This is a genomic window from Leeuwenhoekiella marinoflava DSM 3653, assembly GCF_900129005.1.
GTDB lineage: Bacteria > Bacteroidota > Bacteroidia > Flavobacteriales > Flavobacteriaceae > Leeuwenhoekiella > Leeuwenhoekiella marinoflava.
Window position 1 is genome coordinate 1 of sequence record NZ_FQUN01000006.1, and the last position, 57,671, is coordinate 57,671.

The 57,671-nt window shown below is 36.8% G+C and carries 56 protein-coding genes and 1 pseudogene (1 of these 57 running past the window's edge); 42 read left to right on the forward strand and 15 right to left on the reverse strand.

What is annotated here, in order from left to right:
• The 6 genes from BUB91_RS04905 to BUB91_RS04925 all read left to right on the forward strand — a co-directional run.
• The coding region (locus BUB91_RS04905; protein ID WP_139250529.1) for an MBG domain-containing protein at positions 1–1,347 on the forward strand (1,347 nt) is incomplete at its 5' end.
• Positions 1,348–1,391: 44 nt separating this feature from the next.
• Positions 1,392–2,234, forward strand: a complete 843-nt coding sequence (locus BUB91_RS04910) for an outer membrane beta-barrel protein (protein WP_164917828.1) — start codon at positions 1,392–1,394, stop codon at positions 2,232–2,234.
• A gap of 534 nt (positions 2,235–2,768) precedes the next feature.
• A complete protein-coding gene (locus BUB91_RS04915; protein WP_073097789.1) occupies positions 2,769–3,068 on the forward strand; it encodes a hypothetical protein in 300 nt (99 codons plus the stop codon).
• 10 nt (positions 3,069–3,078) lie between these two features.
• Positions 3,079–3,516: a hypothetical protein gene (locus tag BUB91_RS04920; RefSeq protein WP_073097792.1), complete on the forward strand. Its 438-nt coding sequence runs from the start codon at positions 3,079–3,081 to the stop codon at positions 3,514–3,516.
• A 95-nt stretch (positions 3,517–3,611) separates the two neighbouring features.
• Positions 3,612–3,746, forward strand: a complete 135-nt coding sequence (locus tag BUB91_RS21445) for a hypothetical protein (RefSeq protein WP_262490527.1) — start codon at positions 3,612–3,614, stop codon at positions 3,744–3,746.
• A gap of 30 nt (positions 3,747–3,776) precedes the next feature.
• Positions 3,777–4,625 carry an SDR family oxidoreductase gene (locus BUB91_RS04925; RefSeq protein WP_073097794.1) on the forward strand — a complete coding sequence of 283 codons (849 nt, stop codon included), beginning with the start codon at positions 3,777–3,779 and terminating at the stop codon, positions 4,623–4,625.
• 75 nt (positions 4,626–4,700) lie between these two features.
• On the opposite strand, the gene BUB91_RS04930 is transcribed toward BUB91_RS04925, so the two are convergent.
• Entirely contained in the window at positions 4,701–6,839 is a 2,139-nt protein-coding gene (locus BUB91_RS04930) for a catalase (protein ID WP_073097797.1), read from the reverse strand.
• Positions 6,840–7,286: 447 nt separating this feature from the next.
• Positions 7,287–7,553 carry a hypothetical protein gene (locus BUB91_RS04935; RefSeq protein ID WP_073097799.1) on the reverse strand — a complete coding sequence of 89 codons (267 nt, stop codon included), beginning with the start codon at positions 7,551–7,553 and terminating at the stop codon, positions 7,287–7,289.
• 201 nt (positions 7,554–7,754) lie between these two features.
• Between BUB91_RS04935 and BUB91_RS04940 the strand changes: the two genes are divergently transcribed.
• From BUB91_RS04940 to BUB91_RS05015, 16 genes and pseudogenes are all read left to right on the forward strand, one after another.
• Positions 7,755–9,056: a WG repeat-containing protein gene (locus BUB91_RS04940; protein ID WP_083557838.1), complete on the forward strand. Its 1,302-nt coding sequence runs from the start codon at positions 7,755–7,757 to the stop codon at positions 9,054–9,056.
• Between the two features lie 237 nt (positions 9,057–9,293).
• Positions 9,294–9,626 carry an ArsR/SmtB family transcription factor gene (locus BUB91_RS04945; protein ID WP_073097805.1) on the forward strand — a complete coding sequence of 111 codons (333 nt, stop codon included), beginning with the start codon at positions 9,294–9,296 and terminating at the stop codon, positions 9,624–9,626.
• Between the two features lie 63 nt (positions 9,627–9,689).
• Entirely contained in the window at positions 9,690–10,118 is a 429-nt protein-coding gene (locus BUB91_RS04950; protein WP_073097807.1) for a hypothetical protein, read from the forward strand.
• 217 nt (positions 10,119–10,335) lie between these two features.
• Positions 10,336–10,803 (forward strand): DUF6428 family protein, encoded by a 468-nt coding sequence (locus tag BUB91_RS04955; RefSeq protein WP_073097810.1) that lies wholly within the window; start codon positions 10,336–10,338, stop codon positions 10,801–10,803.
• Positions 10,804–10,831: 28 nt separating this feature from the next.
• Entirely contained in the window at positions 10,832–11,605 is a 774-nt protein-coding gene (locus BUB91_RS04960) for a metallophosphoesterase family protein (RefSeq protein WP_073097812.1), read from the forward strand.
• A 10-nt stretch (positions 11,606–11,615) separates the two neighbouring features.
• On the forward strand, positions 11,616–11,993 hold the full coding sequence (gene gcvH, locus BUB91_RS04965; RefSeq protein ID WP_073097815.1) for a glycine cleavage system protein GcvH: 378 nt from the start codon (positions 11,616–11,618) through the stop codon (positions 11,991–11,993).
• A 3-nt stretch (positions 11,994–11,996) separates the two neighbouring features.
• Entirely contained in the window at positions 11,997–13,031 is a 1,035-nt protein-coding gene (arsB, locus tag BUB91_RS04970; RefSeq protein WP_073098272.1) for an ACR3 family arsenite efflux transporter, read from the forward strand.
• 648 nt (positions 13,032–13,679) lie between these two features.
• Positions 13,680–14,402 carry an SDR family NAD(P)-dependent oxidoreductase gene (locus BUB91_RS04975; RefSeq protein WP_073097818.1) on the forward strand — a complete coding sequence of 241 codons (723 nt, stop codon included), beginning with the start codon at positions 13,680–13,682 and terminating at the stop codon, positions 14,400–14,402.
• A 93-nt stretch (positions 14,403–14,495) separates the two neighbouring features.
• Positions 14,496–15,413 carry a helix-turn-helix domain-containing protein gene (locus BUB91_RS04980; RefSeq protein ID WP_073097820.1) on the forward strand — a complete coding sequence of 306 codons (918 nt, stop codon included), beginning with the start codon at positions 14,496–14,498 and terminating at the stop codon, positions 15,411–15,413.
• 1,028 nt (positions 15,414–16,441) lie between these two features.
• On the forward strand, positions 16,442–18,574 hold the full coding sequence (gene lodA / locus BUB91_RS04985; RefSeq protein WP_073097823.1) for a CTQ-dependent lysine 6-oxidase LodA: 2,133 nt from the start codon (positions 16,442–16,444) through the stop codon (positions 18,572–18,574).
• Positions 18,574–19,683: a lysine-epsilon-oxidase maturase LodB gene (gene lodB, locus BUB91_RS04990; protein WP_073097825.1), complete on the forward strand. Its 1,110-nt coding sequence runs from the start codon at positions 18,574–18,576 to the stop codon at positions 19,681–19,683. The genes lodA and lodB overlap by 1 nt, the downstream gene beginning before the upstream one ends.
• An 800-nt stretch (positions 19,684–20,483) precedes the next feature.
• Positions 20,484–20,726: pseudogene (locus tag BUB91_RS04995) on the forward strand (type II toxin-antitoxin system ParD family antitoxin); the annotation flags it as partial.
• Positions 20,727–20,913: 187 nt separating this feature from the next.
• On the forward strand, positions 20,914–21,477 hold the full coding sequence (locus tag BUB91_RS05000) for a Crp/Fnr family transcriptional regulator (RefSeq protein WP_073097828.1): 564 nt from the start codon (positions 20,914–20,916) through the stop codon (positions 21,475–21,477).
• A gap of 72 nt (positions 21,478–21,549) precedes the next feature.
• Positions 21,550–21,879: a DMT family transporter gene (locus BUB91_RS05005; protein WP_073097830.1), complete on the forward strand. Its 330-nt coding sequence runs from the start codon at positions 21,550–21,552 to the stop codon at positions 21,877–21,879.
• Positions 21,880–21,894: 15 nt separating this feature from the next.
• Positions 21,895–22,356, forward strand: coding sequence for a GNAT family N-acetyltransferase (locus BUB91_RS05010; RefSeq protein ID WP_073097832.1), 462 nt, complete (start codon positions 21,895–21,897; stop codon positions 22,354–22,356).
• A 12-nt stretch (positions 22,357–22,368) separates the two neighbouring features.
• Positions 22,369–22,890 carry a GNAT family N-acetyltransferase gene (locus BUB91_RS05015; RefSeq protein WP_073097834.1) on the forward strand — a complete coding sequence of 174 codons (522 nt, stop codon included), beginning with the start codon at positions 22,369–22,371 and terminating at the stop codon, positions 22,888–22,890.
• Positions 22,891–23,556: 666 nt separating this feature from the next.
• Here the strand turns inward: BUB91_RS05015 and BUB91_RS05020 are convergent.
• Both BUB91_RS05020 and BUB91_RS05025 read right to left on the reverse strand, forming a co-directional pair.
• Positions 23,557–24,165, reverse strand: a complete 609-nt coding sequence (locus BUB91_RS05020; protein ID WP_073097836.1) for a hypothetical protein — start codon at positions 24,163–24,165, stop codon at positions 23,557–23,559.
• A gap of 3 nt (positions 24,166–24,168) precedes the next feature.
• On the reverse strand, positions 24,169–24,654 hold the full coding sequence (locus BUB91_RS05025) for an RNA polymerase sigma factor (RefSeq protein WP_073097838.1): 486 nt from the start codon (positions 24,652–24,654) through the stop codon (positions 24,169–24,171).
• Between the two features lie 305 nt (positions 24,655–24,959).
• Between BUB91_RS05025 and BUB91_RS05030 the strand changes: the two genes are divergently transcribed.
• The 11 genes from BUB91_RS05030 to BUB91_RS05080 all read left to right on the forward strand — a co-directional run bounded on the left by BUB91_RS05030 (position 24,960) and on the right by BUB91_RS05080 (position 36,506).
• Positions 24,960–25,874: an alpha/beta hydrolase gene (locus BUB91_RS05030; protein ID WP_073097840.1), complete on the forward strand. Its 915-nt coding sequence runs from the start codon at positions 24,960–24,962 to the stop codon at positions 25,872–25,874.
• Entirely contained in the window at positions 25,874–26,233 is a 360-nt protein-coding gene (locus tag BUB91_RS05035) for a DUF4345 family protein (protein WP_073097842.1), read from the forward strand. The genes BUB91_RS05030 and BUB91_RS05035 overlap by 1 nt, the downstream gene beginning before the upstream one ends.
• Positions 26,220–27,131 (forward strand): helix-turn-helix domain-containing protein, encoded by a 912-nt coding sequence (locus BUB91_RS05040; RefSeq protein WP_073097844.1) that lies wholly within the window; start codon positions 26,220–26,222, stop codon positions 27,129–27,131. The genes BUB91_RS05035 and BUB91_RS05040 overlap by 14 nt, the downstream gene beginning before the upstream one ends.
• Before the next feature lie 254 nt (positions 27,132–27,385).
• Positions 27,386–29,167: a tetratricopeptide repeat-containing sensor histidine kinase gene (locus tag BUB91_RS05045; RefSeq protein ID WP_073097846.1), complete on the forward strand. Its 1,782-nt coding sequence runs from the start codon at positions 27,386–27,388 to the stop codon at positions 29,165–29,167.
• Positions 29,168–29,172: 5 nt separating this feature from the next.
• Complete coding sequence (locus BUB91_RS05050; RefSeq protein WP_073097848.1) at positions 29,173–29,880, forward strand: LytR/AlgR family response regulator transcription factor; 708 nt, start codon at positions 29,173–29,175, stop codon at positions 29,878–29,880.
• 111 nt (positions 29,881–29,991) lie between these two features.
• Positions 29,992–30,399, forward strand: coding sequence for a hypothetical protein (locus BUB91_RS05055; RefSeq protein WP_073097850.1), 408 nt, complete (start codon positions 29,992–29,994; stop codon positions 30,397–30,399).
• A 45-nt stretch (positions 30,400–30,444) separates the two neighbouring features.
• Positions 30,445–31,656: an ankyrin repeat domain-containing protein gene (locus BUB91_RS05060; RefSeq protein ID WP_073097852.1), complete on the forward strand. Its 1,212-nt coding sequence runs from the start codon at positions 30,445–30,447 to the stop codon at positions 31,654–31,656.
• Between the two features lie 32 nt (positions 31,657–31,688).
• Positions 31,689–33,053, forward strand: coding sequence for an ankyrin repeat domain-containing protein (locus BUB91_RS05065; RefSeq protein ID WP_073097854.1), 1,365 nt, complete (start codon positions 31,689–31,691; stop codon positions 33,051–33,053).
• Positions 33,054–33,127: 74 nt separating this feature from the next.
• Positions 33,128–33,973, forward strand: a complete 846-nt coding sequence (locus BUB91_RS05070; RefSeq protein ID WP_073097856.1) for a hypothetical protein — start codon at positions 33,128–33,130, stop codon at positions 33,971–33,973.
• Between the two features lie 66 nt (positions 33,974–34,039).
• Positions 34,040–35,413 carry an RHS repeat domain-containing protein gene (locus BUB91_RS05075; protein ID WP_073097858.1) on the forward strand — a complete coding sequence of 458 codons (1,374 nt, stop codon included), beginning with the start codon at positions 34,040–34,042 and terminating at the stop codon, positions 35,411–35,413.
• A 142-nt stretch (positions 35,414–35,555) separates the two neighbouring features.
• Entirely contained in the window at positions 35,556–36,506 is a 951-nt protein-coding gene (locus tag BUB91_RS05080; RefSeq protein ID WP_073097860.1) for a hypothetical protein, read from the forward strand.
• A 65-nt stretch (positions 36,507–36,571) separates the two neighbouring features.
• On the opposite strand, the gene BUB91_RS21630 is transcribed toward BUB91_RS05080, so the two are convergent.
• Entirely contained in the window at positions 36,572–36,889 is a 318-nt protein-coding gene (locus BUB91_RS21630) for a LytTR family transcriptional regulator DNA-binding domain-containing protein (RefSeq protein WP_073097862.1), read from the reverse strand.
• Between the two features lie 261 nt (positions 36,890–37,150).
• Here BUB91_RS21630 and BUB91_RS21450 point away from each other — a divergent pair, with 261 nt between their 5' ends.
• From BUB91_RS21450 to BUB91_RS05110, 4 genes are all read left to right on the forward strand, one after another.
• A complete protein-coding gene (locus BUB91_RS21450; RefSeq protein ID WP_262490528.1) occupies positions 37,151–37,282 on the forward strand; it encodes a hypothetical protein in 132 nt (43 codons plus the stop codon).
• 737 nt (positions 37,283–38,019) lie between these two features.
• The gene (locus BUB91_RS05100; RefSeq protein WP_073097868.1) at positions 38,020–38,583 is read left to right on the forward strand and encodes a Crp/Fnr family transcriptional regulator; all 564 of its coding nucleotides are present in this window, start codon (positions 38,020–38,022) and stop codon (positions 38,581–38,583) included.
• Between the two features lie 70 nt (positions 38,584–38,653).
• Entirely contained in the window at positions 38,654–39,580 is a 927-nt protein-coding gene (locus BUB91_RS05105) for an alpha/beta fold hydrolase (RefSeq protein ID WP_241652575.1), read from the forward strand.
• Positions 39,581–39,591: 11 nt separating this feature from the next.
• Positions 39,592–40,488 carry an NmrA family NAD(P)-binding protein gene (locus tag BUB91_RS05110; protein ID WP_073097871.1) on the forward strand — a complete coding sequence of 299 codons (897 nt, stop codon included), beginning with the start codon at positions 39,592–39,594 and terminating at the stop codon, positions 40,486–40,488.
• An 834-nt stretch (positions 40,489–41,322) separates the two neighbouring features.
• Here the strand turns inward: BUB91_RS05110 and BUB91_RS05120 are convergent.
• The 5 genes from BUB91_RS05120 to BUB91_RS05140 all read right to left on the reverse strand — a co-directional run bounded on the left by BUB91_RS05120 (position 41,323) and on the right by BUB91_RS05140 (position 48,359).
• Complete coding sequence (locus tag BUB91_RS05120; RefSeq protein WP_073097875.1) at positions 41,323–42,219, reverse strand: helix-turn-helix domain-containing protein; 897 nt, start codon at positions 42,217–42,219, stop codon at positions 41,323–41,325.
• A gap of 426 nt (positions 42,220–42,645) precedes the next feature.
• On the reverse strand, positions 42,646–43,989 hold the full coding sequence (locus BUB91_RS05125; protein ID WP_073097877.1) for an aldehyde dehydrogenase family protein: 1,344 nt from the start codon (positions 43,987–43,989) through the stop codon (positions 42,646–42,648).
• 177 nt (positions 43,990–44,166) lie between these two features.
• A complete protein-coding gene (locus BUB91_RS05130) occupies positions 44,167–45,300 on the reverse strand; it encodes an NADH-dependent flavin oxidoreductase (protein WP_073097879.1) in 1,134 nt (377 codons plus the stop codon).
• Positions 45,301–45,844: 544 nt separating this feature from the next.
• Positions 45,845–47,083 (reverse strand): BamG family beta-barrel-assembly machinery protein, encoded by a 1,239-nt coding sequence (locus tag BUB91_RS05135; RefSeq protein WP_217653696.1) that lies wholly within the window; start codon positions 47,081–47,083, stop codon positions 45,845–45,847.
• Entirely contained in the window at positions 47,061–48,359 is a 1,299-nt protein-coding gene (locus tag BUB91_RS05140; protein ID WP_164917827.1) for a DUF4270 family protein, read from the reverse strand. Before BUB91_RS05140 ends, BUB91_RS05135 begins: the two co-directional genes overlap by 23 nt.
• Before the next feature lie 240 nt (positions 48,360–48,599).
• On the opposite strand from BUB91_RS05140, the gene BUB91_RS05145 reads away from it, so the two are divergent.
• From BUB91_RS05145 to BUB91_RS05165, 5 genes are all read left to right on the forward strand, one after another.
• Complete coding sequence (locus tag BUB91_RS05145) at positions 48,600–49,472, forward strand: DUF6268 family outer membrane beta-barrel protein (RefSeq protein ID WP_128759312.1); 873 nt, start codon at positions 48,600–48,602, stop codon at positions 49,470–49,472.
• Positions 49,465–50,448 (forward strand): Kelch repeat-containing protein, encoded by a 984-nt coding sequence (locus BUB91_RS05150; protein WP_241652574.1) that lies wholly within the window; start codon positions 49,465–49,467, stop codon positions 50,446–50,448. Before BUB91_RS05145 ends, BUB91_RS05150 begins: the two co-directional genes overlap by 8 nt.
• A 97-nt stretch (positions 50,449–50,545) precedes the next feature.
• Positions 50,546–50,881, forward strand: a complete 336-nt coding sequence (locus BUB91_RS05155; protein ID WP_073097889.1) for a DUF4907 domain-containing protein — start codon at positions 50,546–50,548, stop codon at positions 50,879–50,881.
• A gap of 15 nt (positions 50,882–50,896) precedes the next feature.
• Complete coding sequence (locus BUB91_RS05160) at positions 50,897–51,910, forward strand: sensor histidine kinase (protein WP_073097891.1); 1,014 nt, start codon at positions 50,897–50,899, stop codon at positions 51,908–51,910.
• Positions 51,910–52,641 (forward strand): LytR/AlgR family response regulator transcription factor, encoded by a 732-nt coding sequence (locus tag BUB91_RS05165; protein ID WP_073097893.1) that lies wholly within the window; start codon positions 51,910–51,912, stop codon positions 52,639–52,641. The genes BUB91_RS05160 and BUB91_RS05165 overlap by 1 nt, the downstream gene beginning before the upstream one ends.
• A 6-nt stretch (positions 52,642–52,647) precedes the next feature.
• Here the strand turns inward: BUB91_RS05165 and BUB91_RS05170 are convergent, their stop codons facing one another.
• The 5 genes from BUB91_RS05170 to BUB91_RS05190 form a co-directional block, all read right to left on the reverse strand.
• Positions 52,648–53,298 carry a pirin family protein gene (locus tag BUB91_RS05170; protein WP_073097895.1) on the reverse strand — a complete coding sequence of 217 codons (651 nt, stop codon included), beginning with the start codon at positions 53,296–53,298 and terminating at the stop codon, positions 52,648–52,650.
• A gap of 100 nt (positions 53,299–53,398) precedes the next feature.
• Positions 53,399–54,136: a dioxygenase family protein gene (locus BUB91_RS05175; protein WP_073097897.1), complete on the reverse strand. Its 738-nt coding sequence runs from the start codon at positions 54,134–54,136 to the stop codon at positions 53,399–53,401.
• Positions 54,137–54,231: 95 nt separating this feature from the next.
• Complete coding sequence (locus BUB91_RS05180; RefSeq protein ID WP_073097899.1) at positions 54,232–54,918, reverse strand: LytR/AlgR family response regulator transcription factor; 687 nt, start codon at positions 54,916–54,918, stop codon at positions 54,232–54,234.
• On the reverse strand, positions 54,915–56,003 hold the full coding sequence (locus BUB91_RS05185) for a sensor histidine kinase (protein WP_128759311.1): 1,089 nt from the start codon (positions 56,001–56,003) through the stop codon (positions 54,915–54,917). The genes BUB91_RS05180 and BUB91_RS05185 overlap by 4 nt, the downstream gene beginning before the upstream one ends.
• 663 nt (positions 56,004–56,666) lie before the next feature.
• On the reverse strand, positions 56,667–57,671 hold the 3' portion of the coding sequence (locus tag BUB91_RS05190) for a TlpA family protein disulfide reductase (RefSeq protein ID WP_073097904.1). It continues 405 nt past the right edge of the window; the window shows 1,005 of its 1,410 coding nt (coding positions 406–1,410); the start codon falls outside the window, past its right edge; the stop codon is at positions 56,667–56,669.

A 57,671-nucleotide genomic window follows, 5' to 3' on the forward strand; every position in this document is an offset into this window, starting at 1 on the left:
GAGGTAACGGCAACCATCACAGGATCGAACTACAATGCACTAGTATTGACTGCTGATCTGACGATCACTCCGGCTACTCTGATGGTAACTGCGGAAGATCAAACCAAAGTTTATGGCGCGGCTGATCCTGCTTTTACCGTAAGCTATTCCGGTTTTGTAAACGGGGATGATGCGACTGCTCTTGGAGGCACCTTAAACCTGACTCGTGAAGTTGGAGAAGAAGTAGGCAGCTACGCCATCACGGCTTCGGGTTATACTTCTGAGGATTATACGATTGGTTATACTGACGGAACTTTGGATATTACTCCGGCTAGTCAATCTATAAACTTCAATCCATTACCAGTATTGAGTTTAGAATCTGATGCTGATTTCCAACTGGAGGCCGAAGCTTCTTCAGGTTTACCAATACGCTATACGTATAGTTACACTTCCAATGTTCCTGCTGCAATGGTAAGTGTTGATGGTTTTGTGAGTTTGGTACAATCTGGTACTATTCTAATCACAGCTTCTCAGGATGGTAATGAAAACTATTTACCAGCGACTCCTGTTACACAAGAATTGATAGTAAATAGTAGTGATGCACGTATTACTTCATTAAGTATTGGGGATATTCAATTCAATGATCCGGATGCTTTAACAGTCTATACGTTAGATTGTGACACTGCTGTAGACGAATTGGAAGTATCTTATCAAACGGAAGCCAATGCGACTAGTAGCATGCCTCTAAATTTTACAGTAGATGTTTCAAGACCGGGAGTATATCGCTATACGATTTTAATTACCTCTCAAGATGGTATGAGCAGCAGATCTTATGATATCGAAATTTATAAACGCTTCGTTTTTGAAGAGATTGTTGTACAAAAATTCAATAACACCTTGTTAGTAAATAACAATCCGGATACCAACGGAGGCTATCGTTTTACGGATTTTACCTGGTATAAAAACGGAAGGGTAATAGGTAACGGGCACTATTTTTCAGAAGGTGATGAATCTTCCGATTTATTAGATCCGCTAGCCAACTATCGTGTTGAACTTACCACCACCGATGGCGATGTGTTAAGCACCTGTACCTTTAATATTGAATTACAGACAAGTGGTAAGATACATCTGGCTCCAAACCCGGTGGAAGCAACAGCTTCAGCAACACTCTTTGCTGATTTTGATCAGGAGGAATTGAAGAATATGAAAATATCCATCCTAAGTCTGAGCGGGACTTTGATTGATACCTTTTACACGAGTGTATCAAAATCAACTATTCAGATGCCTTCAAGTATTCAAGCAGGAGTCTATCTTTTAGTCTGTGAGACATCAAAACAAAGACAAACCGTTCAATTTATAGTTTATTAATTAATCGGAATTAGATGAAACTTTTGAAAAATAAAAAAACACTAATGAACAGCATTCCAAAAATTTTAATAATCTTTTTAGTCTTTAGTGCTATCTCGCTAAAAGCACAAAAAACAAATGAATTAACCCTGGCAGTAAATGGTCCGGTTGCGGTTTTAGGTTATAATGATATAGCTTATACAGCTGCCCTGGATGATGGAATAGGTTTTGGTTTGGAGTACGGCAAATACCTTTCTCATCAGTGGAGTGTGAGAACTGGTGTTGCTTTACAAACCTATAGCGGTAATGCGAAATTGAAAAGCATTGAAGGAGCTTACATTACGCAAGATTCAGAAAATGAGAGTTTTGAATTTCAATATCGTTTTGAGAATTACCGGGAAGAACAACGCACAACATATATTCAAATCCCGCTGTTGGCTCAATATGAGAGTAATGGTCAAAATCGTTTTTTTGCTGCCGCAGGTGTTAAGTTGGGAATAATTACCGACAGCGATTACGAAGCAAAGGCCACTCGGTTAACCACAGCGGGATATTATGAGCAGTATGATGCTTTGTTGGAAGCTCCAAAGTTTGCCGGATTTGGAGACTTCGGAAATTACACCTGGGAGGCTGATGATTTAGCTTTAAAAACCAATGTCATGCTTAGTTTTGAAACCGGACTTAAATTTATGGTTTCAGAGGTAAGTTCGTTCTATGTAAGCGCCTATATCGATTATGGTTTAACCAATGTATTTGATGATACTAGAGATAACCGATTAATCGAGTACCTTGCTGCTCCAGAAGTCGACTTTACAGGAAACAGTATTTTAACCACGCCAATGGGAGCTACAGACACTCTCAAAACGCTATCTTTCGGATTTAAACTAAAATACGGTCTTGGATTTTAAGAGACATAGCGTACTAACAAAAAACCTGGCTGAAAAGCCAGGTTTTTTGTTATAACCACATTCAATAAGATCTTTGGATTATGTAGATAGAATTTCAGATCAAATAGTTAAAGATCAACTTTTTTCTTAACTGTTGTTTTGAGGCACAGAATGGATATTTCCTCGCAAGATTTGGAGAAAATGAGGAGAATTTATTGGCTGATATATGAATAATTTTAGTCATCAAAGAAACTTTTCAAAAAGATAGTGACCCAAACTCAGTTTGAAGAGGTGCACCGATGAAGTGTGTGCATGCCCCATTACAGTATGAGAGTCTTAGGAATCCAGAGATAAAAATTATACAGATCAATTATAAAACCTCAAGTTTAGATTCTTGTGTCCATCTGTACACTTTTAGCTATAACCGATTAAGGCTTTGATAATTAACAAGGTTTTAAACTATTTTATTAAAATTATCTCAATTAGCATTTTTAATAGTTATATAGTTTTAAATTGTTAATAGATTGTATTGTACAATTAAAAATAATATCTATTATGAATACTTCTCCAAACATCCACTTTGAAAATGCTTTAATACAACTTCTAAAGCGTTACAATTGCTCTAAGAAAGAGCGTAATCGGTTAAAAACGGTCGATTTGACAAAAATCTCTAAAATTTCTCATACCGAATACGGTGGATTTGAAGAACAGACTGGAGCATTTTTGAATGATGCCATGACCAACACGTTTAAAATTAAAATCGATTATATAGATCAGGAGACACGTGCTTACAAAAAACTGTATCTCGTTCCCAATACGGAGGAACAAGAGGAGTTGATTGAAACTATAGTTTAAATGTTGAATTATGGAATCTTTTAGAATCAATGCCCGAGATAATTTACTCCTTGAAATTATAGCTTACCAAATTGCTACTGATCAATCTGATTATTTCAATAGATACAAGCGCAGTCTTCATCTTTATGAATCATACCTTTTTGAAAAGCTCTTTAAAATGAAGAGAGCTTCTAATAATTTAATTGAGGGAATTTTAAAACGCAATAAATTTAAGTTTCTCAATTCTAGCAGGGATACATTCTTTAAAATGGAAACCCATACAATAAGTAATTATAAAGGGCATTCCATCAAAAAATACGAGAATCAGAAATTCGAGGTTCTTTTAAATTATTTAAATCAATTAGAAAACAAAGCATTACAAAAGGCATTATTTGATCAATTGACTCGTATCAACCAATTTGTGAATGGTCTGGAAACCTATCATTTAAATAGGAGTTATGTCGAGTAAGCTGTATGGGGTACGTGGGATTGCAATCAGCAAAGCTACTTGAGGTGCGAAGCATCTTAAATGTAATGATACATTAATAAGCTAACTATATAATTATGAGTGATAAGAACAAGAAGTCAAAAAATGATAAAAAAGAACATAAAGATTCTATAGATAAAGGGCCTTTAAAAGATAAACACACCAATCAATATGGTGATACCGATGATAAGCCTAAGAGAAGAGGAGCTTAATTTATCTAATGACTATATACAACCAATACGATGACTAAACCAAAAAAAATTCCAGAACAGGAACAAGATTTACCGGGGAGCGAAAAAGCGATGAACCCGCAGCCCGAAATAGTACGATCAGGATATAAGGGCTCTGAAAAATTAAAAAATAAGGTAGCCTTAATCACCGGCGGTGACAGTGGTATCGGTCGTAGTGTGGCGGTACATTTTGCACTGGAAGGAGCTTCTGTAGCGATCATTTATAAATCAGAAACCGAAGACGCGTTGGATACTAAGAAAATGGTGGAAGAACATGGGCAGATCTGTCTCCTTATTGAAGGAGATGTACGCGATGCTGATTTTTGTAAAGAGGCTGTTGCCCAAACGCGTTCTGAACTAGGACACATTCATATTTTAGTGAATAATGCCGCAGTGCAGTTTCCTAAAGACCGTGTTTCTGATATTGAGGATGATCAACTGGCCATAACGTTTGAGACTAATATTTATCCCTATTTTTTCTTTACGAAAGCTTTGGAAAGTCAGTTTAAATCCGGGGATTGTGTGATTAATTCTACATCGGTTACGGCCTACAGGGGTTCGTCACACTTGCTGGATTACAGCAGTACTAAAGGAGCTATAACGACCTTTACCCGATCATTAAGTAAAATGTGGGCTCCTAAAAATATTCGCGTTAATGGAGTAGCTCCGGGACCGATATGGACACCTTTAATCCCCGCCACCTTTGATGAGGTGTCTGATTTTGGTCAGGATGTTCCTTTAGGAAGAGCAGGTCAGCCCAGCGAAGTGGCTCCTGCTTATGTGTTTTTGGCATCCGAAGACAGCAGTTATATAACCGGGCAGATACTTCATGTGAATGGAGGAGAAATCGTGGGAGCCTAATGGTTAATTCAAAACTAAACGTATTAAAAAAAGCTGTCAATCGACAGCTTTTTTTGTATTTATAAATTCTTCTGTTTATACTGGAATGGAACTCACTTGCCCCATACGTTCCCAGTTTCGATGCTGTGCAATAGCGTCAATAAACTCTTGAGGTTTGGCATCTGCAAATACCGCTTTATCTTTTTTATAATCCTGAATCCATGTGTTTTTAAGTAAATCTTCACCGGCTCCTAAAACAGCTATTGCTTTACAGTGTTTAAAAGCTTCATTTATAAATTTCCCATACTTACCGACTTTTAAAAGCGACTGCACGGATTGCTCTCCACCGGGAATCAGAATGGCATCAAACAAGACACTTTCAGTAGTCATAATTGCAGCAGCAACCAAATGATCCATACCTTGATCACAGGTGATTTTACCTCCATGGGGAGCAACGATTTTAACTATCGCCCCGGCCTCTTCTAAAGCTTTTTTATAAGGCTTGAAGCCTTTCATCTCAAAACCGTCTGCAGCTAATACGGCAATCTGCCGGGTAGCGATACTATCAAATTTTGTTTTGGCCTGACTCAGCGCCGCATCTTTCTTAAGGTATTCCTTTTTAGCTTGTGGCTGAAACTTGTTAACCTCAGCGTCAGCTCCTATAGCTTGATTGATAGGCTGCTCAATATCCTTAGGAATTTTTAGACCGAGGCCGTCTGCAACTTTACCGGCCAACTTTTCATCAATTTGATTGATGATCCAAAGCATACGTTCTTGAATAGCCTGATGGTTGCATTTACCCAATTCAAAGGTATACGCATCAGCCACGTGTTCTTGCTCCCAGGAGGCTAAACTTCGGTAGAATAAAGCGGGTTGCGAAAAGTGATCGCTAAAACTTTCGCTACGCGATCGTATTTTATGCGCATCTATACGTTCCTCATGATGTGTAAAACCACCTTCGGCCATTTTAGCCAGGTGGGGGCATCCCATACTCAACGAGTTTGGAAAATAAGCTGTTTGTCCTTTTGGAATTTCAGTCTGCATATGTCCGTCACGTTGGTTGTTATGACTGGGAACAACAGGTCTGTTGATGGGGATTTGGTGAAAATTAGGACTACCCAAACGAGACAACTGTGTATCGCGGTAGGAAAATAAACGGCCTTGTAAAAGCGGATCATTTGTAAAATCAATTCCCGGTACGATATGTCCCGGTAAAAAAGCAACCTGCTCTGTTTCTGCAAAGAAATTTTCAGGGTTTTTATTTAGAGTCATTTTACCGATGATTTCTACAGGAACCAATTCTTCAGGAATCAATTTAGTAGGATCAAGCAGGTCAAAATCGTATTTATGTTCATCTTCTTCAGGTACAATCTGAATTCCAAATTCCCACTCCGGAAATTGACCGGCTTCAATGGCATCCCATAAATCTCTGCGGTGAAAATCTGAGTCGGCACCATTAATTTTTACCGCTTCATCCCAAGTGACAGAATGCACTCCCAATACCGGTTTCCAATGAAATTTCACAAAATGGGATTTACCTGCTGCATTGATAAAGCGAAAGGTATGGATCCCAAAACCTTCCATCATACGATAACTGCGTGGAATCCCTCGGTCGCTCATTACCCATATGTGGTTGTGGAGGGTTTCGGTAGCACGGGAAACAAAGTCGTAAAAGGTATCATGTGCAGAGGCTGCCTGCGGAATCTCGTTATTCGGTTCTGGTTTTACGGAGTGGATTAAGTCCGGAAATTTCATCGCGTCTTGAATAAAAAAGATAGGCATATTGTTTCCTACCAGATCCCAGGTGCCTTCTTCGGTATAAAACTTTACAGCAAAACCACGAACGTCTCGAGCCAAATCTGGAGATCCTTTAGAACCCGCAACGGTAGAAAAACGAACAAAAACTGGTGTTTTGCGTTGCGTATCAGTAAAGAGTCCGGCTTTGGTATACTTTTCAATACTTTCATAAAGCTCGAAATATCCGTGAGCTCCACTTCCCCGAGCGTGAACAATGCGTTCTGGAATACGCTCATGGTCAAAACTGGTTATTTTCTCGCGTAGTAGAAAATCTTCAAGAAGTGTAGCGCCGCGTTCGCCTGCCTTTAAGGAGTTATTGGTGTCATTTACTTTAAGACCCTGATTAGTCGTAAGGTTTTTATCTGTAAAATCTTTGGTGCTGTCAGCAAGCTGATCAATCTTTTTAGAAGATGGTTTACTCTTATTTTTTTTAGCCATTATGAGAAGATTTTTGGTTAGTATATTCTTTAAAATTAAGGTAAAAACCAACCAAACAACTAACACAAAGGTTAAAGTATATTTATAAATTAATTAAAATTATCTTAAATTATATTGTAATTCTAAAGGGGTAGACATAATTAATCAAATTGGACTTTAATTTTTATAACCTACAAAGCGCTGGTGTACTTGAACGTAAAATCCTTGTGGGGAACACCTGAAAATGCCGTAAAAATCCAGAGATTATATTGGAAAAGAAAGAGCTCTAGTATAACCTTTAAATCTTTTTCAAACCTTAGAGCTACTAATTATGTGTCATTAAAGGTTAAACACCTGTCTACTTTAGAAGGAATGAAGAGGAGAGGTGTTAATTTTATAACTTTCAGTTTAAGAGATGTTTGTCCAGCCGTTTTTGGTAGAACTGGGATTTATAAAAAATAGCTTTAATTAAATGGATATCCAGACGATTACTCCAGCTACAATCCATATAAAACCCCAAATTGAAAGGGGGAGAAAATATAAGTCGTGTTTTTTCAGGCTTTTCTTTTGTAATACGATACCTAAAAGTGTAGTAATACTACCAGATCCTATAAGGCTGTATGCCAATATGGATAATGTAGCATTGCCATCTACTCCATAAAAGGTTATTCCTAAAAGAATTCCTGCTATGGGTATTAAAAGTCCTAAAATACCCCAACCTCTGGTTATGATCATGATGCAAATTTGATGAACAAAATTAGGAGTTTTGAATTAAAGTAGCTTAAGGTTGCGTGTTCAGAGCCTATTCAAAAAAGCTGTTTCTGCTTAAGAATATAGGAATCAAGACGGTGTAAAAGCGAACTCTTTTTTAAGAGTATAAAGCATCCTCTATTCCGTATTGTATTTTTACTTTGCCGTATAAACTTCAGTTTAGATATGTTTAGACATACCGGAATGTTGTCATATTTTAAAATCAGAACTGGAATAACAGCAACTATGGATAGAACGACAATTTCATTTGGGCAGACAATACGTCGAGTACTTATTATTTTAATGGGAGTGTTTACTACACTACAAACTACTCGAGCTCAGGATAGTGTAGCGTACCAAACTCCCCACTATTTGATAGCTCCTCAGCGGGAGATGAGTCCGTTTTCCAATTTTTCAGAAGGCTTGGCTAGATATGGGAAGAATTACAACACATTTGGTTATATAAATACAGATGGAGCTGTAGCCATAACTGCAGAATTTTATGATGCCGGAGACTTTCATGATGGTAGAGCCTGGGTAGCAAAGCGAGATACTGTAACAGGTAATTTGGTATATGGCTTTATTGACAAAAAGGGGAACTTACGAGTTGATTATAGGTATGAAGATGCAGGAGATTTTGCGAGTGAACGGGCTCCGGTCAAAATTAATGGAGAATGGCATTATATTGATAAAAAAGGGAAAGTGGTTTTTAAACCGATTCAAAATAGAAAGCATAGATTTTATAATGGATTAGTTCTTCAAGAAAAGAATGGGAAATATGGGTATTTAGATAAAAATGGAGCCGTACGCATTCCCTTTATATATGAAGAAGCACGTGACTTTGCTGATGGTCGAGCTATAGTTGAAAAAGAATCAGGTGTTTTAAGAAATCAAAAAAATACACCGCAGAAAAACGCATTGAATACTCAACGAGGTTATCAATATCTGGTGATTGATACCTTAGGAACTGAGGTTTTTAATTTTCCGAAACATGTAATACGTATATCAGATTTTTCAGATGGTATAGCTTCATTTTATAAGATGCAAGACGATAATTCAACAGGTCAATGGGGACTTTTAGATAAAGATGGACACGTAGTAATGGAAGCTCAATTTAGCAATCAGCCCTTTGCTTTTTCTGATGGAATAGGAATGGTACAAATTGACGGGAAACGGCCAGATAATCGCGATGCCCTATTGGTAACCCTAAACCAAGAAGGTCAAATAATTGCCAAAATCCCGTTTACCAACACACAGGGATATCGTTTGTACACTTCTGCTGCACGTTTTCAAGAAGGTATGCTGGCTGTTCGTATGATTGATGTTCAAGGAAATGATCTATGGACATATATGGATAAAAACGGCCAACTGCGCTTTGATTTGCAGTTTAGTCATGCCCGTAATTTTTATGAAGGTTTTGCGATTGTGGTCCTTGCAGAGAATGGTAAGATTGGCTTTTTAAAAAATCCTTTAGAGGACAAAGACTAAGCCTTTAATTTTTAGATTCTTTTATCACCAGTCTTTTTATCAAAAGCAATTCAATCAAATTATATAACTGCTAGGGTTTAGCTATTACGGACTTCTAATCTATTGGTATTGTGTTAGAAAATTAAAAATTAATTACACGGCGTACTTTAATTTTATCCGGTTTCTGTTTTTTTAGGAAAAGATGATTTAAAATACAATTATTTAATCGTAATATTACAATGAACAAATGAAAGAGATATGGGTTTAGCCAAGACTGAAATATTTACTGACAAGCAAAATCAAGTTTCAATTTTTGCCAAAGCCTTTGGTCATCCTGCCCGCGTCGCTATTCTGCAGCATCTTTTTAAAATAAATTCGTGTGTATGTGGAGATTTGGTAAATGAAATCGGGTTAGCACAGCCTACGATTTCCCAACATTTAAAAGAATTGAAGTATTTGGGATTGATTAAAGGGACAGTAGAAGGTACCAGTGTTTGTTACTGTATAAACGTTGAAAACTGGGGAAGAATGCGGGAAATTATGACTGAATTTTTAGGTCAGGATCTATCTTCAAAAACAGAATGCTGTTAAAAAATTTAAACTTATTAATCGTTTTATTGCGATAAACTTATAGATGTGTGTAATACTCTTAGTATGAAGTTAATTAACCGAACATTAATCTTGCTGGTTATACTTTTTTTGCAGCAGTTGCTCCATGCACAAAGATTAACTAATACAATCCAACAAGCTGTAGTTGAAGTTGGCGATACCTTTACCCAAATTTCTCCAGATCGCTTGACCTATTTAGATCAAATTGCATTCTTGATCATTAAGAAGTTGAATAATCAGGAACAAGTTGACTTACTTTTTATAGATGCCGACAACCTTGAGCAAAGTCAGCTCGCTATGCTTTGGTTACGTACCGGAATGATCTATTATGGTTATCAAAATTTACTTAATATTCAATCAGCCGGAATGACACCGGGTAATCAACCTCCGTCACCGCTTTTAAGTTTGAATTCTTACGGTTTTAGGGTGAAACCAAACAGTCAGAAAATTACTCATTCCTATAAAGTCGATTAGGGTTCTGGTTTTTGGGTTGTCTATCCAAAACTGCTAGACGATCCCGGTATACCAACTCATCAAACACTTATAATTAGTGTCAAAAAAGCGGCATCAGACTCTGCTGAATCAAATCAGATAGAACTGTTTTTTTCCGATTCGGAAACCATTGCCCGAGAAATGCTCTATCTGTCAACCCGTTTGAATAATCTATTACAAACAAAATAATAACTCTTTTATGAAATTATCAGAAATTAAAAAGCATTTGCACAAACTCTCTAAAGTTGCATTTCAACTGCCCAGTGGTGATCTGGTACCCGCACACTTTCATGTTACCGAAGTGGGTAAAGTAAATAAGCAGTTTATCGACTGCGGAGGAACCTTGCGCACTGAAGAAGTTATAAACTTTCAACTGTGGAACGCTAATGATTACGATCACCGGTTGCATCCCGAAAAGCTACTCGCTGTCATTGAACTTTCAGAAAACACTCTGGGACTTGATGATTCAGAAATAGAAGTTGAATATCAGGGCACTACCATACAGAAATTTGGATTGGACTTTGATGGATACCAGTTTTTACTAACCACAAAGCATACCGATTGTCTGGCAAAAGATCAATGTGGAATACCCGTTGAAAAGTCAAAACCCGAATTATCTAAAATTCAAGTCACCTCCTCCTGCGCTCCCGGAAGTGGATGTTGTTAATCTATAACGAACCTAAAGAACTAGAACTATGAAAATTGCATTATTTAGTGATATCCACGCAAACCTGCCGGCCTTAGAAGCTTTTTTTGCGGATGTTGAAAAACGAGAAGTTGATGCCTTATACTGCCTTGGGGATTTGGTAGGATACAACATCTGGCCTAACGAGGTGGTTGAGGAAATACGTAAGCGTAAAATACCCACCCTTACCGGGAATTATGATTTTGGAATTGGAAAAAGCAGTGACGATTGCGGTTGTGCTTATAAAACAGATGAAGAAAAAGCAAATGGAGCAATTTCTATCCAATTAACAAACGAACTCATTACAGCTCAAAACAGGTCCTATTTGAGAGCTCTTCCGGCTCATATCAAATTAGAGTTTCAATTGAATGATGATAAACTAAATCTTCTTTTGGTTCACGGAAGTCCAAGACGGGTTAATGAATATTTGTTTGAAGATCGTGCAGAGAAAAGCATGATTCGAATATTGAACGATGCCGATGCCGATGTGCTTTGCTTTGGACATACACACAAGCCATACCATCGCATTTTTGAAGTCACTGAAAGCGGAACCCCTCAGTTTAAGCATGCGATTAATTTAGGTTCCATAGGCAAGCCAAAAGACAGCGATAACCGGGGTAGCTATGTGATTTTAAACTTTAATGAAAACAGCTCTGTTTTAAATAAAGACAGCATTACCGTTGAATTTGTAAAGTTTACCTATGACATTGAAAAAGCGGCAAAGGCCGTGGAAGATAGTGTGTTACCAAACTCCTATGCCGAAAATTTAAGAAACGGATATTAATCGCTACAAAATGAAACACACCGACATCCTTTATTTCTCTAAAGCACATACCTGGATACTTCTTGAAAATACTACCGGAACCATAGGTATTACCGCGTTTGCTCAAAGCGAGCTCGGAGAGATCGTGTACGTAGATTTACCCGCTGTGGGTGACACTTTTGAGCAGGACGAAGTTTTTGGTTCTGTAGAGGCTCTTAAAACCGTGAGTGATCTATTTATGCCGGTTTCAGGAGAAGTTGTTGCGATTAATGAAACCTTAGTATCCCATCCAAAGCTGGTTAATGAAAAACCTTTCAAAGAAGGGTGGATGATCAAAATCCAGATTACAAACCTTGATGAACTCTCAAACTTGTTAAGTCAAGACGAATATCAAAATTTTATACATTAAATGATGATGCAAAAGAAACTCAGTTTTTTAGATAAGAATTTAACCCTATGGATTTTTTGTGCAATGGCAATTGGAGTGGGAATAGGCTATTTCTTTCCCACTTTTCCCGATGTCATCAATACGTTCAGTAGCGGATCTACCAATATACCTATTGCGATAGGCCTAATCTTGATGATGTATCCTCCTTTGGCTAAAGTGAATTATGCCCTCCTGCCCAAAGTATTTAAGAATACTAAAATCCTGTCCATTTCTTTGGTTTTAAACTGGATTATAGGTCCTGCTTTGATGTTTATCTTGGCTATTACTTTTTTGCGGGACTATCCGGAATATATGGTGGGTCTGATTTTAATTGGTTTAGCGCGTTGTATTGCAATGGTGTTGGTGTGGAATGACCTTGCAGAGGGAAGCAGTGAGTATGGTGCCGGCCTGGTTGCTTTAAACAGTATATTTCAGGTATTTGCGTATAGCTTTTACGCGTGGATTTTCATAACCGTTCTTCCACCGTATTTTGGTTTTGAAGCAGCCATTGTAGACATCTCTATAGCAACAATTGCTGAAAGTGTGGCTATTTATTTAGGTATTCCATTTGCCTTGGGGATTCTAAGTCGTCTTATTTTGGTAAAATGGAAAGGAGAAAGCTGGTATACCCATACCTTTATCCCTTCAATTTCCCCAATAACCTTAATTGCACTGTTATTTACTATAGTAGTTATGTTTTCCCTGAAGGGAGAATTGATTGTTGAAATTCCAATGGATGTCTTAATTATAGCTGTGCCTTTGCTCATCTATTTCACGTTGATGTTTATCATAGGCTTCTTTGTCACCAAAGCTACGGGCGCTGAATATGATAAAACTACTTCTGTCGCTTTTACTGCAGCAGGGAATAATTTTGAGTTGGCCATCGCAGTAGCCATTGCTGTTTTTGGTCTGAATTCCGGACAGGCTTTTGCCGGGGTAATAGGTCCGTTAGTTGAAGTACCGGCCTTGATTGTGTTGGTTCGGGTTTCGTTTTGGTTACGGAAAAAATATTATAAGTAGGCTTCCTAGAAAAATCTTTACAGGTTAAAAGTGACCTTTAGATTCTTCTATCCCCAGCTTTCTTATCAGAGGATTTGAGGTACTTCTTGGGTTTGGCTTCAGCCTGGATCTGAAGTAGTTTTTTTTAATCTTCAAGCAATTCTACTTGAACTCATAGAGATCTTCTGTGGTAATCAGTGTTGCTGGCATAATACGTTGTTTTAAATAGAAAGGGACTATCGAGGTTTATTCATTTTAGTTGATAGCCCTTATCTGGGTTTGACTTTCGTTCTACGAATTTGATGGGTTTTTGAAAAATACTATTCATCATCCTTGTTCATCTTGGCTTCCAGGGCTCCGATAAGACTTTCACCCGAGGGTAAAGCATTGCAAAAGCAGGGTAGCGGTATACCGGCGCTATGGGAGAGCTAGGGATGCGGTTCTTTAACACTGTTTCTATTATCAATTACTCTTTATACTAATATGTCAGCAATAAGGTTGATATCCCGACAAAAGCTTTAATTATCAACTAGGTTTGTTTTGATATAATGAACTGGCAGTAATCTATAATAACTTACATTAGGCTACAAACTTGTGTTTTTCAACTACTTTTCAGCACTTAATCTTTGATAAATTTGTGACAGATAACAGGTATAAAAATTTATTAAGATGAAAACAGTATTAATAACAGGAGGTAATAAAGGGATTGGATTTGAAACAGCTAAACAACTGGGTAACTTAGGTTATGAGATTTATATAGGTTGTAGACATAAATATAAAGGGCAAGAAGCAGTAGAAAATCTTAAAAAGTTAGGGGTGAATAGTATAGATTGGATTGAGCTTGATGTAGCAGACAGCAAATCAATTGAGCAGGCTAAAATACAGCTAGCATCTAAAATCGATTCTTTAGATATATTAATTAATAATGCTGGTATAAGCGGTACTCAACCACAAAAGTTTTGTATTAATAATATCGAAACCTTACGAAATATATTTAACACCAATTTCTTTGGTACTGTTGAGGTAACTCAACAATTTTTTCCTTTATTAGAGAAAGCAGAACAGCCCATTATTATCAATATTTCTAGTGAAGTTGGATCTTTAGAAATTCATTCTTCAACAGGTAAAGATCCTAATTTAGAAATTTGGAGTGCTTATGGAGCATCAAAAACAGCAGTAAATGCTTTTACAGTAATGCTTGCCAATGAATTAGAAGATACTCCATTCAAGATTTTTAGCGTAACACCAGGATATACATCAACCGATCTCAATGATCATCAAGGAACAAAAACTGTAGAAGAAGGCGCCTCTCCAATTGTTGAAATAGCAACCCAATCAAATAATTTTACTTCTGGAAAATTTTATGGAGAACAAGGCGAAGTTACTTGGTAAGTTAATTTGTATTGATGTAATTTTTGAGTTTACTTATACTAAAAATTAGATATTTAAATTTGTTCCTTATCCTAAGAAAAGCATAGTATTTAAATGCAAAACATTTGCAAGGTAAAAACGATAGAAGAATTTCATTTTTTATCGGGTCTAGAGGCTCCGAAACATCCTTTGGTAAGTATTATTAATTATTCAGGTTTAAACATTTCTCAAAAAGAACGAGATTCTAGCTGGATGCTCGATTTCTACCTTGTTGCGATAAAACGTGACCTACAGGGGAAAATGTTTTATGGTCAGCAGGCGTATGATTGCGATAAGGGTATTATGTTTTTTGTGGCACCTAAACAAGTATTTAGTATTCAGCCTGACCCAAGTCCTAATGATAAAAGATCAGGATGGATGTTATTGATTCATCCTGATTTTATCTGGAATATTTCCTTGGCTAAAACGATATCCAATTATCATTACTTTGGTTATGCCATAAATGAAGCTTTATTTCTCTCAGAAGAAGAAGAAGTAACACTCCAACCTATTTTGAATGGAATAAAGAAAGAATATCAAACAGATATTGATCAATACGGTCAAAACATTATTATTGCGCATATCGAAACCTTGCTCCAATATTCTGAGCGTTTTTATCACCGTCAATTCACTGCCCGAAAAGTTACGAATCGTAAAATTGTAGAGCGGTTTGAAAATTTAGTATTGAATTATTTTAACTCAGATGTCTCTTTGAAAAATGGCCTGCCTAGTGTTCAATTTTTGGCAGAACAGCTTCATATTACATCTAAATATTTGAGTAAGCTCTTAAAAGAAATCACAGGACAAACTCCTCAGCAACTTATTCAAGAAAAGGTAATCGAAATTGCAAAATTGAAATTAACAACCACAGAAGAATCAGTAAGCGAAATAGCCTATAATTTAGGATTTGCACATCCTCAATCTTTTAATAAGTTATTTAAAAGAAAGACAGAACAATCGCCTCTTCAATTCAGAAAATCTTTTTTTCAATAAATCATAAACTCGTTTCTTATGATGAGAAACACAAGCTTCGAACACCCGTAACTATTGCACAAGTCTCTAATTACTAAAAAAATGTATGTATTTTAAGCGGTTTTCTAGCTTTAGAGCGTTTTAAACCCTCAACCTGAGATGCATTAAAATCAATCTATAGACTTGCTTTAAAGTTTTTTGATTTAAAAAAATGTTCAGTATTCCTGCTCTCCTTTTGGAGTATTATTATCGAACTCCAGATATTTTTTAACTTTTGATTTCATACACTATCAGGGGCTTTGCCTAGGGGTTGAGTAGGGGACGTTAGGGCAAAGCTTATAATACCCGTACTTCACCCCGTATATAAGCTATAGATACCCTATGTATACTTAGAGATTAGTCAAGAATGAGTCTATATTCAACCACAAAATTGATAGTAAAATTTTGGGGTCCGTGTGATATCATTGTGCTTTTGATAAGTAGGAGCTTGGAGATGCTTTTATTGTTTTAAGCTTGTAGCGTTAGATGTATTTTTTAGTTTCTATTGTAGGATCTGTTTATTTTCTGTGTAAGTGCTTAAGATTAGCTTAAACCTGTGCATTTCTCTCCTTGTCTTTGGATACAGAGAATAAAATAGCCCCTCGCTTAGTATTGTTCGCTTGTGACAAAAACCGCTTTGTCAGCTCTGCGTCGCAATTGCTTCTATGCTGCGGAGCTTCCTGCAGCTATTCTGGAACTGTACCTTGTTTAGCCTTGCTTTTTTTAAAAATAGATATCTAATTACCGAAGACAATTTTTGATTTACGCTCTAAAAGGTACTGGATTCCTATTTCAATCCATAGTAGAAACCATTTATCTCTGGTAGGAATTCCGGCCTGATTTCAACAAGTAAAAAACCTCTTTTTGAATATAAATAGCTCATATTTAGTTTTTTATTGTGTTATTACTATGGAAATAGGGTGTTTCCCCCCTTTTTTCAAAATATCATTTTTCTAATTTTAAAATAGAAAAGCAGTAATCAAAAAATAAACCTCAAATATTAAAAAACCATGGAATTTAAAATTAGTCCCTCTATAGGGGTTGCAAGATTGGGAAACAGCAAAAAACAGTTTTGCCTTTCACCTGATGAAATAGGAGGCCTTCCCTATGAAGCTGATGCTTCTGGGAACAAGTTGGGACCTATAAAAAACTTTAAAGATGATCAAAGTCAAGTACGAAAACAAGGACAACTATTTAAAGTTTTTAACGCAGATGGTGAAGAACTAACTTCAAACTCACCTAACATTGCTTCAATAGAATGGACGGTTCATTTGGCCAACAAAAAAGCAGCATGGTATCAATACAGTGAGCTTGAAGGTAATTTACTCTATGGTAAAGAAAACAGTTATAAAAACCGAAATGTGCCATTCAGAAATGCCTCTATAAAAGGAGAGCGCGAAAGACAAACACTGATCATTGATCCAGGACCAAGAAGTGTTTGTGGTCCAAATCAAAGCGTTACGTTCGATCAACCTTCAGTTCCAAAAGGATACCCTGCTCAATTTCCACCATCAAAAGTCTCCTCTGGAACACCGATTACAACTTTAGGTGACCTTAAAACTGACAACGAAGGTAGACTTATTGTTTTAGGTGGTTGTGGGCATGCTGGAGGGAATGAACCGCTAACGAGTTATGGAGGATCTGACACTTGGCATGATGATACCGCAGATGGCCCCGTGTACTGTACAATTACTTTTAAAGATAGTTCAGAACCTATTACACTTCAAGCTTGGGTCATTATAGGTTCTCCAGACTTTGCTCCAGAAATTGTTAACATTTCAACGCTTAGCGACAGTATGTTTGATGTTGGCGTTAGATACTTTAATCTCATGCCTGGTATGTGCAATCGAGGAGTTTTCAATACAGCGTTTAAGGTAAATTTTCAAAGGGATATTTTACCTATTATTAAACGTTTTGCGGGCTACCAATGGGTGGCTAATGTACAACCCATGATGGCATTCACTGCGAACTTAATTGATTTATCAGATCCGAGTGAAGAGAATAGAAAAAATAGGGAAAACTACTTCTCCTATTTCAGACGTCCCAACGATAAATCTGATTCTTCGCCTGACCAACCTCAATCTGAGTTGTTTAAAATGAATGGTGATGATTCTTTTCCTATGATGCCATTAAACTCCGGTAGTAACTCGGTAAGTAACGAGACGATTGTTAAGTTTTTGGCATTAAATGATACGCAATACTTTATGTTTCAACAATGGGCAAATGGAAACTTTGAAAACAATCCTTCATTCGAACCGCTACCTGTCAGTAAGGAGGATCAGGCAAGTATAGGCAATTGTGTGGGGCTACCGATGTGCCCGGGTATTGAGGTTACTTGGAGTGTTCAAAACCCAGCGATTTATTCAGCTCCATATAGTATTTCAGATCAAAGAGGTCTTGGTGGCTATTACAACTCAGGTCTTACCCCTTCAAGAGATGAATGTGAAGGAGGTGGTTGTGAACCAGGAGATTTAACTAAAAGAATGGCATGTCCTTGGCAGGCAGATTTTTTTCAGTGTACAGTTCAGCCAGTAAACTTTACGAATCCGGCTTTCAATAAAGACCAAAGAACCACCAGAGAAGAGATCAATACCACAGATACTTGGAAGGAATCTAAAACGACCTATCAAGACAACCAAACCTACATTAATGATCCTATCAACGAACCCTTACCTCCAACGTATTATTCGTATTGGTGGCCACCACAAAGCCCATGGGATGTACTAACTGGAGAAACTACTTTAGAAGGGCAGATGCAATCCAATTTACCAGCAGGTCAACAAATGAACTACGCACGAGGAATCAACAGTTTTGTTCAAATGGTAGAACACTGGTCTGCATTGGCCTTTATTAGAAATACAAATTCACAGGATAAGGGGTTCCCGTATTTTGCAGAAACTGAACGAACAAACGAGCTATTCTCATTTCAAGAATATGGTGTTGGTCAGGTTAGTGGTAATGGAGATGATAATGGCACAACTATGCCCGTATTTTATATCGAACAAAATCTAAAAAAAATAAAGAGTAAAAATAAGAGAGCTAAAAAACTAGTGGCTTTTCTTGAGGAACGTGCCTTTAAACCAATTACCGTTAATAGAGAAGAATTAGGCTCTCCTCGCTCTGGTACTAGAATGAGACGTTAATGCCAGATTCTATGATACAAACAGATGTGCTTATTGTTGGTGGAGGCCCCGGTGGAGCCTCTGCCGCATTAAGTTTATTAAACAATTCTAATTACAGTGTGACTATAATTGAGCAGTCTGATTTTAATACAACGCGAGTAGGAGAACACGTTTCTTCGAGCATATTTGATTTAATCGACTATTTAAAGTTAAGTAAGAGCGATTTCAGACAAGATAGTTTTATACCTGCTTATGCGAGTAAAGCGTATTGGGGAAGTGATCAAGTACGTTCAGTCAACTCTATATTCACCACAGAGGAGGCTACTTTTCAGTTGGATCGAGAAAAGTTTGATTTTAAGTTGATCGAAACCGCAGCTGAAAGGGGGGCTACCATTTACCCAAGAACAAAATGTTTAGATTACAAACAGCTACTTGACAAAAGTTGGAACGTATCACTCAGTCATCCTACTGAAGGTAAATTTGAGATTCACGCAAATTATCTGGTTGATGCTTCCGGTAGATCAGCCAATGTTTGCCGTAAGGTCGGTGGTATTTTGCGAAAAAATGATTCATTAATAGCCGTAGGGATGTTTTTAGATTTGAATGGAGAATCCAGGAAATTTCAACAAATCTTAGAATCAGTTGAATTAGGTTGGTGGTATGTTGCTTGTCTACCAGATGATCAAATGGTGATCACATTTTTCTCTGATGCCGACATTATTTCCGAGAACAAAATCCATCAACTTAATCAGTGGACCCAATTACTGCAACAGAGTAATCAGGTAAAGAATTGTCTACCTAACAGACAACCTTTTTCAGATAAATTGTGGATAAGAAACGCACAAACTCAGATAAGCGATTCTAAAGCCATAGAACGTTTTATATCCGTTGGAGACGCAGCTGTATCTTTTGATCCTATTTCTTCTATGGGTATTGGTTTTTCTATAAGTTCGGCAATCTACGCAGCAAAGCATATTGGACAAGAACTTGAAAAAGGCATTTCAACCAGTGACCTATATCAAGAAGATCTTTTGCAGAATTTTAACCGTTACCTTCAGATAAAATCAAGGTATTACAAAGAAGAAAGCAGGTGGCCATCTTCAAAATTTTGGAAAAGGAGAAATCAATAATAAAATGTACCTGGCAATTGTAGCCGCTATAAAAGCCTATGAAATCTAAAAAGACCAACTTAAATAAGCCCCCGTTGGCGGGAGTTTCTAATGCGTATTTATATGTAGCATAATGCCAATTCAGCTTTAACTCAATAGCTGTCAAAAATTGATTTCGCTGCCGCTCCAAAATTTAGGTTTTGCTCTATTTTAGAAGGTCTTTTAAAAGCAGTTTATTAAAGACAGGTTATTTCCTCTTGACAAAGCCTTGTAAATAAGATATATTTACTCACATAAGATAAGAGGCCTTTAGCTTAGCCGGCAAATAGCAGGCTAGGAGAAAAGCTTCTTTTTAACCGACAAGTTTGATCTTAACGAGTAGCTTGCCCTACTACCTGCCGCGAGTACTATGTGCTGCAACGATTCCATTTTAAACATTCCCAGAGTTCCATTCACCCAAGGTTCACCCGTAGTTCACCCGAGGTTCACCCGCGTTTCACCCGGGGATAGAGCATAGCAAAAGCAGGGTAACGGTATACTAAAGCTATGGGAACGGCAGGGTAGCGGTTCTCATACACTAGTTGTGGATGCAATGCTACCATTTTCAAGAAACGCAATTCCTAAAATTCCAATACGATAAGCTGTTTTAAATAGCATGGTTATTTCGGAGAAATTTGATCCGGGTTTAGATTTCATATACTAAGATGAGTTTTGAATAGCAGATGACCCGATCCAAAATAGCTATATTTTTTTGTGGTTTACGGGACTCTGTAAACTACTTCTAAGATTGAGTAAATTTTAGTCAAAATGGAAAAAATACATCAATATCACTCGGAAATCATTTTGAGGATTTTATCAGAGAAGAAGTAAATTTTGGAAGGTATGGTTCGGTCAGGGAAGTTATTCGTTTAGCATTACGTTTATTAGAACATGAAGAAAAAAAGGAAAGAGAACTGATTAAGGCTCTCGAACTTGGAGAAAATAGTGGATTTGTTGAAAATTTTGACCCGAAACAAAACTTGACTGAACCGGTTCTTAGTCGGTCAGCCTGCTATGAGGATTAGTTTGTTTTAGAGTGTTTTATTTTAAGGGAAGTCTACAAATATAGTTTTGAGGGATTAAGTGATTCTTGAAACTACTTCTAAAACAAATTTCTATTTTTATAAACACAATTCTAAAGGGTTGATATCCTGTAAATTTTGAGGAGATATAATAAGTTATGTACAAGCTGAAAAAATTGCTCACCTAAAAATGAACATCGACAATATTCTGGACAAAATACATCCAATTAACGCTTCATCTAAACTCAAATTGATTGAGAGTTTTGAGGAAATAAGTCTTCCAAAAAATCAACTAATAATACGTTCGGACAAGGTTGAAAAAAACATCTATTTTATAAAAAGGGGAATTGCACGTACTTTTTCAAATACCGATGACATTGAAGTTATGATTGCTTTTGGCGAAGAAGGCGACACCATCATTTCACTAAAAAGCTATATTCTTAACCAAAAAGGGTATGAAAATATAGAATTATTGGAAGACTGTGAACTCTATAAAATTAATGCTACAAATCTTCAAAATTTATTCTCAATAGATATTGATATTGCAAATTGGGGCAGAAAATTTGCCGAACAAGAACTTATAAAAGCCGAACAAAGATTTATATCAAATCAACTCGGAACAGCAACAGAACGCTACATAGAACTCTTAAAAAAACATCCAACTTTAATACAACGAGTTTCACTTGGTCTCATCGCTTCCTATTTGGGTATCACACAAGTAAGTTTAAGTAGAATACGAGCAAATATTACATAAGTTTTATTTTTTATCATTTGTTAAATTTTTCTTCAAACCTTATTAAGACCTTTGTCCAAAGTTTAGAAAATAATGAATTGGATACTTTTGGTTATTGCAGGATTGTTTGAAGTTGCCTTTGCATTTTGTTTGGGAAAAGCAAAAGAAACATCGGGAAATGAAATGTATCTATGGCATGCTGGTTTTTTAGTTACACTTACAATTAGTATGGGGCTTTTAATTAAAGCCACTCAAACATTACCAATAGGCACTGCTTATGCAATTTGGACAGGAATTGGAGCAGTTGGTACTGTTCTCGTAGGCATATTTATATTTAAAGAACCTGCAACATTTCTGCGAATACTATTTCTCACAACATTAATCGCTTCAATCGTTGGATTAAAAGCAGTATCATCAAATTAAATAGCATTTCAAAAAATGAATATAACCATAAGAAAAGCCATAGAATCTGATTCAGGCGGAATTTGGAAACTGATGAAAGAGTTAGCCATTTTTGAAAAATATATTGACTCATTTGCTATTACGCCCGAAATCGTCAGAGAACGCGGATTTAAAAAAAATCCACCTGACTTTTCTTGCTTGGTTGCAGATGACAATCAAAAAATAGCAGGAATTTTGGTTTATTATTATTTGCCGTTTACAGCACAAAACAAACCTGCCATATTCATAAAAGAACTTTATGTCGACACAACTTACAGAGGGCATAAAATTGGCGAAAAATTGATGCTGGCTCTCAAAGAAGAAGCGGTTATAAATAATTGTGAGCAAATAAAATGGACTGTTGCACCTTGGAACGAAGGTGGAATAAGGTTTTACAATAAATTGGGAGCCAAAGAAAACAACGATTGGCTAAACTATGAATGGAATTTAGACCACTGAAATATAATCAAGATGCAACAAATAACAGTAAGAAAAATAACGACAGCTGACATTATCGAGCTTCAAAAAATTGGAAAATTAACTTTTAGCGAAACTTTTTCTTCAGGAAATAGTGAAGAAAATATGAAAGATTATTTGGAAGATGGATTTTCAACAGAAAAACTGAGAGCAGAATTGACCGACCACAATGCTGAATTTTACTTTGCCGAGCTTAACGGAAAAACAATCGGATATTTAAAAGTAAACGCAGGAGAATCACAGACCGAAATAAAAGATAACAATGCACTCGAAATTGAACGGATTTATGTGTTAAAAGAGTATCACGGAAAAAAAGTCGGACAAATTCTTTATGACAAAGCAATTGAATTAGCAAATGAAAAAAATGTGGAATATGTTTGGTTGGGAGTTTGGGAAGAAAACCCAAGAGCAATCCGATTTTATGAGAAGAATGGATTTAAAGCGTTTGACAAACACGTTTTCAAACTCGGAAATGATGAACAAACTGACATAATGATGAAACTAAATCTGAATTAAAAAGCCAGCAGCTAACAATGGTAGCTTTGCACAAGCTTATAGTTTGTAAAAATAGAGATTGAAATAAGCCGCTCAGAGCGGTTTTTAGTTTTAGACCGTTCTTAAATCAGTAAAAAGCAGTACTATAAAATGTGGATGTTTAGGAGGATAAACAAGTAGCACTAGCAATCTGAAATAGCTATAAGCTTCGTTAGATTTACCAAACTATATAAAACCAAGTAAGCAAGGCTTAAAACCTATTGGATAGCGTTGTTACTTCAACTACTTTTAAAGAATAAAAAAGTGGTTTTGAGATAGACCGCCGTCAGATGAAATTAATTTTGAAAATTGAGACGGGGAAGGCTACACTTTGACCGAGGTTTTTATTGCTTTTATTCCATTGACTCTTTGTGAGGGAATATCGATTGGGGTTTGATAGGTTTTTTCAATCTTTTGAATGTTAAATATGAAATTGAATTTTTTGTCTTTGTCCACTTCAATAGCACCATTCCAAACACCTGTATATTCTATGAAAGGATCATTAGTGTTAGAAAAAATAAACAGATTGTGATTATGCTTGTTTTCATAGTTTTGATTTTAAAAATTAGTGTAGGGCTTTCCTGACTGAAATTTTTTCAGCATAATTATGATGTTGTTTTTTTAATAAAACTAGTCGGTGACTAGTGTTTAAGAAGATGTATCTTCAAGTTCTTCCAGAATGTGAGAAGCGGAATCCGTTACCCTTTTGTATTTGGCATAACCCCAAATGGAAAATAGAATTAGAAAAACCGCCATTATGGGAATATACCAATACAACAAATCGATGTTTGTAATAAATATATCCTTTCCTTTAAATACTTTGACTACAACAGGTAAACTGACTGCCAAAAGAATAAAATTGAGGTAGATACCCGTTTTTTGTATTAAAAGGAATTGCCTTTTCTTTTTAGTATAAGCGATAAAGGTATCTTTATAGGTGCTATTGGTTAAGTCGATACTTTTCATGTCACTAATAGAAAGTAGTACAACTACTGGAAGTATGATTAAATAAAGGATGGTAAAAATACCGGAAGCTAACAAATACCAAGTATCCAACTCTGAAAATCGTGAAATGAGCAGAATGGCCACTATGAAACAGATGACGGAGCCTATGCCTTCATACTTAGAAAGTATGCCTATTTTATTTTTATAACGTTCTTTAGTCATTTCCATAATTAGTTTATTGGTAAGTCTTTTTTGATTTTCCAATTGGTCGCTCATTTGAGACCAGGTCGCTTGCATTTCTTCGAGTTCCATACATTATTTTTTGATTATCTTTTTGTTCAATTTTTCTTTTATCCTTGCCATACGTGTTCCTACATTACTGGCTGAAATACCAGTTATAGCTGCTATTTCTTCATACTTTTTTCCTTCTAAAAAGAGAAATATAATTCCTTTATCCACCTCACCGAGAGTTTTGATGCTGGTATACAGGGTTTTAATGCGTTCTTCAAGAATTGGGTCGTAGTTTTCAGCTACGAGTACAATTCCAGCTAACGATGTTTTATGTCCTTTTCTTTTTTTGTTCTTTAAATGCAACAGGGCTGTATTTAGTGCTATGCGATATATCCAAGTACTTACTTTTGCATCACTTCTAAATGTGTTGAAGCCCTTCCATAATTGATAGACAATTTCTTGGTACAAATCTTTCTGATCTTCTTTAGTATCGGCATACAACCTCATCATTTTGTAAAGGATGCTTTCGTTTTTCTGAATTATTTCTACAAATTCTTTTTCCTGTGGCATAAATTATTCGCTATACTCTATTAGTATCGCTTTTTTCAAAAAAGCACAAAACATTTTATATTTTAATACTATTTTACATTCTTTAAAATTGACCTGTGCCTCTAAATTTAGTTTTGGAAAAGAATATTTCCACCATATTTTTCATAAAGTACAATGGAATAGCCCTAAATATTTAAAAGAGACGTTAGCGTTACTATTATCCCGATACTTATCCCTGATTTGGTTACAACGAACCTTGATTCTGAAACATTTATCTTTTAAAGGGAGATGAATTTTGCATTGGTAAACTTAAAAGAAACAAAACAATGCGAAAAGTAACATTCAAAAACAGAAATTGGTACACAGCAGCCATCCTTCATTTGCCCGACAATTTTGATGAAGCACAAAATTATCCGGCTATTGTTTGCGTTCATCCGGGAGGTAGCGTAAAAGAACAAACCGCAGGTTTGTATGCAGGAAAACTTGCCAAAAAAGGGTTTATTGCTTTGGCTTATGACGCTTCTTTTCAAGGCGAAAGCGGTGGAGAGCCAAGATATTTGGAAGACCCAACCAATCGTGTAGAAGACATACGCTATGCCGTAGATTATCTTACTACATTAAATTTTGTAGATAAAAATCGTATCGGTTTATTAGGCATTTGTGCAGGCGGTGGTTACGCTGCAAATGCAGCATTGAAAGAAAGGCGAATAAGAGCAGTGGCAACGGTTTCAGGAGTGAACATAGGCAGAGCATTTAGAGAAGCAAATTTTTTAGAAACATTAGAAGCTGTTTCTTCGCAACGAACTGCGGAAGCCAACGGAGCAGAATCGATGATTACCAATTGGACACCCAATTCTTGCGAAGAAGCAAAACAAGCAGGCATAAACGAATTGGATATGTTGGAGGCTATTGATTATTACAGAACGCCAAGAGGCGAATTTCCTACTTCAAACAATAAATTGCTTTTTGCAAGTATGCCGAACTTAATAATATTTGACGCTTTTCATCTTGCTGAATTTTTGCTGACACAACCTTTATTGATTATTGTTGGCGACAAAGTTGGTGCTTTCGGTTCATATAGAGATGGTTTTGACTTGTACCAAAAAGCCGCTTCCAAAAACAAAACAATCCATATTGTAAATGGAGCGGGTCATTATGATTTATACGATAAACCCGAAGCAACAGCAGAAGCATTGGATAAGTTAGTCCCATTCTTTAAGGAAAATCTATTACAGGAATAATGACTGTTTTTCTAAAAATAATCGGAACAGTTTTGCTTATCGCAGGTTGTGTTCTGACCTATAAGCCCAACTTAATTAGCAACATCCCTTTATCCGAAAACCCATATCAGATGATTGAAGTGCGGGTTAAATGGGGATTTCTAATTGGGTTGGGGATTTTGTTCATATTTTACACTCAATGGAGTGATTGGAAATTAGCGGTGTGTGCAGTATTGTTTTTTCTAACTTTGGGGATTATCATAGCCCGATTATTCGGGTTTGTTTTAGACGGTTTTTTTTCAAAACAAGTATTTTGGCTTACTATAGAAATTTTTGCTTTAATCATCTTCGGAATTTTATATAGATATGCAGACAATTAATTCTTTATCTGAATTTCATCGTTTATTATCCATGCCACCGCCTTTACATCCGTTGGTAAGTGTGGTTTTGGTTTCAGAAATACACGCTGTAAATTCTGATTTGTGGCGACATTTTTCTACTGATTTTTATACGATTTCTCTGAAGAATAATATCCAATCCAAAGTAAAATACGGGCAACAATATTATGATTTTGACAAGGGGACAATGACTTTTACTGCACCTAAACAAGTCCAGTCTATTGAAGTAGATAAGACCAATGCTTTTAACGAAACAATTGGGACAGGATATGTATTGATTTTTCATGCTGATTTTTTGAAAAAGCACCCACTGCAAAGCACAATCAGGAATTACGGTTTCTTTTCATATTCCCTAAATGAAGCCTTGCACCTTTCGCAACAGGAAGAGCAAAATATTGTTGATGTTTTCCAAAAAATAGAAAAGGAATATCAGCATATTGACAAGCACACACAAGACATTATGTTGTCGCAAATTGATTTGCTGTTGACTTATTGCAATCGTTTTTACGAACGCCAATTCATTACCCGTAAAACCGTAAATAACGATTTGCTTTCAAAAATGGAAAATCTTTTAAGCGACTATTTCAATACTTCAGAAACACTTAAAAGAGGATTACCAACAGTTGAATATTTAGCTAATCAACTCAATTATTCCGCAAATTATTTAAGCGATATGTTGCGTTTGCTGACAGGACAAAACGCCCAACAACACATTCACGAAAAACTCATTGAAAAAGCAAAAGAAAAACTTTTAACAACAAACTTATCCGTAAGCGAAATAGCCTATGAATTAGGTTTTGAGCGATCACAATCGTTTAACCGGCTTTTCAAAAAGAAAACCGAAATGTCACCTTTGAAGTATAGACAATCGTTTGATTAACAGAAAAATAAAAATACTACCGCGAATCGAGTAGACGGCTTCGCCTTTAAGTGACGGAATGCGCCTCTCAAAGCACCGTGCATATAAGGGCTTGCTTCAAGTGCTATTTCAATATTTTTTTAACTAAAATATGTTCCGGTTTAGAAAAAAATTAAATTCTGCTAAACTTCCTAAATAGGTTATTTTTATGGGTTGAATTGATATCATGCACCTGATTTAAAACCATGTAAGATCACATGGGTACCTATGCATAAATGAAATTAACATTATACATATTCCTCTTATTATTTAGCCTGCAATTGCAAGCTCAGATCAACCTTGATTCCATTGTCGTCTTAAGAAAAAACCAACCCCAGAATGCCATCATAGAAATTGATAAATTACTATTTTCTAAAAGAACAGCAGACAGTTTAATCCCGTATTTACACAAAGAAAGTGGCTATGCATACCAAAACCTAAACGATATAGACAAAGCAATTACGCTTTTAGAGAAGGCAAAAAATGGCTTTAACCCCAAAACACAAGCCGAGCAGTTAATGAATGTTGAAATACAACTGTCAAATAATTTTTCCAGGCTGAATAAACAAAGTGAAGCCATACAATATGGGAACAAGGCTTTGCAACGTGCCGAAGAATTAAAGAATAAAGAGCTGGTTGTAAAAGCCAACGACAACATGTCTTACGTCTATTTTAAACTTGGGCAGTTAGATAAAGCTATTTCCTATTTACAAGTTTCAAAAGCCTATCATTTAGAGCATAACAACCAGGCTGAGCTTTCTGTTAACTATAACAATTTGGCGATTCTATATCGAAACAAAGGCGATTTACAGCGTTGCATTTCCTATAATCAGAAATCTTTAGCTATAAATCGTAAGTTGAAGGATATGGCTTCGGTAGCCAAATCGTACAACAACCTGGGCATTGTGTACAACCAATTAAACAACACCGAAAAGGCGACATCTTATTTCACAAAAGCTATTTCGCTGAACGATTCCTTGAAAATAAACAACAGCAATCCCCTGATATCGCTGGCACGATTGCAACACCAACAAAATGATCTTCAAGACGAAGAAAAAACTTTGTTGAAGGCATTGGAGCTTGAAGAAAAAACGGGTAGGCTCGATATGCAAAAATCGCTCTATCAATCCCTTCTAAATAACAGTTTAGAACAAAACAATCCGCTCATTGCCAAAAGCTATCAATCTATTATTGAACGTATTGATGCCGAACTTGCCCTGCGTCAAAAAGAAGAAAATTTACAACTGATAGACACGCACAAGCAATTGCTGGAAAACGAACTGAAATGGCGCGAGCAACAGCAGCGTACCATGACTTACCAATGGATCGCGCTTTCTGTCTTTTTACTTGCGCTTGCCTTCGGAATCTATTTTTATCAACGCCAATCGAAAAAAGATTTGGTACGGCAAAAAGAACGCGCTTTGCTTGAAAATAAGGTGTTGCGCTCCCAAATGAACCCGCATTTTATTTTTAATGCCCTTACAGCTATTCAAAATACGGTAATGAATAAAAACCCGTTGGATGCGGCATCTTACATTGCAAAATTTGCAAAATTAATTCGTCAGAATTTTGATTTTGTTCAGAAAGAATGGATCAGCTTGGAGGAAGATCTAGATGCCCTTCAAAATTATATGGAAACCCAAAAATTTCGGTTTAACCACAGCTTTGAGTATGATATTTTGGTGCAAACGCAAGAGGCGCCGGGCAACCTGAACATTCCACCCATGTTATTGCAACCCTTTGTAGAAAATGCCATTGAACACGGACTGAAGAAAAGTGACAAACCCGGAAAGATTGTGATTTCTGTAAACCAGGAAAATGAAAAATGCCTGCATTTCACCATTGAAGATAACGGGAAAGGCTATACCCCAACTTCGGACAACAAATTGCACGCCACACAAATTATTAAAGAACGTCTAAAAATTCACAATCCCAGTGATGCTACAAGTTTTAAGATTCAATCCTTGGGTAAAAACAAAGGAACACGGGTTGCATTTTCATTGTCGTTAAAATCATAAAATCTATGAACGTTGTTATTGTCGAAGACGAGAAAAATGCCCAGGAAGCTTTAAAAAGAATGCTGCAACTCACCGCGCCGCATTTCCAGATTCAAGCTGTTTTGTCAAATGTAAAATCAGCTGTGAAGTTCTTAAACAACAATGAAATAGACTTGCTTTTCCTGGATATTCAGCTTGAAGACGGCACTGGTTTTGATTTGCTCAACCAACTTGAATCGCAACAATTTGGACTTATTTTCACAACTGCTTATGATGCGTATGCAATTAAAGCCTTCAAGTTTAGCGCTATCGATTATTTGCTCAAACCCATTGACCCAGACGAACTAAAGGGAGCCATTGAGCGCGCGAATAAACGTGAATCACCCACCATTACACCGGTAGCAACACAAAAAGACGATCAGAAAATTGTTCTTAAAACAACTGATAACCGCTATTTGATTGCTATCAAAGATATTTTACATCTTGAGGCAGATGGTTCTTACACGGTGTTTTACACCAAGGAGCAAAAAATAATGGTCTCCAAAAACCTGAAATATTATGAAGAGCTCCTGCAGGAATACGGCTTCGTACGTTGTCATCAATCCCATCTGGTAGCACGGTCGCACATTAAAATTTTAAAAACGAGCAGTTTACTACTCAGCAATGGCTCCGAAGTTCCTATTTCGCATCGCAAACGAAAATTATTTAAAGATTCTATTCACGATTTAAACTAAATCAATCATACGCTTATCAATTAGCTACCAACGCTTATGAGTTGAATTTCATATTCGTCAATTTAGACGATAGGTTTGTTTCCAACATAAAACTATTAAAACAACTACATTATGATTGGAAGTATTATTGCCATTTTAGGCGGACTTATTGCCTCTGCTAGCGTGATTGTCGCTAAAAAACCGAATGCCAAAGAACTCATTGACAAACTGACACCATACCAAGGTTGGATTGGAGTTATACTTGCTTTTTGGGGTGTTTGGGGTGCCATTAGTTCAATTCTAGGTATTGGAAGTTTAAGCCTTGCCTGGATCATAGGCTTAGCTGTTGCCGTGGTAGAATTTGTCGTTGGATTTTTATTGGGTTACGGCTTGATTTCTAAATACCTTTTAGAAAAAAATGAAACCGCAAAAGAAAAAGGTCAGGCCCTGCGATTAAAACTCACAAAATACCAGATTCCTGCCGGATTGATCCTTTTAGCCCTGGGGGTACTCTCCCTGGTATTCTATTTTATTGGATAATACTAATGGACAAAATCAATAATGAATATCAAAAAACCGATATAAATGCATCAGTTAAAGCAAGCCTTTTTTGCTAAAGATTATGATCAGGTAGAAGCTATTATTTTAGCCGAAGCAAGTTCTTTTAAAGCACTTGCTTTGTTTGATCAAAATCAAATAATCAGCACCTTTTTACATCTGAAAAAATACGATTTCATCTTAAAATTATCCAACTCAGAAGCGGTGATTTTAGATGTGTTTGAATTGGACAAACTCAGTGGAAGTTTTATTGATACTGTTTTCTCAGCAACCCCGTTTTACTCCCAAGCGATGACTCCATATAATTTTCAAAGTCTTTCCCGGGAACAGCCAAATGAGGCAGCCTTGGATTTCTTTGAGAGGTTTATTTCAAAAATAGAAAATATAGAGGAAGGCACTGGCAATGAATCACTATTGAAGCTTGCAATAAATAAAAAATTACCAGTTAAAACGCTTGAAATCCTAGTGAAGGCTGGTTGTGAGATCACAGAAATGGATACTTCAGACAACACCTTGCTTTTTAATAAATTACAAGCTCCGGTAATGCAGTGGCTTATTGACAAGGGCTTGGATGTGGATCATAAAAATAAAGGAGGTAAGACACCACTGCTCCTTGCCGTTGAAAATAATCAGTTTGATAGTGTTCAACTTCTTTTAGAAAATGGTGCAGATACATCGGTTAAAGACAAAAGCGGAAATTCCATTTTTCATATCGCGTTGATCGATAAAGTTTGCTATGAAGTGTTTGACCTGCTTTGTCAATACGACCACCCTTCCTTAGAAGAAACCAATTCCCACGGGTCAACCTTGCTGTTCAACTATATCGATAGGTTTTACAGCCCGGGCGAAAAGGAACTGGAATATCTCAACAAATTACTCGAAATGGGCGGCGATATCCATCAGATAAATCGCGATGTGTATGGCGAAGAAACAACTGTTTTGGAGATCGCCTTAAAAAAAGGATTTGCCGTGTTTGAAACACTCTTGAAACATAATGATCACGAGATTAACCTCACAGACAACAAGGGCAACACCATCTTACATAAAGTGTGCGCTATTGAACTCAATTTTGATCAAAAAAGGGTAAAAGAACAGTATAAAATGACCAAGTTGTTACTCCAACAAGGTGCCGATACAACTATAAGGAACACCCAGGATAAAACACCATTGGATCTCGCCTCTGACGATAATTTAAAAGAGAAAGTTGTGATTTTATTGTTGAAAAATAACTCAAAATAACAGTTAATTAATAAAGAAACCTAAAATCCAGAATGAGTAAATCATTTTTAATCGCCTGTGAAAAGGGCAACCGAAAAATAGCCGAACTGTTATTGGAAAATGAAGTTTCGGACCTTAACTATACCGACAATAAAGGTCGTACGGCTTTGCATTATGCCGCTCATCAAGGTTATAAAGAAATCTGTGCCAGCTTAATTGAAAAAGGTGCCGATGTAAACTACGAAGACCATCAAGGTGAAACGCCGCTTTATTTCGCAACGCTAAAAAACCAGACACTAGTCATCAAATTGCTGATAGCAAACCATGCCAAAACAGAAATCACTGATAAGGCAGGAAACACCCTATTACATCTTGCGGCTAAAAATGGGCAAAAACCCTTGGCCGAATTATTCCTGGAAAACGGATTGCAACTGGAAAGCACCAATAACACTGGTCAAACCCCGCTAATGCTGGCCGTTGTTCATCGCAAAAAACTATTGATAGACTTCTTTATAGAACAAGGCGCAGATACGGGCATCAAAACAAAAGATGGTAGTAATTTGATCCAGTTGGCATTGTCTTCTGGTAATATGCCTGTCATTAAAACCCTGCTTGAAAATGGTATTCCGGTAGATGAACCCGATGCACAGTCCGTCACGCCCTTGCAATACGCATGTTACAATAACAACATTATGCTGGTGAGGTTATTTTTGGAAAAAGGGGCCAATATTTTTCAGCATACTCCAAGCGGATTGTCGCCTATTTATTACGCCTGCGCCTACAATCAAAAGCAATTGGTCAGCCTGTTCCTGAGACAAGGTTTGGATGTTAATTTCCAAACCCCTTCGCAAAGCGAATTAACCATGGGAAGCTATCTCGATTTTATAGAAACAGCTCAGGATCTATCATCAGACAGTTTGTTTAATATCTGCCAGTCCAGAACCGCTGGTGGCGAGAGTTTACTGCATATCGCCACAAAGAACGGGCATTTGTATATGGTAGAATTATTACTTCAAAAGGGTGCCGATGTCAATATTCAGGATGAATCTGGAAACACTGCCTTGCACTACGCCGCCGCAGTTGGAAACAAAGATATCGTTGCCTTATTGATAAAAAATGCTGTCGATGTCGATCTATCGAATGTGAGGGAACAAAAGCCCCTGGATTATGCCAGCATTCGAGGCTATAATGAAATTGCTGCCCTCATTTTAGGTGAAAAAGATAGTGCTGACGTATTAAAACCCAACCCGACCAATAATGCTGTTTCAGTTGAGAACAATAGTATTCAATCGGCAGTTTCAATGAATAAAGATGAAATTAAAGCCAAACTAAAGGAACTTAAAGAATTATATGAAGAAGGCTTATTGGAGGAAGAGGAATTTAAAGAAGCGAAAGCTAAGATCCTCAATAAATTATAAATAGGAATTAAAGAGGAGGTCAAAAATACATCGTTTGATGATAAAATCTTAAAATAACCAACCACCCCAGTAATATGAAACTAAGCATAATTATTTTTAGTGTTTTCACTTGGAACTTCTTCACCGTCCTTGGTCAGGAATTGGAACCCTTGGTTTTGGCAGAAAGGATCTTCAATAAAGAAGATATGCCAAATATGGATGCCTATTTAACAGAAGACTACAACGGTCCTTTGGGTTTAGATTTCAAAAAAGGAGTTACCCCAAGGTTCATCTTGCTGGAGCAGAAAAAAACTTCGGCTGTAGTAAGGATGACGCTTTTAGATTCTTTAGCAGAAGGAATAGATACCTATTTATATTTTCAAAAAGATTCCATTTGGAAAGTGAAAGCCTTTAGGGCACTTGCCAATACAGGTAGTATTCAGGAACTAAGAAACTCATTGGAACATATATCTAAAAAAGAGGTAAGGCGTATAATAAAATACCATAAAAGACGTGGCGATCCCGATTCCTACGCTATGTTTTCATCAATGGAAGATTACAACTTCCAACTAGGCAACGCGCGGCTTATACTAGAGTTAGATCAAAACATAGCAAAGCATTTTCTAGCAAACCAAGATGAGTTTGAAAGGCTAAAGCGTATGGCATTGGAACAAGTGCAGAAAGAAAAAAGTGCTTCACAAGGAAAAATAAACCTGATTGAAAATTTAAAGCCATCCTATGAAAAACTGTTTATTTCTGCTGTTTCAACTGGCGGTCCTAATTTTAAAAATTGTATCAATTTTTTAATTGGGGGAATAGTAGATAATGCTGTGGGGTACCTCTATGTTGAGGATACAAAAGACCTACCCGTTATGAACCCTGAAAATGTTATTATGCTAAAGAAAATTACCGGGGCCTGGTATATGTATAAAACGACATAAGGCATAGAACCAATTAAGAAAAAAAATAGAACTGAAATCTTACCTCAAAACACCGAACATATACAAATGAAAAAAATAGTCATGATCTTTAAAATGGGCCTGTTCATTATTGGAGTTTCATTAATAACCGGGTGTGCAACAGCTAAAAAAAACAAACTCATCATTGATAAAGAAGGAACTGATTGGAAAAAATTAAAATTAGAAGGAACAGTCAAGGCTATACGTGAGGTTTCTACTGTTCAATATCCTGAGGAAGAGGCCAAAGTACGAACATCGGAATATGGCTTTAACAGGTATGGAAAGCAACTGTTTTCTGATACTGATGAATACTCCCATCAGAGCACCTATAACTCGGAAGGACAAATCTTAGAGATGAAACAATATTTTCAAGATAGATTAGAAAAAAAGATAGTTCATAGCTATTCCAGTGAGGGCGATAAAATTGCCAAAAGCACCTATATGTCCCCTACGTTTGAAACTATGGAGGAGTGGGAGGCCCATCAAGCCAAGAAATCTACCCTCCCACACGAAGGACTATATCTTCAAAATAAACTTGAAATTCATGAGGATGGCCACCAAACAATAACGGTATATAAACAAACTAACGAAGTGGATCATATTCAAAAAGAGATCTATGAACATTCAAAACTAGTAGAGGTTGACGTGAAATATCCTTCTTCAGATGCTTTCGGTTATAAAAAGACCTGGAAGTATGACGACCATGGGAATCTTTTAAAGTTTAAAAAATATGTGAGTCCAGAGGAAAGATTAGAACACCTTTGGGAGTATGAATATGATGAAAAAAACCGAATAATTAAAGAGACTCACTTACGCTATATGCCCCAGAGTTCTACTACATTTAAAAAAGGACATCTCAAAGATTATTCGAAGGGGTATTATTTAGATGAAGATCTATCGTATATCAGCACATTCGAATATGATGCTAACGGAAGCCTGATTTCTAAAATCGGAAAAAAGTATAACGGCGAACTAGTTCGTAAAATAACCTATGAACTTACTTATGATTCCAACCAAAATTTAATACAGGAAAACGTTCATGATTCCAAAGGTAGCAGTGCCAAAAACTATATAGAATATGACAAGAACGGTAATGAAATATTTTATAGGTCGGTCGATACTAAGGGAAACTTGATATCCAAAGTTATCAGAAAATTTGATTCCGTTTCAAATATGACTGAACGTGTTGTTTATGAGTCTGATGGAAGCATAAGCTTAGACGAATCTTACGTTTATGATAGCAAGGGCAATGTGAAAGAACATACGGTAAAAAAACCTCTGGAAGAAACCATAGAAATAAAGGCCTATGACTATGATGATAGTGGTAACTGGGTGAAATTGGAGCAAAAATTCCTTTCTTCAAAAACTGATGAGGTGCTGCAACACGTGATTAATGAACGTAAGATCATTTATTATGAGTGATTAAAAAGATGGACAACAAAATTGAAATTTGGCCTATACATTAAGCATATTTAAGCAATTTTATTTCAGAATTCTTTGTTAATCAGTTCTCATTTTAAATCGATTTCCTACTACATTTACGACATTCTTATTCAACCCCATTATGGAACTGGTCATAGGTTACCTTGGATTTATTTTGTCGGCATATTCCGTAATTGCCAATGATGTTATTCAAACTTTAGGCACTTTTATATCTTCAAACTTTAGCGTAAAATGGTGGTGGCTTTGGCTTTTTGCCATTAGTATTTTATCAATAACTTTATGTTACGGATGGTACGTTAATGATGGAGACGTCTCTTATGGAAGACTGACCAATATCCCGTTACCTGAAACATTAGAATGGTGGTATCTTTTAGCACCAGTTGCGTTATTGGCTATTACTCGCTTTGGAATTCCTGTGAGCACTACTTTTATGATTTTAAGTATTTTTTCTTCAGGGATGATAATAGAAAAAATGATTTTGAAATCGGTCTATGGATATGCAATTGCATTTGTATTTGCCATCGTGGTCTATGTTATTATTTCTCGGAAATTAGAATCTAGACTTTCTTTAGACAAGCTGGAAAAACAAAAAAGAAAGCACTCTTGGCTTATGGCGCAATGGTTTTCTACTGGCTTTTTATGGTCTCAATGGCTGATTCAGGATTTTGCGAATATTTTTGTTTTCCTTCCCAGAAAACTTAGCCTGGTACAACTTGTGATTTCCCTGACCTGTATTTTGCTCATTATGGCTTATATATTCAGAAAACGGGGAGGGAAGATTCAGGAAATAGTCAATCAAAAATCAAATACTAAGAATATACGGTCAGCCACTATTATCGACTTAATCTATGGTGTCTTTCTGTTTGTCTTTGGAAACCTCAATTCGATACCTATGAGTACAACATGGGTATTTATAGGGATTTTAGCCGGAAGAGAATTGGCGATCACCTATCTGCTGAATAAAAAGAAAATAAAATACACCTATATTATTATCGCCAAAGATTTCGGAAAGGTAAATATCGGACTTGCCGTCAGCTTAGTTATTGCATTTTTGATACAGCACTTAAAATGAACGAATAGTAATTAGAACTTTTTCTTTCAGATTAAGAATATCGATAAAATTAGTATACTGGAATATCAAGTATTAGACACTATTTCTTTCACTTTACAACAATCTAAAAAGAGGTCAATGGTATCCAATACTGATGAAATTGATGATGATAACTGAAGAAGGAGCGTATTAGTATATTGAAAAGATTTGGAGAATGGTAGTTTTTCATGGGTCAGGGTATAAATAGCCTGATTATCTATGGCTTTTACTTTTTCAGAGTTTATAGCGTAGCGCCGATGCACACGAAACAGACCCTTGGTTTCTAGGATGTTGATAATTTCCTTGAGTTTGCCGCATACCTCATAAACGGACTTTATGGTATAATAGATAAACATAGTTTCCATCGGATTTTAGGTATAGTACTTCAGCCTTTGACACTTGGAAAGAACAAAGCATTACCCAGTTGCAAAACACTTGTAACGACCTTATTGAAAACCAGGCTTTTGAGTCTTGAAAGATCAGGTAAACATAAGGGCTCTTAGAATATGCTCGTATTGATATGTGTGTTGGTAAGTGTTTGTATTGTAGGTTTTTGTGAAGTTTTCTCTTTGTAACTTTATATAAAGCTTTAAGCAGGTACATTTTATAACTTAAATAGCACCATCATGGGAATCAAACCAGGACCTAAGCGTATTGCCGATTCAACAGGTAAACCAGACCGACGACAACGAGATAATAAAAGTACTCCGGGAAATACACCTTCTCTAAAACCACATAAACACAAAAAAGGAGATTAGTTTTTTCTGAGCTACTCGTTTTAAGTTTGTGTTTTCTTTAGTACAAGGTTGTTCGTAAAAAAATTAACTTACAATTATGTTGACAAAACTCTTTTTTATACTAAACCAATTACCACCGGGAACTCAAAACCCCGATGATAACCTTCCTGTGGATTTTAAAGACCCTTTTGATGTAATTGTCTTTGTAATCCTCCCCATACTTCTTATTGTAGGGTACCTCCTTTGGAAAAGGAAGCGAAGGAATGATAAAGATTGAAATTCAAAATCATGTTCTGTTCATTTTCTTGACTCGCGACATATTAGTTTTAAGGGAGCTCGTGAATCTCTTTCGTCGATTTGATCAAGAGGCTCTCCTATGTCGTTTTAAGGCTTTAGATTCTCTAGAACAGTACATTCCTCTTCCTACGGTCGTCGGATGCAGAAAAGAAAAGAGCCCTTTTGCGTAGTTATTCCCCCCAACTGCTGCTAGTCTTTGCTTAGTGGCACGTACCAATAAGCAAATGCATCAAAACTTAAAAAGCTTAATACTTGAGAGTCCTGCTCTGTAGTAGGTGTTAGCTTGCCTTGAAACCGAACTGTTTAGAAGAATAGTATTCTTAAGCTTCTGTCAAACGTTTATCTTTCCATATTTAGGTTTTATTGGATATTGAATGTACTTCAGTTAGTTTTGAGACATGCTGTCGTTAGCGGTAAAAATCAAGTTCTTAAATCATGAAGATTAGCAATAAAGAATTTAAATGAAAGAGTTTTCAGATTTTATAAAATACCGGGTGCGTATTAGCGAAGCCGACCTCACAACAGTTCTCTTAAAATTTAAGAATGTAACTGTTAAGAAAGGGGCACTTGTTTTGAGAAAAGGACAAATTGCCAATCAATATTTTTTTATAAAATCTGGAGGCCTGCGCCTTCATTATGGAGAGTTTGATGAACAACATACTTCCTGGGTGTTTTTTGAGAATGATTTTTTTACCGAGATCTCAAGCTTACACGCTCAAGTACCTTCTCGTTTCAACATTGAGGCCATAGAAGATACCGTACTTCTGGTAATCAGCAAGGCTGAAATGGATCAGCTCTATAAGAAATTTCCGGTATGGCAAGAGTTCGGAAGAAAAATATGGGAAGATATGTGTATCAGACAGATAGATCAAAACCTGAACTATCAAACCTTATCTGCCAAACAGATCTATCTGGAATTACTCAAAAATTCTGATTTTGTCAAAAAAATACCCGTTAAGCAGTTAGCTTCCATCTTGGGCATTACTCCTAATGCACTTAGCAGAATCCGCAAAGAAATCAAGTGATTCATTACCTACCATTTGGTAGGTTTTCCAATACTCTTCCGATCTAAATTTGTGAAAATTAAAACTATTAATGATGGAACGTATGAATCAATATTCCGATGAGGAGCTCATTAAAAAATGGCCCGGCTTTGTCAATAAATATGCGACTGTTAATGAGGTAAACCTACACTATGTAGAGGGGGGAACCGGTGAGCCTTTGATCTGCCTACCCGGATGGCCACAAACCTGGTACTCTTATCATCCCATTGCTCTTGAGTTAGCCCAATCATTTCAGGTTTTTGTGGTAGACATTAGAGGAATGGGAAGCTCCGAGAAACCCGAAGCAGGCTATGATAAGAAAACCATGGCAACCGATATTTTAGCCCTTGTAAAGCACCTGGGTTTAAGCAAAGTAAACATGATGGGGCATGATATTGGCGGCATGGTAGCTATGAGCTTCGCTTTTAACTATCCTGAGTCCCTAGAAAAACTTATCGTTCTCGATGGGGCCCACCCGAGTGAAGGGATGTTTCAAATGCCCCTCATCCCGTCTGAAGGCACTTTCAAAAGTAAGATGGATGCGAATAGGCCTTACCCGTGGTGGATGGCTTTTAATCAAGTGAAAGGTTTACCGGAAAAGTTGTTAGCAGGTAGATATCAAGTCCTACTAGACTATCTTTTTGAATACGTTATGATTGATGCTACAAAGATGAGTTCCTTCGAAAGAGAGTTATATGCCTCCATTTATAATGATGCAGAAAATATACGGGCTTCTAATGGATGGTACCAGACCTTTATTCAAGATATTGAAGATTCTAAAAGCTACAAGCAATTGAATATACCCGTATTAGGAATTGGTAGCTATGTAAGTTACAACTTTATGAAGATGGGCTTGCCCTATGTCGCGAACAATCTGGATGTAATTGGAATGTTAAATAGCGGACATTATATGTATGAGGAACAGCCAGAGCAGGTCATTGAGGGGGTAGTAAACTTCTTAACTGAAAATAAAAATTAGCTGATTATAATATGAGAAAATCGATTTTAGTAGCGGGCGCTACTGGCAATTTAGGGAATAGAATTTGCCGGGAGCTGATAAAAAGAGAGGCTACCGTAAGTGCTATCGTTCGGCCTTCGACCGATACTATAAAAATAGAAGCTCTTTTAAAAATGGGAGTGCTGGTTATCAAGGTAGACATGAACAGCACCGAAGAACTAGCCAAAGCATGCCAAGGAAAAGATATAGTTGTTTCAGCTTTGGCTGGCCTGGACGATGTTATTATAGAGTTGCAAAAAAGGTTGTTAGACGCTGCCCTTAAAGCAAATGTTCCAAGGTTTATTCCTTCCGATTTTTGTACAGATTATACTGATTTAATACCGGGTGAGAACCGGAACTTTGATCTAAGAAGAGTATTTAAAGCTTATCTAGATAGTACTTCTATACAAGCATCTTCTGTGTTCAACGGTGCTTTTGCAGATATACTCCAATACAATACTCCGGTATTAAACTTAGAGAACCGAAGCATCGGTTACTGGGGAGAAAAAGCCGACTGGAAACTAGACTTTACGAGCGTAGATGATACAGCCGCATTTACTGCCGAAGTGGCACTGGATGATAAGGCTCCTAGAGACTTACAGATTGCAAGTTTTCAAATAAGTCCTAATATGCTGTGGAATCTTGTGAAGGAAATAACAGGCGAAGCATTCAGTCTTAGGCAGCTATCGAGTATGGAAGATTTTGCGGATTTCATTAAAAAACAAAGAGCGGATAATCCCGCCGGAGAAAAGGAATTGTATGCAAGATGGCAGCAAAGTCAGTATATGTACTCCATGTTTTCAACACGTCATCATCAGTTGGCTAATTGGCGTTATGGAAACTTAACATGGACTACTGGATTAGCTTATTTAAGGTCTTTTGTAAGGTAGTTAAAAGCCACCACACACAATCTGAAAATAGCTATTTATGCTAGTCATATCGGGATTGTTAGAATAGTACTACTAAAATTAGTAACTGTTTCACAAGGCTATAATTTTTAAAAATTTCCTTCTTATCTAAACCGCTTTAGAGCGGTTTTTTCTTTTATACTATTCATAGATTGGCAAGAGACGGTTTTTTAGTTTTATCGACTCTAAAGCCGCATGGAAAGAGATTAGCTGTTTGTTTAGGTTTGATTTATAGTTTGGTAGGGGGGATTTGGTTAAAACCATAGGCGAAAGGAACGTCCATATTCTGGAGTATAAGTAGTAAGACTTATTAAAATAGCGACCAGCTAAAACTTTTTTTTTTAAATCAATTTGATGTGTTAGCCTCTTTTCTAGAATATAGCGAGTAAGCCGTGATAGTTTCCAAAGTATCTGCAGCCTTGATTTTCCTGGCCGATAGGCAGGTTGGTTCTTTGGCATCAAGGCAAAAGAACAGAAACAGAGATTTTATAGTATATTTCATTTATTTTATTTATTCGCGGTGTAAGAACCATACTATTTATTGTGATACATTTTTCACCCAAGGCTAAGACATCGTTCAAGTAGGGTAGAAGCTTATAAAAGCTATTGTAGGATTAAAGTAAGGATTTTTATAAGATATAGACATTTCTAAAATTATATGTGACGTGACTGAACGGCTTGCAGCTTTTTTATTTTGAGATTATGTCAAGAAGTGTAAGACCCAATTTATTAATTTACATTAATACTGGCTGATTATATCAGTTCTATTGAAACCTTTTTGTAAGCTATTTTTTCTATTTTCTTGCAGGTTCATTCTTAATTCAAGAATCGTTCTCTATATGCTGTAGGTGTAATGCCTACCTCCTTTTTAAAAAGTCTTGAGAAGTAGGGTGGGTTTTCAAAACCTAATTGATAGGCAGTTTCGGCGATGGTTTTGTCGGTTCCCATCAAAATATTTTTTGCTTCTATAACTAATGCAATATGAATATGTTCCAGTGCTGTTTTGCCTGTTTCTTGCTTTAATAAATCGCTTAGGTATTTTGGTGACAATGCCAGTTTTTCGGCCATATATTTTACAGACGGTAATCCGCTTTTTTGTAGACCTCCATTTTCAAAATGTTTTTTTAGTATATCCGTAAATTTTGTGATTATAGATCCCGATAGAACAGATCTGTTCAAGAATTGCCGTTTGTAAAATCGCTGGGCATATTTTAAGAACGAATCTATATGCGTAAGCACAATATCTTTGCTGTATTCGTCTTGATTATTATAATATTCTACTTGTATCTTGTTGAATAAATCCCAAAGAATATCTTCTTCTTTTGGAGAGAGATGCAAAGCTTCGTTCACTTCGTAATCAAAATATCCATAGTTACTTATTTCTGAATGAAGGCTATGGTTTATTAGAAAATCTTCGTGAATATAGAGTAGAAATCCTTTTTCACTTGTTTCTACATTATTCATCAATACTTTCTGGTGTGGTTTTAGAAATGCCAAAGACCCATTGTCGTGATCGTACTTGGTTCTACCATATTGAAATGTCCCTGATTTTAATTTTGTTAAGGCAATGGTATAAAACCCCATCGTAAATTCGCGCTCTATAAAAGTACATTTTTCTGACTCCTCAAAAGTTAGTATGCCCAACAGCGGGTTTTCTGGTGGTGGAAATCCATTTGATTTACAGAGTTCACTTATTGTTTTATAATGATTCATAAGTAATATTTTTTATTCAAAAAATTATCAATGGTATTTAGACTTCAATAATTTAACGAATTCTCTAAATATATAGCCTGATGTTTCAATAATTAATTATCTGTTAATGAATGTAATAGCAGGATATATTTTAGAAAGTTTATTTATTTTGATTTTAAAATAGCAAGGCTAGTCCGTCACTTGAAAAAATCCCGTTGCTACCTTTATGAATTCCTGTAGTTTTTTAGGTACAGCAAGCTCATCAGCCTTAGACATACTTAAAACTTCGTCCGCTTTTTCTTCATTAGGTAGAGACCACCTCTATGGTTTTCAATAGGCATGTGAAGCATTTCAATTCTTATTTATGCAGAAGTTAAGCTTTAGGAGCAGCAAATCCCCTTTTGAATGCGATGAGGATTGCTACTTTATTTCTCAAAATTAATTATGTTAAACAGATGCCTTTGCAAATGCTACTGCTCGTGAGTGCGACAGCTCACGGAAACCAAATATTCCACGATAAGATCCCATACCGCTTTCACCTACACCGCCAAATGGTAGCGTTTGCTCCATAAAGTGAGTACCCCAGCCATTTATACTTGTACCTCCGGCAGATGTGTTATCAATGATCTCATTCACAAACATCTCATCATCTGAATAAATGTACATCGCAAGGGGTTTCGTTTTGGACTGAATAAAGGCAATTGCATCGGCTGGCTCATCATAACCAATAATCGGTAAAATAGGACCAAAAATCTCATTTTCTAATACAGCTGAATCTACAGCTACATTCAATAAAACAGTAGGTTCGATAAGCAGCTTTTCACGGTCGGTAGAACCACCAAAAGCAATAGTTGCCCCACGTTTAACTGCGTCGTCAATATAACCTTTCAATCTATCAAAACCTCGTTCATTGATTATGTGCGCATTGTTATCTGGCTGGAACTTACCATCTGCGTAAAACATCCTTTGAATCATGTTTTTAAATGTATCAACGAACTCATCAATGCGGTTGTTCGGCACTAGCGCGTAATCCGGACTGATACAAACCTGTCCGTTGTTTAAGTATTTACCGAAAAGGAAGGACGGCATTGCAGCCTCAATACTATAGTTTTCATCCAGAACCATTGGCGATTTACCTCCAAGTTCCAACGTAACAGATGCCAGATGTTTAGCAGCGGCAGCCATCACAATACGACCCACACTAGGACTTCCGGTGAAGAAGATGTGATCTACTGGCAGTTCAAGTAAGGCATTTGAAACAGATGTATCACCTTCAAAAACGGCAACCTCGCGTTCCTCAAAAGTCTCCTTGATAATTTTTGCTCCTACAGAAGCTACAGTCGGAGAAACTTCATTAGTCTTAACAATCGCGGTGTTACCTGCCGAAATGATGGTTACTAATGGTTCAAATAAAAGGGTAACTGGAAAATTCCAGGCACCGAAAAGCAATACAACACCTCTAGATTCGTAACGAATATAAGCAGACTCGGCTCCTTCCAATTCTGTAACCTTGGTTGATTCCATCCAGGTTGTAAGATTTGTGATTGTATAATCAATCAAATGGATGACGCTATCGGTCTCTAAATATCCACCAGTTGCCACAGGGCGACCAAGGTCTTTATTTAAAGCCTGAGCGAGGTCTTCCCTATGTTTCAAGAGAGATACTTTTAAACGTTCAAGTGTCGAAATCCTGTCTAGGGCTGTTGATTTTCTAAGTTCCCAGCTGTATTTTTTTTGTAGCGACAATACTCTTCTATATTCGTCACTGCCAGTTAAAATTGAATTTTCCATTTTAATATATTAAAATTGATATTATGTTGTTTATGATAGCGATCCCTGTTCATTAGATTTATAAGATATAGATCTCACAGTGATTAGTCTATTCGTTTAGTAACTGTTTGTTTTGTGCACCAGTACGCTCCAGTTACTTATGTTTTTATTAAGATTTTTTCAAGCTCTTTATGTGGCTTATTCTTTCACCTGAAAAAATCCCGTTGCTACCTTTATGAATTCCTGTAGTTTTTTAGGCACAGCAAGTTCATCAGCCTTAGACATACTTAAAACTTCATCTGCTTGTTCTTCATTAGATGCAAGCTCCACCCAATTTGGATTGATAATAAGCCCGTGTCCAACAGCCACCATTGATAAGCCCATTTTTAGAGCCTCGATGGCATCATTAAACTGTTTGATACCTCCAGCAGCAATAACAGGAATTCTTTGATTGACGTGATCGAGTATTGATTTTAAAAGAGTAGCATCTCCATTTTCATCATTTATCGACTTTTGTGAAAGCAGATCAGCAAGTGAAACGTGCAGGTAATCAATCCCACTTTCAATTAGTTTATCGATTAATGGGAAGGTATCTTTCACGCTATAACTTTCAGGCTCTTCTGGTGAGATTCTAAAACCTATCAAAAATGGTCTGTCTGCATATTTTTTAATTACATCCTGAGTTTCTTTGATCACTTCCACAGCAAAGTTCATGCGTTTTTCGGAAGATCCGCCCCAGTAGTCGGTACGTTGATTGTAATACGGTGAAAAGAAATTTTGCAATAGAAATCCGTGAGCTCCATGCAACTCGATTCCGTCAAAACCTGCCTGTATAGCTCTGTGAGTCGTTTCACCAAAAGCCTTTATCATTTCCAAAATTTCCTCATGGGTAAGTTCACGTGATACGGTTCCTCCTGCATAAAATGCCGATGGTGCTAATGCTACGGGACTTGCGCTAACAGGAATACCATCAGGAATAAGATCCAAAACCGCTTTATTTCCAGCGTGATAAATTTGAAGAATTGCAGGTGCCCCACCTTTTTTTGCAGCAGCAGCCAGTTTTTTAAGGCTCGGTAAAAATGAATCATCATAAGAAGCATATTCATTGTTAAAACCAATTCCATTTGGCATTACTCTGGTGCAGCCAGTTATAACCAAACCAACGTTTCCACTTCGAGTCTCATAATGTTTTAGTTCATCGTCAGAAATTGTATAATCATCATTGCTTGCCCAAGTTGTCATTGGGGCCATTGCAATCCTATTTTTGGTTTCGATTCCGTTTTTAAAAGTAAAAGTTTGGAATAGTTGTTTTGTATCTGTTGTCTTGCTCATTATTTAATTTTTATGTTGTTAAATGATGATACAAAGGTGAGGAGTTAAATTATCCTGTTAGTTATACAAAAGTCTGAAGATATGATACAAATAGCGGAAAGAGATTTGTGGAATTATTACATTAGATTGGACACTAAGTTGAGCGAATCAAGGGTTGTAAATGTTAGTGTTAGGGAATGAAAAGACTTAAAAGTGCCTTGGGCTTTTTTGATATGAATACCCAACAGAATCGTTAAAGAAGTTTTGAACCGGAACTGATTAAAATGCGCCAGACCATATTGGCAGATAATCTAAGGTAAAGAAATCTGATTCAAACATTATTAAAAGCTTATTGAGTTTCACTTAATAAATATCAGCTATAAGCTTCCCTTTAAAACAGACTGATTAGAACTAAAGAATTTCGGGCAAATAAATGTTTAACCTTAAATAGATTGTTTGCTTATGAAATGTTCAAAACTCATAGAGTCGTAGACTCTTAAGTACTTGATGGACGTTTCTTTATTTCTAATGAGGTACGGTAACATATTCTTGAAGTTGAATTACCTTAGTTGTATTTAGGCTTCATAAACCAGATTCCGTCCAGGCTAAAGTTGATCGAAAGCGAATGAATATTCTCCTGAATCAAACCGTTAGATGTTTCCCCGTTTTTGCCGTAAGAATACATCAGGTTTAATTTAGAACCGCTGCGACTTACAGGAAGCCCAAGTCCCACATTAACCGAATAACTGCTTACATCGTTACCAGCAATGTTTAAGTAACCCGTATCATAATTAGCGCCAACTCTAAATTCTACATTTTGCCAGTAATAGATACCACCCGGTTTTGGAATAAAAGTGAGTCCGGTTTTAAAACTATCTTGATCTTTATAATCGTTAAAACTGCTTTCCTGTTCTGTTTTTGACCAGAGTTTTCGGGTATAATCTGCATAAACAGCATAGCTTTCCCCAAATTTAAATTCGGTACCAAAGCCCATTTCAAGAGGTAGCTCAAAATTCTTTACCGAAGTCTCTTCAGTAATGTCATCATCATAATCCTGACTCACGATACTATTCTGAGTAGCTTCGAGAGAAGTAGGTATTTTTACGTTAGAACCTATCGAAATTTTGTCGGTTATATCATATTGAAAACCCGCTCCTACACGAAAACCAGTATACCTGTTTTCCCGCTGAATATCTAAAAAATAATCCAAAATCGTATTGTATTCAGTCTGCTCGGTCTTTCCGAATAAATAGGTTCCCGTAATCCCCAATCTCAATTTATTAAAAAAGGAATATCCATAGTTCAGATCCAGTTCGTTTAAAGAGCCATTACCGGTCACATCTGAAGTATAAAATGAGGTAGAACCTTCTATGCTTTGCTCAATTCCTGTAATGTCATAACCCACATTGCTGTAGGGAGCAAGTACCAGACTCACTGCAGATTGTTGTGTTACAGGAAAGGCTAAAGCCACATTAGAGAAGGTAGAGTTACTCTGGTTAGAACTCCCTGCTCCTTCGCTAAGGCTAAAGAGTTGGGCTTTGTAACCTATATCAAAATAAAAGTGCTTTACAGGCATGGCTCCTAAAGAAGCCGGGTTGAGGCTATTTAGTGAGTTGTCTGATTTTAAAGCAATCCCGGCACCGCCCAATGCATTGGTCTTTCCCGTGCTAAAGGTATTAGGGATACCTACTCCAAAAAGTGAATAGGGAGAGTTAGAAAGTGCATTGGTCTGTGCCTTAAGATTACTTATTCCTAAGAATAAAAGTATGAGAATTGCTAATTTATTCATTGTCATAAACCGCATAAATAAGTATGATTTGAAGTTTTAGGTCTTCGTCTGCCTCTTGATTTCCGTAAAAGCCATATCGATTTACAGATTGATTATTATCTGGGTCTAAAAGTGCCAGATACCAATTATGACCGTTGGAGTCTGTGCTCTTTTCATCTAAAAAATAATGTATGGGAATCGAGTAGGTTCTTTGTGCAAACTCATCAGACTCAGCAGCGATTGTACCAGTGGCTTCTGCACCATCATAATCGTAAAGTGTACCCAGAACTATATTTTTTTGATCTATTATATAGCACGATAAGGTTTCTCCAGCCGGTAGCGAAGTGGTTTCTGTTGCGGTGTTAAGCGAGACTACAAGGTTTGCCGCTAGAAGTGTACCGTTACCTTCTATATAGTCTAAACCGTTAAGATTGGGTAGGTCTATACGAGTAGCAAGACTAACTCCAGATTGTATATAACTCATACCGTTAGAAGCATCAGATTCTATTTCATCTTCCTGCTCAGCAAGAGTTTCAAAATAAGTGCCGCTGCGATCACTGCTTATGTTGTGAAAGGTGTAGCTGCTGTTAAAGGTCATATCAAAAGAGTAAACGTCCTCGTCTTCAACTTCATTAGGAAGTGAGTAATAAATACGAATGGTGCTGGTGGGTAGAAAACCTAAAATAGTGGTGTTTGCTGCGTCTGGTTCTAGAAGCAGACCCCGGTGATACCTTAAGAATTCATCTGCATTATTTATTTCATTATCCTGAATCTCATTGAATAGTAAACTTCCGTATGCATCATCAAGCCGTAAATGTAAAGAGTCTTCTCTAATGGGGCGTGGCGTATAGGTAACCTTACCTACGGTGTTCTCATTATAATCAAAAGAGGTCGTATTGTAAAAATAACCGTCGTCGGTCACTTTGATATCCTGTAAAACTTCATGGATTCTTAAGGTTTGAACCTCCGTAGTATCATTATAGAAATAATCGTCATAGTTAAGAATCAATGCTATTGAGTCAAAAACCGCAGCATCATCAAGTGTATAGGTACTGTTAGATAACTGTGTGAAAATTTTGCTGGTGGTTCTGCCAAAAATTGGGTCGGTGTAAGTACCTAAAAGTAACCGATCTGTTGAAGAGACTTGTACAGAGTCAAATTTGAATGTGCTGCTGCTTACCGTCATCGTGTCTATATACAGAACACGGGTATCACTTTCTATCCAATCTTCACCTACCGGAAAACTGGAGTCGTCATCTGCGCAAGAGGTGAGTAGTAGTAATATGCACACGGGAGCAAAGATTTTCATCATGTTTTTAAACATACGTAGTTGAATTTTCAGGCAAACCTAACAGCCTAAATAGTGGTGCTCAAATACAATAGACTAACGGGTTAAAATATACATTGAATCTGGATTTTTAATCTATGAACAAGCTCAGTCCGAGTTTATCGGTGAAATATGTGGGTGAGTAGACGAGTTTACCGTGCTCATCTACTATTTTTTTTGGAGTTGATTTCTCGCTCTAGTTTTGGTCAAAATTAGAATTCAGGAATGCACAGGTATATAATGGTGACTTTACTCATAGCAGTTGGTAAAATAGGTTTTGGTCAGGAGCACACCGCTCAGGTGAATCTTGATTATGCTCTAGTGCCTGAAACATCAAAAGGTGTAAGTATGCAAAGCTTTAATGTGGAAGTAAGTTTGCCAGTATCGCTTGGTGCTGTTACGCTTAAACCAGCTGTGGGTTTGCGGAATTATGATATGGAGTATTGGGATACGATGAATTTTAATACAGAGCCAGTAGAAAAAATAGATAATGTATTTGCAGGGTTGAATGCTAACTATGCTTTTACTGATGCTTGGTCGCTAGATGCAAATGCTGAAGCTTCCTGGGCATCAGGACTTAATTTGAATGAACTCGTTTTAACAGGAAATACATATTTCACCTATACACTAAATAAAAAATCTCCTGTAGCGCTTCAGCTAGGAGCGCAGTATGACTCACATCTTGGAGATCTTCAACTATTACCCTTGGTAGAATTAGCCTTCTCCATGCAACGATTTCATATAAAATTAGGTTTCCCCGAGATTCGTATTGCATATCAACTTTCAGAAAATAGCAGGTTGTCTACCGGCTATTCTTTTAAAGGAGATTATTTCTACATGCCTCAAGCAATAGACTTTAATACGGTAAACTATGCAGATCAGGCAGCAATACGCCAACAAAAGTTAAGTCTTACCTATGACTACCATTTAGATGATAACTGGTCTTTTTCATTGTGTGGCGGGTATCTTTTTCAGAACCATCTTCAGTTTTATGAGGATACCCAGAAGGTGTATGATCTTGATATGGGATCAGGACCTGTTTTTTCAACCGGAATTAAATTCAATTTTTCAAATAATAAACATGAAACAAATGACTAACAATCGAATTTTATTAATGCTTGCCGGAGTACTAACGCTAGCTAATATTAGCTGTAGTAGTGATGATGACGGAGACCGTGGAAACTGGAAAGAACGCTCTGTTTTTGATGGGATACCGCGCAGTAATGTTGCAGGATTTACCATAGGTAGTTATGGATATATGGGTACCGGATATGATGGAGACGATTACCTGACCGACTTTTGGCAATACGATATAGAGAATGATTATTGGGTGCAAAAAGCAGATTTTCCCGGTATTGCAAGAAGTTCTGCAAAAGGATTTGAGTTAAATGGATTAGGGTATTTAGGTACCGGTTATGACGGTGATGATGAGTTAGCAGATTTCTGGTCTTACAATGCTGACACTAATGTATGGACGCAAAAAGCAGATTTTGGAGGAGGAGTACGTAGAGCAACAACATCCTTTAGCGGTTCTGGTTACGGTTATATGGGTACCGGTTACGATGGGGATAATGATAAGAAAGATTTCTGGAAGTATGATCCTGCCACAGATAGCTGGGAAGAGCTGGTAGGTTTTGGCGGAGATAAGCGTAGAGATGCAACAGCCTTTGAAATTAACAGTCTTATTTATTTTGGAACCGGTGTTAGTAATGGGTTGTATTTGACAGATTTTTGGAGTTTTGACACCAGTTCTGATACTTGGACCCGTTTGACAGATCTTGATGAAGAAGATGATTATGCTATCACCAGATCTAATGCAGTAAGCTTTAGTATAAACGGTTTAGGCTATATCGTAGCAGGCTATAGTGGTGGTGCCATTGCAAGTACTTGGGAATATGACCCCTTAACTGATGAGTGGGAAAATATCACGGCACTAGAAGCAACAGCACGTCAGGATGCTGTGAGTTTTAGTACGAGTACCCGTGGGATAGTTGCTTTAGGAAGGTCAGGTAGTTTATACCTTGATGATGCATATGAGCTATTCCCGCAGGAGGAGTATGATGATGAAGATTAATAATTGAGTTTTTTTGTTTCCCCGGGGCGTTTTTTATATGTACAGAGAAGTTTTAGCGCCTCGGGTTTTTTTATAAAAGATTTTAAAAGTGTGGATTATGAAATTAAAAACCGGCATTTTATATATGGCAATAGCGGTAAGTATAGCACTTATTTTTTGTGCGATCTGGATCACAAAAGACAGCGCTGATGTGTATGCACACGTTTTTAAAACTGAAGCGGGTTATGGATATGCGATCATAGATCACGGCCAGATTTTAATCAAACAGGAGCACATACCTGCGATCTCATATGAGGTCGCTTTTTGTTCTGAAGAAGATGCAGAAAAAGTAGGCGAACTTGTTTTAAAAAAAATTAATCGAAAAATCAACCCTGCATTATCTCAAGAAGAATTAAAAGATTTGGGTATTCAGTTCAATTGCCATAACGAGTAACTACAGGAGACGAGTATGCCTAGAAAAATACTACTTCATGCAGGGATCTGGCTTGTCTTTTTGAGCCTTTTTACGGTAGAGTTTTATTGGAATATAGATCATTTTCCAATGGTCTCTAGCTGGGTTTTAATACTCAATCTGTTCCTTTTTTATCTTAATTATTCATTTTTAGTTCCGCGATTTTTACTTCATAAAAAGACTAAAACCTATTTGCTTTGTATCTCAATAGCTTTGGTTTTAGTACTATTTGCACGAGAAATAGGTGTTCACGTTCGTCCTGAAAGATTTAGAAAGTTTCCACTTCCTTTAGGTCCGGAACCACCACTATTTAAAATTCTAAAATATCTTTTTCCGCTTTTAATTTCGCTCAGCTTTATCATTATAGGTACTGTTGTAAAGGTCTATGAAGAATGGAATCGCAGTCTGGTAGAAGAAAAAGAGATTGAGGCTTTTAAGACCAGAACCGAACTGCATTATCTCAAGAATCAGTTGAGTCCCCATTTTTTATTCAATACGCTTAATAGTATTTATTCGCTGATCAATAACAAATCTGAAGAAGCTTCAGAAGCGGTTATTATGCTATCAGAATTGATGCGTTACATGTTGTATCAGGCAGATAATGAGTTTGTAGCGCTTTCTGATGAGTTAGTTTATATACAAAATTATGTGCGTTTGCAGCGTTTACGTATCGCTAATAATGAGAATATCACCCTCAATATACATGGTGCAGTTACACATCAAAAAATACGCCCGCTTTTATTGATCTCATTCATTGAAAATTCTTTTAAATACGGGACAGATTATAAGGGCAATACCGAAGTGCGCATCGTTATCAATGTCAAAGAAAATGAACTGGAGTTTATCTGCGGTAACCTCATAGGAACGCGCAAAAGAGATCAGCACAATTCGGGTATCGGACTTAAAAATAGCCGCGACCGCATCAAACTGCTATATGCCGATAAGCATAATCTCGAGGTTTATGAAGAAGACTCTAAATTTATGGTACATTTGAAACTAAACCTCAATTAATGCGTTGCATACTTGTAGACGATGAGCCCCTGGCGCTTGATGTGCTCTCTTCATACTTGGAAAAAGTAGAAGGTTTTGAGCTGGTTGCTCGTTGCACAAATCCCTTAGAAGCAATACGTATTATAAGTGAACAAAGCATTGATCTTGTATTTTTAGATATTGAAATGCCCAATCTTTCGGGCATAGACTTAGTCAAATCTTTAGATCGTCTGCCTCAGTTTATTTTCACAACAGCCTATCCGCAATATGCTTTAGAAGGTTTTGACCTTAATGCAACAGATTATTTAGTAAAACCAGTGCCTTTTCCGCGCTTTTTAAAAGCAGTAGCAAGGGCCAAAGAAAAGCACGAAGCAGCAACGCATAAAACAGTAGAAATAAAGCCCGTTATACAAACAGCAGTAACAGGAAATATGCCCGATTTTATATTTGTAAAGTCTGAATATGAGAATGTTAAAATAAACATTGCAGACATCAAATATATGCAGGGATTAAAAGACTACATTAAAATTTATACACAACAATCTGATAGGGCTATTTTGACTTTAAGCAGTTTTAAAGAGTTACTAGATAAATTACCTGCGGCTAGTTTTTTAAGGGTACACCGCAGTTATGTAGTGAATGTGAATGCTATTAGAGCGGTGCAGAAAAGCAAAATTTTAATTGGTGATATACGTATTCCTATTGGCGATACCTATAAAGATGAGGTATTGAAGCAGCTTAACATTAGCTGAACCGTTCTAGAATTCTAGAAGAAGTAAGTAGGCATCGCCGGTAAGGGCTTCTAATGCTACTTGATCAGTATCCCAACAACAAAGTGCCTCGCCGGTTTCCAGAAGTCTGTTTTCAAACTCAAAAGCACCTTGAAGCACATATGCAAAAACAGAGTTTGAAGAGTCGTTGAACTGATAAATACGTTCTTTTCTAACTTCAAAATTACCCAGATTTAAATAGAGTTGACTATCAGAATATTTATAGACTTCCTTCAATGTGTTTAATGTGTTTAGAGTGTAGTCTACTGTTCTTTTGGCGGTCTCATTGGTACTTTTTATAGCAATAATAAGAAAGCGTACCGTATGCTCTGGATATACATTTTTAAACCTCAGTTTGCTTCCTGCTTTAATATAAAATGATGCAACTTGATTGATGTGTGCAAACTCATTTATACCGGGAGCATAAAGTTCTACGGCTCCAAATAGGGGAATAATCAATACATTAGAAGAAGAGGTTATCCACCTATTCAAGGTCTCCCCTGGAAGAATAAATAAATCACTAAATAGTTCAAAGTTGGTAGCTTTTTTAGGATTGCCTATAGCTCTGATCTCGCGACCTATTTTGTCTTTTTCCTGTCTTCTGTAAAATTGAGCAGGAGCTTGAGTGATACGTTGCATAAATGGGGTTGTTTTTATTGATAACCTGAAAAGGGATGATCTTTTGAGGTTTTAGGTAGATAATCATCCCTTAACAAGTACTATCAATCAAAAATTAAGGTTAAGCTTTTACATTTATAATGTGGTCTAGGGTGTAGCCGTCGCTTACAGAACCGCTTAGGGTAGCCAGTTCGTTTCCCACACCGTCACTAAATACATTATCATTAGCATTATAGGTATAGTCAGACATTCCTTTTGTGTAACCATAATCTGAGGCAGCATTAACAACAACTACAGCGCTATCCTCACCTTCAGGAAAGGCAATCTGAGTTACGAGTAATGACGTACCGGTAGTATTGTAAATGTGCACATGTATATGTGTAGAACGCCCGGTATACCATCCCGGAAATATAGATTGAAATTTAACAAGTCCATCAGCATCGCTTATTTGTCTTCCACGTAAAAAGTGATAGTTTTGGTAATTGGTGCTTTGCATTCCGCTACCGCCATATTCTGAATAATTGCCCGAGGCATCACAATGCCAGATATCAACAACGGCATTTTCAAGTTCGGCACAAGAATTCGTTACATCGCGTATAACTAAATTAATAGCGAGGGCAACACCGGTACGGTCACCTGTAATGTCTACCCGTTCCAGATCTTCGGGATCATTGGTAGGAAAAGGTCCTGCAGTTTCAGAATTGGTTACTGCACAGTCAGAACTGGTTGGAGTAACCGAAGCATCTCCAGAACTTGTGGAAGTTGTAGCATCATTATCTGTACTACAAGAAAAAATACCTGCACCGGTAGCAGCGATTCCCATCAGCCCGATACCTTTTAAAAACTCCTTACGATCCATACTACTAAATTTTTATGAATCAAATGTATGAGATAGAGTAGTGCTTCAAAAAAAGATGCGGTAAAGCTTAAAATCTTTGCGGTAAAGTGAGAATTCTAGCTGAAATTAGCTGTAATCTGCTCTTTATAGGTGTTACCTATAGGCAATTGCTTACCGGCAATTTCAACCAACCCTGCCTGTATTGCCTCTACTTTGGAGTTGTTTACAATAAATGATTTGTGAATACGGGTAAAGGCCGGCTTTGGCAATTTATTTAGAATGCCTTTCATAGTAGAGCGGGCAACAAGTGTAGCTTTATTTGCGCGAATAATTTTTACATAATCATCCATAGCTTCTATCATAATGATTTCATCTAGCGGAATGTTATGCAGTTTATAATCGGCTCGTATGGTGAGATGCGAATTAACTTTGGTGCTGTTTTGCTCCAACTCTAGTTCTTTTTTGACCTTTGCTACCGCTTGTTCAAAACGTTCAAAAGCAATTGGTTTTAATATATAATCACTTGCGCTAACATTAAAACCTTCTACCGCAAACTCACTGTAAGCCGTAGTAAAAATAACTTTTGTCTCTTGTTTGAGCGATTTGTATAGATCTATCCCATTTTGACGCGGCATTTGTATGTCTAGAAAAAGCAGGTCTACTTCAAATTTATTGATATAGCGCTGGGCTTCGGCCTGACTGGTAAAGGTTTTTCGCAGATTTACATAGGAGATACGCTCGCATAAAGCTTCAATGATCTGAAGAGCGAGCGGTTCATCATCTATGGCAATGGCTTTGATCATACCAGTTCAATATACAGATTTACTCGATAGATTTCTCCATCATCATCTAGCTGCAACGTGTATTTAGATGGGTATAAATGATCCAGACGCTGCCTGGTATTTTTATGGCCTTCTTCAGAGATCGCAGGGATGAGTTTTTTGTCTACAACAATGCGATTGGTCACATTCATTTGAATACCTTTATCCTTGGCAACTATTGATATGTTTATTTCTGAATCTTCATCGGGATTGATGCCGTACTTAAAGGCATTTTCAATATAGGTTATGAGAATAAGCGGAGCGATCTGCAAGTTGTTTGGAGAACCTGCTATAGAGACCTGAAGCTTCACATCTTTTGACAAGCGTAGTTTTTGAAGAGCAATATAATCGCGCAGATAGTCTAACTCTTTTTTTAGAGGAACATGGGTATTGTTGCTCTCACTCACCACATATCGCATCATCCCCGATAATTTAAGAATAGCCTCTGGAGCTTCGTCAGACTTGCGCAAGGCAAGCGCATACAAACTGTTGAGCGTATTGAATAGAAAATGCGGATTGATCTGTGCTTTTAAGTAGGAAACCTCGGCGATCAACTTTTCTTTTTGTACCTGTTTGAGATGCTCGTTGAGGCGTATCAATAGCGATAAACCCGTAACGATCGCAAATTGAAGGATGTAGCTTTTTCTAAAACTGAAAAGTGACGCTTGCTCGGGTATATTTCCGTTAGGAGGTAACGGTCGCATATTACGGGGCGGATTCATTCCCTGCGGAGGCCGTATTCCGTTTAAAGGCAAAATTCTAGCTCCCGGTTTATTAGGTTTGGGAAGCTCAAAAAAGAGATCGGGGAAAAAGGTGATAAAAACATACGAGATCATCAGAAATCCCGCAAACATCCAGTACTTTCTTTTGATGTAGTACTTCGGTATAAATACATAGTAGTTTATATGAAAGAAAACCAGAAGCAAAAAGTAGCCAAAAAAATTATACTGAAACGGCTTGATGCTCAAAAGCGCCAGACCAGATTGCAGATCTGGAGAAGTGATAAACGGGATGCTGAGCAAAACGATACCAAAAAGGAGCTGTACAAGTGGTGTGCGTAATTTCAAGTATTCAGTTTTAGAGGCTAAAGCTACTAAGAAAACAATTGGGTTGCTAAAAAATGCGGTAAACGCTTTTTTATTTGCGATTTAAATTTGACGATGTTAAGCAACCAAAGATACTCCACAAAAAGTAGTAGCGAGGGTGCAGTTATCCATAATAATTCACTTTTCGAACCTGTTAAATATCAAGTTCAGTTAAATGGTGTTTATCAGATTATAAGTTTCATCAGATCATCTTTATAAACTTACCAATAGGAATATGGGTTTCGTTTGATAATTAAATTTGATTCCCAGCTAGTTTAGGAATTTTAGAAAAGTTGATGATGTAGGATTTGTAACCTCGTATAAATCGATTTGAGGTAATGTATTTGTTCAATGGTGTAATGATTCTTGAGAAAGATGTTTTTTGTTTTCCAAAAACAGTTCGGTATAATCTGTATCGGATTTAATGGAAAGGCTGCTTTTTAATCTATAAGCTGAATCCTCAAACTTGATCAGCCAAATTACCTGAGGCGATCTTCTGAAATTTAAAAGAACCTGCTTCAGATGATGTTGACTAGTTTTTCAACTGAGTTTACGGCGCTTTAAAGTCCTGGCAACGTATGCTAAAGGCTATTTTGTGGTTTTGTATTACTTATTTGGAGTTCTCTTAAAAAGCATCTTAAATCATTAAGGCATACTGCTATTTAGTTTTGCTTTTAGATCCTTTAAAGATATAGTTGCATCTATTACGGTCCCATTTTGAGAAATCAAAATATACCTCGGAATCGCAACAATATTAAAATGCGTAGCAAACGTGCTTGAAAATCCTCCTTCAGCATACAGTTTACTGCTCCCGGGTACCTGATGCTTGTCAAGCCCTTTTTGGAAAAGATCAAATGTTTTATCTATTGATATTGAAATAACCTCTAAATCAGTCTTATACTGTTCCTGTAATTCACGCACTTTAGGAAAACTACGTATACAAGGACCACACCAAGAAGCCCAGACATCAATTAAAATAGGCTTGTTCTTATAAACCTCCTTGAAATTAATGCTTTGCTTTTGGTCATTTTGCAAACTAAAATCAGGTACTACTGTCTCTTTAGCATACCGCAGTTTATTAGCTTTATGGCGCTCTATTTTTGCTATTAATTCTTCGTAGGTCTTTTCATTCAGATGTTCTTTATATCGTTCAACAATGTTGTGGGGAGTTGTGAGCTGAGCTTTTAAAGAGTCTGGAACAAAATCAAATTCTTCCGGATAATACTTCAGATTGTCGTACAGTATGGTCGATTTAAAAGGAGCAGGAATGTATTCCGCAATAATATCTGAAGTAAAAACATAATGTTCTTCTGCATTACGTAAACTGTCAAGGCGCTCTCCGTACTTTTTTCTGGCAAAATATTCAAATCCTTTTTTTTCGTAAAATGATTTCAGATAATTGGCAGAAGAATAAGCCTCAAATTTTTTAAAATCGAAGAGGTCTTTATCGATATATGCATCAAATAAGCTGTCTTTTTTAGCAGAAGGAGTGCGTGTAAGTACATAATCTAAGATTGCGCTATTTTCAAAAGCCCTGTTTTCTAGTTTATTCAGGCGGTAAAAATAAGAGGTGCTATCAGGCACATAGGTGTCGAGCAAATTATTCATAAAATTGAAAAAACCTGAGGTCTGGTTTTTAAAAGTATCAAA

Excerpts from the sequence above, each read along its gene's own strand:
- BUB91_RS05055 (WP_073097850.1), top strand. The coding sequence starts at position 29,992 with ATGATTGGAAGTATTATTGCCATTTTAGGCGGACTTATTGCCTCTGCT.
- BUB91_RS05045 (WP_073097846.1), top strand. The coding sequence starts at position 27,386 with ATGAAATTAACATTATACATATTCCTCTTATTATTTAGCCTGCAATTG.
- BUB91_RS05100 (WP_073097868.1), top strand. The coding sequence starts at position 38,020 with ATGAAAGAGTTTTCAGATTTTATAAAATACCGGGTGCGTATTAGCGAA.
- BUB91_RS05080 (WP_073097860.1), top strand. The coding sequence starts at position 35,556 with ATGGAACTGGTCATAGGTTACCTTGGATTTATTTTGTCGGCATATTCC.
- BUB91_RS04945 (WP_073097805.1), top strand. The coding sequence starts at position 9,294 with ATGGGTTTAGCCAAGACTGAAATATTTACTGACAAGCAAAATCAAGTT.
- BUB91_RS04910 (WP_164917828.1), top strand. The coding sequence starts at position 1,392 with ATGAACAGCATTCCAAAAATTTTAATAATCTTTTTAGTCTTTAGTGCT.
- BUB91_RS05070 (WP_073097856.1), top strand. The coding sequence starts at position 33,128 with ATGAAACTAAGCATAATTATTTTTAGTGTTTTCACTTGGAACTTCTTC.
- BUB91_RS05030 (WP_073097840.1), top strand. The coding sequence starts at position 24,960 with ATGCGAAAAGTAACATTCAAAAACAGAAATTGGTACACAGCAGCCATC.
- BUB91_RS04915 (WP_073097789.1), top strand. The coding sequence starts at position 2,769 with ATGAATACTTCTCCAAACATCCACTTTGAAAATGCTTTAATACAACTT.
- BUB91_RS04935 (WP_073097799.1), bottom strand. The coding sequence starts at position 7,553 with ATGATCATAACCAGAGGTTGGGGTATTTTAGGACTTTTAATACCCATA.
- BUB91_RS21630 (WP_073097862.1), bottom strand. The coding sequence starts at position 36,889 with ATGGAAACTATGTTTATCTATTATACCATAAAGTCCGTTTATGAGGTA.
- BUB91_RS05160 (WP_073097891.1), top strand. The coding sequence starts at position 50,897 with ATGCCTAGAAAAATACTACTTCATGCAGGGATCTGGCTTGTCTTTTTG.
- BUB91_RS05005 (WP_073097830.1), top strand. The coding sequence starts at position 21,550 with ATGAATTGGATACTTTTGGTTATTGCAGGATTGTTTGAAGTTGCCTTT.
- lodA (WP_073097823.1), top strand. The coding sequence starts at position 16,442 with ATGGAATTTAAAATTAGTCCCTCTATAGGGGTTGCAAGATTGGGAAAC.
- BUB91_RS21445 (WP_262490527.1), top strand. The coding sequence starts at position 3,612 with ATGAGTGATAAGAACAAGAAGTCAAAAAATGATAAAAAAGAACATAAA.
- BUB91_RS05135 (WP_217653696.1), bottom strand. The coding sequence starts at position 47,083 with ATGCGGTTTATGACAATGAATAAATTAGCAATTCTCATACTTTTATTC.
- arsB (WP_073098272.1), top strand. The coding sequence starts at position 11,997 with ATGATGCAAAAGAAACTCAGTTTTTTAGATAAGAATTTAACCCTATGG.
- BUB91_RS05000 (WP_073097828.1), top strand. The coding sequence starts at position 20,914 with ATGAACATCGACAATATTCTGGACAAAATACATCCAATTAACGCTTCA.
- BUB91_RS05180 (WP_073097899.1), bottom strand. The coding sequence starts at position 54,918 with ATGATCAAAGCCATTGCCATAGATGATGAACCGCTCGCTCTTCAGATC.
- BUB91_RS05050 (WP_073097848.1), top strand. The coding sequence starts at position 29,173 with ATGAACGTTGTTATTGTCGAAGACGAGAAAAATGCCCAGGAAGCTTTA.
- BUB91_RS21450 (WP_262490528.1), top strand. The coding sequence starts at position 37,151 with ATGGGAATCAAACCAGGACCTAAGCGTATTGCCGATTCAACAGGTAAA.
- BUB91_RS05175 (WP_073097897.1), bottom strand. The coding sequence starts at position 54,136 with ATGGATCGTAAGGAGTTTTTAAAAGGTATCGGGCTGATGGGAATCGCT.
- BUB91_RS05170 (WP_073097895.1), bottom strand. The coding sequence starts at position 53,298 with ATGCAACGTATCACTCAAGCTCCTGCTCAATTTTACAGAAGACAGGAA.
- BUB91_RS05155 (WP_073097889.1), top strand. The coding sequence starts at position 50,546 with ATGAAATTAAAAACCGGCATTTTATATATGGCAATAGCGGTAAGTATA.
- BUB91_RS04950 (WP_073097807.1), top strand. The coding sequence starts at position 9,690 with ATGAAGTTAATTAACCGAACATTAATCTTGCTGGTTATACTTTTTTTG.
- BUB91_RS05065 (WP_073097854.1), top strand. The coding sequence starts at position 31,689 with ATGAGTAAATCATTTTTAATCGCCTGTGAAAAGGGCAACCGAAAAATA.
- BUB91_RS05145 (WP_128759312.1), top strand. The coding sequence starts at position 48,600 with ATGCACAGGTATATAATGGTGACTTTACTCATAGCAGTTGGTAAAATA.
- BUB91_RS05110 (WP_073097871.1), top strand. The coding sequence starts at position 39,592 with ATGAGAAAATCGATTTTAGTAGCGGGCGCTACTGGCAATTTAGGGAAT.
- BUB91_RS04925 (WP_073097794.1), top strand. The coding sequence starts at position 3,777 with ATGACTAAACCAAAAAAAATTCCAGAACAGGAACAAGATTTACCGGGG.
- BUB91_RS05120 (WP_073097875.1), bottom strand. The coding sequence starts at position 42,219 with ATGAATCATTATAAAACAATAAGTGAACTCTGTAAATCAAATGGATTT.
- BUB91_RS05040 (WP_073097844.1), top strand. The coding sequence starts at position 26,220 with ATGCAGACAATTAATTCTTTATCTGAATTTCATCGTTTATTATCCATG.
- BUB91_RS05125 (WP_073097877.1), bottom strand. The coding sequence starts at position 43,989 with ATGGAAAATTCAATTTTAACTGGCAGTGACGAATATAGAAGAGTATTG.
- lodB (WP_073097825.1), top strand. The coding sequence starts at position 18,574 with ATGCCAGATTCTATGATACAAACAGATGTGCTTATTGTTGGTGGAGGC.
- BUB91_RS05150 (WP_241652574.1), top strand. The coding sequence starts at position 49,465 with ATGACTAACAATCGAATTTTATTAATGCTTGCCGGAGTACTAACGCTA.
- BUB91_RS05015 (WP_073097834.1), top strand. The coding sequence starts at position 22,369 with ATGCAACAAATAACAGTAAGAAAAATAACGACAGCTGACATTATCGAG.
- BUB91_RS05075 (WP_073097858.1), top strand. The coding sequence starts at position 34,040 with ATGAAAAAAATAGTCATGATCTTTAAAATGGGCCTGTTCATTATTGGA.
- BUB91_RS05140 (WP_164917827.1), bottom strand. The coding sequence starts at position 48,359 with ATGATGAAAATCTTTGCTCCCGTGTGCATATTACTACTACTCACCTCT.
- BUB91_RS04960 (WP_073097812.1), top strand. The coding sequence starts at position 10,832 with ATGAAAATTGCATTATTTAGTGATATCCACGCAAACCTGCCGGCCTTA.
- BUB91_RS05010 (WP_073097832.1), top strand. The coding sequence starts at position 21,895 with ATGAATATAACCATAAGAAAAGCCATAGAATCTGATTCAGGCGGAATT.
- BUB91_RS04955 (WP_073097810.1), top strand. The coding sequence starts at position 10,336 with ATGAAATTATCAGAAATTAAAAAGCATTTGCACAAACTCTCTAAAGTT.
- BUB91_RS05165 (WP_073097893.1), top strand. The coding sequence starts at position 51,910 with ATGCGTTGCATACTTGTAGACGATGAGCCCCTGGCGCTTGATGTGCTC.
- BUB91_RS05130 (WP_073097879.1), bottom strand. The coding sequence starts at position 45,300 with ATGAGCAAGACAACAGATACAAAACAACTATTCCAAACTTTTACTTTT.
- BUB91_RS05020 (WP_073097836.1), bottom strand. The coding sequence starts at position 24,165 with ATGGAACTCGAAGAAATGCAAGCGACCTGGTCTCAAATGAGCGACCAA.
- BUB91_RS04930 (WP_073097797.1), bottom strand. The coding sequence starts at position 6,839 with ATGGCTAAAAAAAATAAGAGTAAACCATCTTCTAAAAAGATTGATCAG.
- BUB91_RS04980 (WP_073097820.1), top strand. The coding sequence starts at position 14,496 with ATGCAAAACATTTGCAAGGTAAAAACGATAGAAGAATTTCATTTTTTA.
- BUB91_RS05060 (WP_073097852.1), top strand. The coding sequence starts at position 30,445 with ATGCATCAGTTAAAGCAAGCCTTTTTTGCTAAAGATTATGATCAGGTA.
- BUB91_RS04940 (WP_083557838.1), top strand. The coding sequence starts at position 7,755 with ATGTTTAGACATACCGGAATGTTGTCATATTTTAAAATCAGAACTGGA.
- BUB91_RS04975 (WP_073097818.1), top strand. The coding sequence starts at position 13,680 with ATGAAAACAGTATTAATAACAGGAGGTAATAAAGGGATTGGATTTGAA.
- gcvH (WP_073097815.1), top strand. The coding sequence starts at position 11,616 with ATGAAACACACCGACATCCTTTATTTCTCTAAAGCACATACCTGGATA.
- BUB91_RS05105 (WP_241652575.1), top strand. The coding sequence starts at position 38,654 with ATGATGGAACGTATGAATCAATATTCCGATGAGGAGCTCATTAAAAAA.
- BUB91_RS05035 (WP_073097842.1), top strand. The coding sequence starts at position 25,874 with ATGACTGTTTTTCTAAAAATAATCGGAACAGTTTTGCTTATCGCAGGT.
- BUB91_RS05025 (WP_073097838.1), bottom strand. The coding sequence starts at position 24,654 with ATGCCACAGGAAAAAGAATTTGTAGAAATAATTCAGAAAAACGAAAGC.
- BUB91_RS04920 (WP_073097792.1), top strand. The coding sequence starts at position 3,079 with ATGGAATCTTTTAGAATCAATGCCCGAGATAATTTACTCCTTGAAATT.